35 protein-coding genes, 1 tRNA gene and 2 pseudogenes (2 of these 38 running past the window's edge) are annotated in these 57671 nt (G+C 61.9%); 18 read left to right on the plus strand and 20 right to left on the minus strand.

Annotated features, from left to right (window positions below; translation table 11 throughout):
- The 5 genes from acnA to ACX3M4_RS20135 all read left to right on the plus strand — a co-directional run.
- On the plus strand, positions 1 to 2427 hold the 3' portion of the coding sequence (acnA, locus tag ACX3M4_RS20115) for an aconitate hydratase AcnA (protein ID WP_459354766.1). The gene continues 249 nt to the left of window position 1, outside the view; only the last 2427 of its 2676 coding nucleotides appear in the window; the start codon falls outside the window, past its left edge; it ends in the stop codon at positions 2425 to 2427.
- Positions 2428 to 2541: 114 nt separating this feature from the next.
- The gene (locus ACX3M4_RS20120) at positions 2542 to 2931 is read left to right on the plus strand and encodes a bleomycin resistance protein (RefSeq protein WP_459354767.1); all 390 of its coding nucleotides are present in this window, start codon (positions 2542 to 2544) and stop codon (positions 2929 to 2931) included.
- A gap of 126 nt (positions 2932 to 3057) precedes the next feature.
- A complete protein-coding gene (locus ACX3M4_RS20125; RefSeq protein ID WP_459354768.1) occupies positions 3058 to 4605 on the plus strand; it encodes a DUF2235 domain-containing protein in 1548 nt (515 codons plus the stop codon).
- Between the two features lie 126 nt (positions 4606 to 4731).
- Positions 4732 to 5328: a hypothetical protein gene (locus ACX3M4_RS20130; protein ID WP_459354769.1), complete on the plus strand. Its 597-nt coding sequence runs from the start codon at positions 4732 to 4734 to the stop codon at positions 5326 to 5328.
- Positions 5329 to 5478: 150 nt separating this feature from the next.
- Positions 5479 to 6276, plus strand: coding sequence for a reprolysin-like metallopeptidase (locus ACX3M4_RS20135; RefSeq protein WP_459354770.1), 798 nt, complete (start codon positions 5479 to 5481; stop codon positions 6274 to 6276).
- Between the two features lie 85 nt (positions 6277 to 6361).
- On the opposite strand, the gene queF is transcribed toward ACX3M4_RS20135, so the two are convergent.
- The 10 genes from queF to ispG form a co-directional block, all read right to left on the minus strand.
- Entirely contained in the window at positions 6362 to 6829 is a 468-nt protein-coding gene (gene queF / locus ACX3M4_RS20140; RefSeq protein ID WP_459354771.1) for a preQ(1) synthase, read from the minus strand.
- Between the two features lie 352 nt (positions 6830 to 7181).
- Positions 7182 to 7910: a 7-carboxy-7-deazaguanine synthase QueE gene (gene queE / locus ACX3M4_RS20145; protein ID WP_459354772.1), complete on the minus strand. Its 729-nt coding sequence runs from the start codon at positions 7908 to 7910 to the stop codon at positions 7182 to 7184.
- Positions 7907 to 8290: a 6-carboxytetrahydropterin synthase QueD gene (gene queD / locus ACX3M4_RS20150; RefSeq protein WP_459354773.1), complete on the minus strand. Its 384-nt coding sequence runs from the start codon at positions 8288 to 8290 to the stop codon at positions 7907 to 7909. The genes queE and queD overlap by 4 nt, the downstream gene beginning before the upstream one ends.
- Positions 8283 to 8972: a 7-cyano-7-deazaguanine synthase QueC gene (gene queC / locus ACX3M4_RS20155; RefSeq protein WP_459354774.1), complete on the minus strand. Its 690-nt coding sequence runs from the start codon at positions 8970 to 8972 to the stop codon at positions 8283 to 8285. The genes queD and queC overlap by 8 nt, the downstream gene beginning before the upstream one ends.
- Before the next feature lie 228 nt (positions 8973 to 9200).
- On the minus strand, positions 9201 to 11132 hold the full coding sequence (locus ACX3M4_RS20160) for a DNA/RNA non-specific endonuclease (protein ID WP_459354775.1): 1932 nt from the start codon (positions 11130 to 11132) through the stop codon (positions 9201 to 9203).
- A 435-nt stretch (positions 11133 to 11567) separates the two neighbouring features.
- On the minus strand, positions 11568 to 11987 hold the full coding sequence (locus ACX3M4_RS20165; protein WP_459354776.1) for a cysteine rich repeat-containing protein: 420 nt from the start codon (positions 11985 to 11987) through the stop codon (positions 11568 to 11570).
- Positions 11988 to 12006: 19 nt separating this feature from the next.
- The gene (locus tag ACX3M4_RS20170) at positions 12007 to 12306 is read right to left on the minus strand and encodes a hypothetical protein (protein WP_459354777.1); all 300 of its coding nucleotides are present in this window, start codon (positions 12304 to 12306) and stop codon (positions 12007 to 12009) included.
- A 128-nt stretch (positions 12307 to 12434) separates the two neighbouring features.
- Positions 12435 to 13172, minus strand: coding sequence for a DUF429 domain-containing protein (locus ACX3M4_RS20175; protein WP_459354778.1), 738 nt, complete (start codon positions 13170 to 13172; stop codon positions 12435 to 12437).
- Positions 13165 to 14058, minus strand: a complete 894-nt coding sequence (gene pdxY / locus ACX3M4_RS20180) for a pyridoxal kinase (RefSeq protein ID WP_459359470.1) — start codon at positions 14056 to 14058, stop codon at positions 13165 to 13167. Before pdxY ends, ACX3M4_RS20175 begins: the two co-directional genes overlap by 8 nt.
- A 21-nt stretch (positions 14059 to 14079) precedes the next feature.
- The gene (gene ispG / locus ACX3M4_RS20185) at positions 14080 to 15342 is read right to left on the minus strand and encodes a flavodoxin-dependent (E)-4-hydroxy-3-methylbut-2-enyl-diphosphate synthase (protein ID WP_459359471.1); all 1263 of its coding nucleotides are present in this window, start codon (positions 15340 to 15342) and stop codon (positions 14080 to 14082) included.
- A 224-nt stretch (positions 15343 to 15566) separates the two neighbouring features.
- Here ispG and ACX3M4_RS20190 point away from each other — a divergent pair, with 224 nt between their 5' ends.
- The 5 genes from ACX3M4_RS20190 to ACX3M4_RS20210 all read left to right on the plus strand — a co-directional run bounded on the left by ACX3M4_RS20190 (position 15567) and on the right by ACX3M4_RS20210 (position 20744).
- On the plus strand, positions 15567 to 16337 hold the full coding sequence (locus ACX3M4_RS20190; RefSeq protein WP_459354779.1) for a hypothetical protein: 771 nt from the start codon (positions 15567 to 15569) through the stop codon (positions 16335 to 16337).
- 99 nt (positions 16338 to 16436) lie between these two features.
- The gene (locus ACX3M4_RS20195) at positions 16437 to 17324 is read left to right on the plus strand and encodes a 4-hydroxy-3-methylbut-2-en-1-yl diphosphate synthase (protein WP_459354780.1); all 888 of its coding nucleotides are present in this window, start codon (positions 16437 to 16439) and stop codon (positions 17322 to 17324) included.
- Between the two features lie 313 nt (positions 17325 to 17637).
- On the plus strand, positions 17638 to 18420 hold the full coding sequence (locus tag ACX3M4_RS20200) for a 3-hydroxybutyrate dehydrogenase (RefSeq protein WP_459354781.1): 783 nt from the start codon (positions 17638 to 17640) through the stop codon (positions 18418 to 18420).
- A gap of 43 nt (positions 18421 to 18463) precedes the next feature.
- Positions 18464 to 19477, plus strand: a complete 1014-nt coding sequence (locus ACX3M4_RS20205; RefSeq protein WP_459354782.1) for a patatin-like phospholipase family protein — start codon at positions 18464 to 18466, stop codon at positions 19475 to 19477.
- 433 nt (positions 19478 to 19910) lie between these two features.
- Positions 19911 to 20744, plus strand: a complete 834-nt coding sequence (locus tag ACX3M4_RS20210; protein WP_459354783.1) for a pentapeptide repeat-containing protein — start codon at positions 19911 to 19913, stop codon at positions 20742 to 20744.
- A 239-nt stretch (positions 20745 to 20983) separates the two neighbouring features.
- Here the strand turns inward: ACX3M4_RS20210 and ACX3M4_RS20215 are convergent, their stop codons facing one another.
- Entirely contained in the window at positions 20984 to 21787 is an 804-nt protein-coding gene (locus ACX3M4_RS20215; protein ID WP_459354784.1) for a MipA/OmpV family protein, read from the minus strand.
- Between the two features lie 233 nt (positions 21788 to 22020).
- On the opposite strand from ACX3M4_RS20215, the gene ACX3M4_RS20220 reads away from it, so the two are divergent.
- Complete coding sequence (locus tag ACX3M4_RS20220) at positions 22021 to 22323, plus strand: YggT family protein (RefSeq protein WP_459354785.1); 303 nt, start codon at positions 22021 to 22023, stop codon at positions 22321 to 22323.
- 27 nt (positions 22324 to 22350) lie between these two features.
- Here the strand turns inward: ACX3M4_RS20220 and ACX3M4_RS20225 are convergent, their stop codons facing one another.
- The 4 genes from ACX3M4_RS20225 to ACX3M4_RS20240 form a co-directional block, all read right to left on the minus strand.
- Positions 22351 to 22542 carry a Trm112 family protein gene (locus ACX3M4_RS20225; protein ID WP_459354786.1) on the minus strand — a complete coding sequence of 64 codons (192 nt, stop codon included), beginning with the start codon at positions 22540 to 22542 and terminating at the stop codon, positions 22351 to 22353.
- 33 nt (positions 22543 to 22575) lie between these two features.
- A complete protein-coding gene (locus ACX3M4_RS20230; protein ID WP_459354787.1) occupies positions 22576 to 23253 on the minus strand; it encodes an LON peptidase substrate-binding domain-containing protein in 678 nt (225 codons plus the stop codon).
- A gap of 96 nt (positions 23254 to 23349) precedes the next feature.
- Entirely contained in the window at positions 23350 to 24339 is a 990-nt protein-coding gene (gene trxA / locus ACX3M4_RS20235; protein ID WP_459354788.1) for a thioredoxin, read from the minus strand.
- Between the two features lie 131 nt (positions 24340 to 24470).
- Positions 24471 to 24992, minus strand: coding sequence for a prolyl-tRNA synthetase associated domain-containing protein (locus ACX3M4_RS20240; protein WP_459354789.1), 522 nt, complete (start codon positions 24990 to 24992; stop codon positions 24471 to 24473).
- Between the two features lie 241 nt (positions 24993 to 25233).
- Between ACX3M4_RS20240 and ACX3M4_RS20245 the strand changes: the two genes are divergently transcribed.
- Positions 25234 to 25308: transfer RNA gene (locus tag ACX3M4_RS20245), tRNA-Gly, on the plus strand.
- A 361-nt stretch (positions 25309 to 25669) separates the two neighbouring features.
- Complete coding sequence (locus tag ACX3M4_RS20250; protein WP_459354790.1) at positions 25670 to 26848, plus strand: Fic family protein; 1179 nt, start codon at positions 25670 to 25672, stop codon at positions 26846 to 26848.
- A gap of 178 nt (positions 26849 to 27026) precedes the next feature.
- Here the strand turns inward: ACX3M4_RS20250 and ACX3M4_RS20255 are convergent.
- The 4 genes and pseudogenes from ACX3M4_RS20255 to ACX3M4_RS20270 all read right to left on the minus strand — a co-directional run.
- Positions 27027 to 27344, minus strand: a pseudogene (locus tag ACX3M4_RS20255) (IS110-like element ISMmg1 family transposase); the annotation flags it as partial.
- Between the two features lie 352 nt (positions 27345 to 27696).
- Positions 27697 to 35373, minus strand: a complete 7677-nt coding sequence (locus tag ACX3M4_RS20260; RefSeq protein ID WP_459354791.1) for a hypothetical protein — start codon at positions 35371 to 35373, stop codon at positions 27697 to 27699.
- Positions 35374 to 35377: 4 nt separating this feature from the next.
- On the minus strand, positions 35378 to 46717 hold the full coding sequence (locus ACX3M4_RS20265; protein ID WP_459354792.1) for a hypothetical protein: 11340 nt from the start codon (positions 46715 to 46717) through the stop codon (positions 35378 to 35380).
- Positions 46718 to 46935: 218 nt separating this feature from the next.
- The gene (locus tag ACX3M4_RS20270) at positions 46936 to 47424 is read right to left on the minus strand and encodes an amidase domain-containing protein (protein ID WP_459354793.1); all 489 of its coding nucleotides are present in this window, start codon (positions 47422 to 47424) and stop codon (positions 46936 to 46938) included.
- A 222-nt stretch (positions 47425 to 47646) separates the two neighbouring features.
- On the opposite strand from ACX3M4_RS20270, the gene ACX3M4_RS20275 reads away from it, so the two are divergent.
- From ACX3M4_RS20275 to ACX3M4_RS20295, 5 genes and pseudogenes are all read left to right on the plus strand, one after another.
- On the plus strand, positions 47647 to 48552 hold the full coding sequence (locus ACX3M4_RS20275; RefSeq protein WP_459354794.1) for a hypothetical protein: 906 nt from the start codon (positions 47647 to 47649) through the stop codon (positions 48550 to 48552).
- Between the two features lie 279 nt (positions 48553 to 48831).
- Positions 48832 to 49734 (plus strand): toll/interleukin-1 receptor domain-containing protein, encoded by a 903-nt coding sequence (locus ACX3M4_RS20280; RefSeq protein WP_459354795.1) that lies wholly within the window; start codon positions 48832 to 48834, stop codon positions 49732 to 49734.
- Between the two features lie 43 nt (positions 49735 to 49777).
- A pseudogene (locus tag ACX3M4_RS20285) lies at positions 49778 to 49941 on the plus strand (VOC family protein); the annotation flags it as partial.
- Positions 49942 to 50134: 193 nt separating this feature from the next.
- On the plus strand, positions 50135 to 52561 hold the full coding sequence (locus tag ACX3M4_RS20290; protein WP_459354796.1) for a sensor histidine kinase: 2427 nt from the start codon (positions 50135 to 50137) through the stop codon (positions 52559 to 52561).
- Positions 52554 to 54620 carry a hypothetical protein gene (locus ACX3M4_RS20295; RefSeq protein WP_459354797.1) on the plus strand — a complete coding sequence of 689 codons (2067 nt, stop codon included), beginning with the start codon at positions 52554 to 52556 and terminating at the stop codon, positions 54618 to 54620. The genes ACX3M4_RS20290 and ACX3M4_RS20295 overlap by 8 nt, the downstream gene beginning before the upstream one ends.
- Before the next feature lie 53 nt (positions 54621 to 54673).
- Here the strand turns inward: ACX3M4_RS20295 and ACX3M4_RS20300 are convergent, their stop codons facing one another.
- Positions 54674 to 57671: the 3' portion of an FtsK/SpoIIIE domain-containing protein gene (locus ACX3M4_RS20300; RefSeq protein WP_459354798.1), read on the minus strand. It continues 2258 nt past the right edge of the window; only the last 2998 of its 5256 coding nucleotides appear in the window; the start codon falls outside the window, past its right edge; the stop codon is at positions 54674 to 54676.

Here is a 57671-nt window from a genome sequence, read left to right on the forward strand (position 1 = left end):
CGGCCGGCCCGCGTGCTGATGCAGGACTTCACCGGCGTTCCGGCCGTGGTCGATCTTGCGGCCATGCGCGATGCAGCGGTGAAACTTGGCGGCGATCCGGAAAAGGTCAATCCGCTGGTGCCGGTCGATCTCGTCATCGACCACTCGGTGATGATCGATTATTTCGGCACCAAGGATGCGTTCAGGAAGAATGTCGAGCTGGAATACGAGCGCAACAAGGAACGCTACGAGTTCCTGCGCTGGGGGCAGTCCGCCTTCAACAACTTCCGCGCCGTGCCGCCCGGCACCGGCATCTGCCACCAGGTGAACCTGGAATATCTCGCCCAGACTGTCTGGACGCGGGAAGAAGGCGGCGAAACCATTGCCTATCCGGACACGCTGGTCGGCACGGACAGTCACACCACCATGGTCAACGGCCTGGCGGTGCTGGGCTGGGGTGTCGGCGGTATCGAGGCGGAGGCTGCCATGCTCGGCCAGCCGATCTCCATGCTGATCCCGGAAGTCATCGGCTTCAAGCTGACAGGCAAGCTCAACGAGGGCATCACCGCGACCGACCTCGTTCTGCGCGTCGTCGAAATGCTGCGCAAGAAGGGCGTCGTCGGCAAGTTCGTGGAATTCTACGGCCCCGGCCTCGACAATCTAAGCCTCGAAGACGCCGCCACCATCGCCAACATGGCGCCGGAATATGGCGCGACCTGCGGCTTCTTCCCGGTTGACAGCGACACGCTGAAATATCTGCATGCCACCGGCCGCGACAAGGACCGCGTTGCGCTCGTCGAAGAATATTCCAGGGCCCAGGGCATGTACCGCTCCGGCGGCGAGGAGCCTGTCTTCACCGACACGCTGGAACTCGACATCTCCACCGTTGTGCCGTCGATCTCCGGTCCGAAGCGGCCGCAGGACCGCGTCAATCTCGCGGATGCCGCGTCGGGCTTTGCCAAGACGATGGCCGACGAATTCAAGAAGGCGGGTGAGCTCTCAAAGCGCGTCGCCGTCGAGGGCAAGGACTATGACATCGGCAATGGTGATGTCGTCATCGCCGCCATCACGTCCTGCACCAACACCTCCAACCCGTCCGTTCTGATCGGCGCCGGACTTGTCGCCCGCAACGCGCTCAAAAAGGGCCTGAAGGTAAAACCCTGGGTGAAGACCTCGCTGGCCCCGGGCTCGCAGGTCGTGACGGATTATCTCGACAAGGCCGGCGTGCAGGACGACCTCGACGCGCTCGGCTTCACGCTGGCGGGCTATGGCTGCACCACCTGCATCGGCAATTCCGGTCCGCTCGATCCGGCGATTTCGGCCGCCGTCAACGACAATGACCTGATTGCCTGCTCGGTGCTTTCCGGCAACCGCAACTTCGAGGGCCGCGTCAATCCGGATGTGCGCGCCAATTACCTGGCCTCGCCGCCGCTGGTCGTTGCCTATGCGCTGGCCGGCAGCCTCAACATCAACATCACGGAAGATCCGCTTGGCGAAGACCAGGACGGCAACCCGGTGTACCTCAAGGACATCTGGCCGACGACGGAAGAGATCGCCGGCCTGATCCGCTCCTCCATCAACGAAGAGATGTTCCGCACCCGCTATTCCGACGTCTTCAAGGGCGACGAGCACTGGCAGGAGATCAAGGTGGAGGGCGGCCTGACCTATTCCTGGCCCGTCTCCTCGACTTATGTGCAGAACCCGCCCTATTTCGAAGGCATGACCATGGAGCCGAAGCCGCTCCAGGACATCGAGAACGCGGCGGTGATGGGGCTGTTCCTCGACAGCATCACCACCGACCACATCTCCCCGGCCGGGTCCATCAAGCTGGACAGCCCGGCGGGCAAGTACCTGTCGGAGCACCAGGTCGCGCAGAAGGATTTCAACTCCTACGGCTCGCGCCGCGGCAACCACGAAGTCATGATGCGCGGCACCTTCGCCAATATCCGCATCAAGAACCAGATGGTTCCGGGGGTCGAGGGCGGCGTCACCATGAAGGACGGCAAGCAGGAGTGGATCTACGACGCCTGCATGGAATACAAGGAAGCCGGCATTCCGCTGGTGATCTTCGCCGGCAAGGAATACGGCACCGGCTCGTCGCGTGACTGGGCCGCCAAGGGCACCAACCTGCTTGGCGTGCGCGCCGTCATCGCCCAGTCCTTCGAGCGCATCCACCGCTCCAACCTGGTCGGCATGGGCGTCATTCCGCTCACCTTCAAGGAGGGCGAGAGCTGGCAGTCGCACGGCATCACCGGCAAGGAACGGGTGACCATCAAGGGCATCGCCGACATCCAGCCGCGCCAGATGATGAACGTGGACGTCACCTACGAGGACGGCACGACGAAGACCATCGAATGCCTCTGCCGCGTCGATACGCTGGACGAACTGGAATACATCAAGGCGGGCGGCATCCTGCACTATGTGCTGAGGAACCTGGTGACGAGTTGAGGTTACCGGTTTTCATCATTCAGAGAGATTGGTCGGGCCCTGCGGGGCCCGTTCTGGTTGCCACCGAGGCAGATGTCCGGCAGGTTTGGATCTGCAACTCGTAGAGGTGACGCCATGCCCGACAGCAAACCAGCCCGCCTTGCCCACATCGCCCCGGTCTTCCCGGTGACGGATCTTGCCGTTTCCGTTGCCTATTACCGCGACAGGCTGCTGTTCGACGTCCGTTTCGAATGGGCGGATGCGGATGGCGAGCCGCCCCGGTATGCGATCCTCTGCCGGGACAACGTCGAACTGCACCTGAGTTCCGGCGCTGCAAGGCATCCGGCGGCTGCCTATTGTTTTGTCGACGGGATCGACGGCTACTACGCGCAGGTGAGCGAGGCCGGTGCCGGGATCGAGGAGGCGATATGCGACCGGCCCTGGAACATGCGCGAGTTCGGCGCAAAGGACCCGGACGGCAATATCCTCTATTTCGGCGAACATCTGGAGCGGATCGCCGATTGAGGGTCATTTCTCGCCGCGTCAAGGGATGCTGATGAGTTAGCTGACATGGAACCCGACAGGGTAGAAGTGGAAATTGCCTGAAACCTGTGGTTTGTTTCCTTTAGGGAAACCATGGGGGTGGTGACAATGGCAAATCTCGTCGTGTGCTGTGACGGAACCTGGGCAACACCGGACAACATGACCGACGGCATTCCGACGCCGACCAATGTGGTCAAGTTACACGCCGCGCTCGATACCGGCGATACGTCCGGCCAGCCGCAGAAAGCCTATTATCATCCGGGCGTCGGAACCGAGGGCGGGTTCAAAAACAGGGTGTTCGGGGGCGGTGTCGGCAAGGGTCTCGACCGGAACATCAAGAGCGCCTATCGCTGGCTCGCCGAGAACTATGCCGAGGGCGACGCCATCTACCTTTTCGGCTTCAGCCGGGGGGCCTATACGGTCCGGAGCCTCGGTGGACTGATCTCGGTCTGCGGTCTGCTGGACCTTCAGAAGCACTCGAAGGGCGGCGAGATCCCGTGGCCCGTCATCGATGAGGTCTTTGCCAATTACAGGGCGGAGGAAAAAGACCGTAAGGCGCTGAAACATCTCAGGTTCCACAACGCACAGGAGGGCGAGACCGGCCGGGGCACCACGCCGATCCGGTTCCTGGGTGTCTGGGATACGGTCGGATCGCTCGGAATTCCGGACGAACTGGGGTTTCTGAACCTGATCGACGATGCGAAAAAGCATGCGTTTCACGATACCAGCCTCAGCAGCATCGTGCGCACGGCGCGCCATGCCGTTGCCATGGACGAACCCCGGGTGACCTTCTCGCCGACGCTCTGGACTAGCGTTGCGGAGGAGACGGACTGCGTCGAGATCTGGTTTCCCGGAGCGCATTCGGATGTCGGCGGCGGTTATCCGCAGACAGGGCTTTCCGACGGAGCGCTGCAATGGATGATGGAGGAAGCCACAAAGGCTGGTCTCAAATTTCGGGATTCGGCCGGAGCGCAGGTGAGCCCCGATCACCTTGGCGTCCTGCACAATTCAATCGACGGGATCTACAAGCGCCTGACATCGAGACCGAGAAGCGTGCCCTGCGTCTCGGACACGACATGTGCCGGCAGGTTTCACGCCTCGGCGCTTGATCGCCAGAAAAATCCGCCGCTTTCCCAGTCCGTCTACTGGCGGTCCAGACAGCTGGGCGTTGGCGAGGAGATCAAAGTCGACGTGTTTGCGCTGGAGAAATGGAACCCGACAACCGTCTTCCTGAAAAAAGGCGAGGACTATCAATTGTCGGCGAGCGGCGAATGGCTCGACGCCTCCATCAAATGCGGTCCGGCCGGGACGAAGGACGGAGATTTCCAGGCCGGCGAAGTCCTGCATGTCGTCGCGACCGGCTGGGGCAAGGTCGAGAAACTGTTCAAGCGCTTTGCCAACAACCAGCATACGGATTTCTGGTTGACCCGCCGCGAAGAGGATATGCCCTGGTTCGCGCTGGTCGGCGTGATTGCCAATGGCGTAAGCACGGACGAACACGGAAACGCCGCGCCGCACCAGACCTTCCTGATCGGCAAGGAGTGCAAGGTGACACCGAAGGCGGACGGCTATCTTTATGCCTTCGCCAACGACGCCTGGCAGATGTACGGCAACAACAGGGGCAGCGTGAAGCTGACCATCAAACGCACCTCCTGACCCGGTTTGGCACAGCCCCTGGCGGACAGGCCGGCTGAAGACGATTGCCTCCCGTTGGAAAACGGTGTTCCCTGTTATGCGTTAATCGATCCAATTGCCGCCAAAATAGTTGTTGTGGGGGAACGCATGAAACCTTTGATGATCGCAGCCGTCTTCACCCTTGGTTTTACATCCGTCTCGTTCGCCGATCCCTGTCAGGACCGGTTCACGGAACTCTATCTCCGGCTCGACCAGGAGATCCCGACTCGGACCGCGGTCACGACGGCGTTCAAGGGAGCGCCGGAAACCAAGAACGATTTCCTTTATCTCAGCGCCGATCATTACATGACCGTGCCGACGTCTCCCGCAGGGCCCTGGGTGCTCGGTTACGAAAACGTGCTTTACCAGTCGGACGACGACGGCAAGACCTGGGCGAAAATCCGCGAGATGGACACCGGCCAGAATGCGGACAAGGCGCGGGCCGACAAGGAGACAAACGCGGCAACGATCCGTAACGCCGCCTGCGGTGAGGAAGAGGTGAACGGCGAGGCCGTGGAGGTGGTTGCAGCCGACATCACCGTCAGCCAGGGCATGGTCACCGAGAACCGCTATACTTACTTTGTCAGGCGCAGCGACGGCTTCATCGTCAAGGCGATCTACGACACCAAGGCGCCGAATTTCGAGATGGTGACGACCCAGGAGATCCAGACGGATCCGGGATTGACGCTGCCGATGCCGGAGTGACGGAATTTAGGTCTCCCAAGTAGCGCTCACGATCAGATGCTTGTCACGACTTTTGATTGGTATTAATGTATTTCCTCTATGCTTGATTGATATTTTTGATTTTCGACGGGGGTGAAGATGTCTGCTTACACTCAACGTGACGAAACTGTCTTGACGAAAAAAGTCGGCAAGCTCCTCAAGTTCCGCGATCAGGCGGAAGTGAAAAAACTCCTTGAGGAAAGGCTCTTCAAGATCGGTGAAAAGGGCTTTGTCTGCGATACGGAAACAAAGGGATACAGCACGCCGAACAACCGGAGCCGGTTGGAGATCGTGCTGGATGCGACCGACGGATTCATTCCGCTTTGGGCGAGTGACGTGACCCTTCGCTGGCGGTTCCAGGAAATCGCGTTGCTGCAATTTGAAAATGCCGATGAGATCAAGACCTATGTCCGCATGCTCTTCGCGGAAGGCGTTCTCCTGTGGGGCGATGCTGCTCCCGTCAGGTTCAAGGAAGCCCACGATGCCTGGGATTTCGAGATAGTCGTGAACGCGGACAACAAGTGCAATGACAACGGCTGCACGCTTGCAAGCGCGTTTTTCCCCGATGGCGGACGTCACGAGGTCAAGGTCTACCCGCGGATGTTCCAGCAGAGCCGCAAGGAACAGGTCGAGACGATGGCGCATGAGGTCGGCCACATCTTCGGCCTCCGGCATTTTTTCGCGGATGTCAGAGAGACCGCCTGGCCGGTGGAGATTTTCGGCGCCCACGAACAGTTTTCGATCATGAACTATGGCAGCGACAGCACCATGACCGACAATGACCGGAGCGATCTCAAGACGCTCTATGCGCTGGCAAGGTCCGGGGCGCTGACGCATATCAACGAAACGCCGATCCGGCTGGTGCGGCCGTTCAGCGCGACGGAAGTGCCGACCGTCGGCATCGATCTCATCGCTGCCCGGCAAGGCTAGTGGTTCGATTCTGACATTTGCATCCCCCTGCTGCTAGCGCTGGAGCAAATGTCAAATTCGCTCCACTAGACCGCTTAAGGCCGTGTCAGCCGCGTCCGCGATAGGGCGCAACGCCCTGCTCCGGGATCCAGACGCCTTCCGGTGCCGGGCCGGTCTGGTAGAAGACGTCGATCGGGATGCCGCCACGCGGATACCAGTAACCGCCGATCCGCAGCCACTCGGGGTCGAGCAGGTCGACAAGGCGCTTGCCGATGGAGACCGTGCAGTCCTCGTGGAAGGCGCCGTGGTTGCGGAAGGAGCCGAGGAAGAGCTTCAGCGACTTGCTTTCAACGAGGAAATCCCGCGGCACGTAGTCGATCACCAGATGTGCGAAATCCGGCGCGCCGGTGATCGGGCAGAGCGAAGTGAATTCCGGCGCCACGAAACGGACCATATAGCCGGTGCCTGCCTGCGGGTTCGGCACCTTTTCAAGGACGGCCTTCGCCGGGTCGCCGGGAAGCTCGGTGGACGACCCGAGCTGGGTCAGGTTTTCGTAGATGCTCTTGTCGGACATGAATGTTTCCTCAATTCCGACCTCATCCTGAGGAAGCGCAAAGCGCTGTCTCGAAGCATGGGCCGCTTGTTCGGAGTTTGCCGCCCATCCTTCGAGACAGGCCTTCGGCCTTCCTCAGGATGAGGGGTGAATTTCGAATGATCTGCCCCTCCATCGTCATCCCGGACGGAGCGACGCGAAGATCCGGGACAGGAGAGAAGTTCGTTTGAGCCGCCTGTTCCCCTCTGCCTCATCCTGAGGAGGACCATCAGGTCCGTCTCGAAGGATGGGCCGCTTGTTCGGAGTTTGCGGTCCATCCTTCGAGACGCCGCTGTCGCGGCTCCTCAGGATGAGGATGTGGAAAAGTTAAGGATCAAACCCCCCTGAGATTGCCCCAGATCATCGTATGCAACTGCGGCAGGACCGTTGCGGCGTACCAGCGGTCGGAGGCGACCTTGTCCACCAGCCAACGCATGCGTTCCATGATGCCGGCCATGTCGATGGCAGCGTCCGCTTCTTCCGCAGCCGGGGGCGTGTGATTGCCGGGCTGCAGGAAGCAGGCGAGGGACGGGTACCGTTCGGCGGCATCGCGGGCATAGGCATAGTCGGCTTCATCGAAGACGACGACCTTGAGAACCGTCTGGGTCTGAGGACCTGCCGCCTCGACGCATTCGGCCAGCTTCTGCCAGTCGGTCACCATGCCCGACGACGGCGGCTTCGGGCTGAGCGTCAGGACGTCCAGTTGACTGAACCAGTCCCTGGCAACGCTGCCCTGCGTTTCCAGCGCGAAGCGGTAGCCTTCCCGGTGGCCGAGGTCGATCAGGCCGCCGAGCGGCTGGATCGCCGGATTGCCGCCGGAGAGTGATACGGTCAGCGGGCGCCCGCCGGAAAGGATCTCCACCTGCATGAGGATCGCGTCCGGTGTCATCGGGCACCATTCGTCCCGGTGGGCGCTGTCGACCGCATGCAGCGTATCGCACCACTTGCAGCGGTAGTCGCAGCCGCCGGTGCGCACGAAAACGGTGGGCTGGCCAATGAGGGCACCTTCGCCCTGGATGGTGGGGCCGAATATCTCGCTGACCCGGATCAGATCGGTGCTCATGCCGCGCGCGCTCCCGGATAGATCAATGGCCGGAATTCGGCGCAGGTCTTCGGTGTTTCCTTGACGCGCACGGCCGCGGTTTCCGGCCAGCGCTGGCGGCACCACTGATAGAAGTAGCGGGCCATCGTTTCTGCCGTCACGCAGTCGTCGCCGAGCACGTCGTTGAGGTGCCGGTGGTCGAGCGTGTCGTCGATGAAGCGCTTGAACTCGGAGAGTTCCCGGTAATCGCGCACAAAGCCGATGGGATTCAGCTCCTCGGCCATCAGCTCCACCTCGACCACGTAGTTGTGGCCATGCAACCGGGCGCAGGGGTGATCTTCGCCAAGACCATGGATCTGGTGGCTGGCGGAGAAGTGGAATTCCTTGGTGATCCTAAACATTGCACGCCGCCTTCCAGAACTCTGCATCCGCGTATTCGGTCGGGTCGATCCCATCGGCCAAATGAAAGGCCTCGCGCCTTTCGACACAGGTACCGCAGCGGCCGCAATGAACATCGCCGCCCTTGTAGCAGGACCAGGTCTTGGCGTAGTCGACGCCGAGCCTCAGGCCCTCTGCGGCGATATCCGCCTTGGAGGTGTGGACGTAGGGCGTATAGAGGCGGATCTCGCCCATGCCTTCCAGCGCGTGGCGCTGCATGGTCTCGAAGCTTTCCGTGAAGGCCGGACGGCAGTCCGGATAGATGAAGTGATCGCCGCCATGGACAGCGGTCGCCACCGCTTCGGCACCGCGGGCGCTGGCAATGCCGTAGGCAATGGCGAGCATGATCGCATTGCGGTTCGGCACGACGGTGATCTTCATGGTCTCTTCGGCATAATGCCCGTCCGGCACATCCAGATTGTCGGTCAGCGCCGAGCCGGTCAGCTGGCGGCCGATATTGGAAATGTCGATCAGGATATGCTCGGTATCGAGTTCATCAGCGCAGGCCTTGGCATGGTCCAGCTCCTTTTTGTGGCGCTGGCCATAGTCAAAGGACAGAAGGCCGATCAGTTCATGTTCCTGCGCAACCTTGTGCGCAAGGGTGACGGAATCCATTCCGCCGGAACAGATGACAAGTGTTTTCAACGATGTGGTCCCTTGTTTTCGCTGTTGAACGCCCGTTGAGACGCTCGTCACCGGGTAGGCTGCGACCGGTGGCTCCCTTTTGGGGAACGGCGGGCGTTGTAGCAGGTTTTGGCGAAAAGGGAAGGGAAACGGGGAATATCCCGCAGCCGGTCAGCAGGCCTTGACCGGAAGAAGGAGCCTTCTTCCGGTTATCGGCCACTGGCGGCAATGTCGCGAGCAAGAGCCCGGTCATATCGCGATCTGGTCCGCTGAAGTTATTTCCCGGATGTTCTTGCGGATCACCTGCCCCTTCAGCTCCTCGGTACGTGCCTCCGTCAAAAGGTTCCTCGACAGCGTGACGTCCATGCCCTCGTAAAAGGAGAAATCGAGTTTCGTTCGCTCGCTCAGTTCCTCCACGGAGATCTGGAACAGGCGGAAGGGGTCGAAGTCGATGGCTTCGATATCGCTCAGGAAATCGTTCTGGGACAGCTGGAAACAGGCCGTGGCCGGGTTTCCGTTTTCGCCGAGATAGGCAATCAGTTTCCAGAATGCGCGCGGGATCAGCACGCCGCGATATTCCGGATCGTCGTCCGCGAATACCGGTCCGGCAATCACGGACACCTTGATATCCTGCGTCGCGGCTTCCTCGAGCACGAGGTTTTCAAGCCGCCCCCACAAGCCGCTGAGGCTCGACCGGTTGAACCGCTCGTGCTGTGGCGCGATGTTGGTATAGAAAAAGGAATCCCTGTTTGCCTGTTTTGCCTCTGGCACAGGCCCCCAGGCGAGGTCCGCGCGCCGGGCGACATGCCCCCGGTCGAGCTTGTTGCCTTCATAGATGGAGTTGTCCAGCTGGAACTTGGCCGCAATCCGGTCGTCCTGCTTGAAGGCGTGGTCGCCCAGGGTCACCTTCTGGGCGCCGTCGATATTCCAGGCGACAAACCGCGGCATGCGCCGCTTGCCGCTGAGGCATACCGAAAAGTGGGTGTAGGGAATTGTCTGGCGGCCTTTAAAATTGACCGCGTCGATCTTGATCGATCTCGACATTTCCGGCATAGGCGCGAGAAAGCCGAGGAACTGGTCGTCAAAGCCGGTTCTGGAACCGATGGCTTCTTCGATGTCGCCGGCCAGAACGGTTTTTTCCGGCGGCTTCAGGGTGAACCGCATTTTGTTCTGGACGGAAACGGGGTAGCACGCCAGTGCGTGTTCGTCCGGGTTGTCGCCCGATTCACCTGCAAAATGCAGTCCGGCAAAAACGGTGGTCGCCGCCTTGCCGTCGGCAATCATCCAGGCCGACCCGGAATCCCCGCCCGAGCTGATCTCGTTTCCCGGTGCCGGGAAATCCGGATCCGGTTCGATTTCAAAACAGCCGATCGATTTTTCGCCGGTCAGCAAACCGTAGTCGATTTTGGCAATCACATCCGTCCGCCGGACCTTGCCGTAGGTGGTGCCCGTGGTTCGGCCGGTCTTGACGACGGTGTCGTCCAGGTCCACGTCGGCCAGCTTGTCCGGCACCACGCCGAGATTATGGATTTCCTGGACGAACCCCCGGTCCCGCAGCCTCGACAGGGCGCAATCGCCGGCGGGTCCCAGGTGACTGCGCAGCAACTCGCCGCAAAAGTTGTTGGTGAGGTTGTTGTCGTCATGGGGCCCGGGCTGAACGATCGGGTCGCCGATCTCCCCGGTATTGCCATGCAGCACATGCCAGTTTGACAGCACGCAGGGGCTGCCGGTCTCCTCGTCGAACACGATCAGCCCGATCGTTCCCGCGCTGCCGTCCATGTGGGAGATACTGGCGCCCGGCACCACCGGATCCAGTCGCGTCTTCAGAAAATTCGGGTTCTCCACTTCGACAAGCTTGTAGGAAGGCTCGTATTTTCGTTCCAGCACATCGGTCGGAATGGTGATGCCTTCAAACTCGATCGCCTTGGGCAATTCCTTGGTATCGAGGGCCTCGAGTGCAGAGCCTGATGCCTTCTTGCCGACCGTGAAGACGATGCTGATTTCACCGTCCTGGCTCGTCTCGCCTCCCCGGTCCTTCTCCTTGCCTTCGTTCTTCCGGCCGACACCGATCGAGGTCACGTTCGGATCGCGCAGGTATTCCGCGCCGCGTGTTCTTACAAACCGCCTGAGTGTTGCCTGAAGTGCTTCCGCGGATTTGCCGGATTTGCTTTTCTTAGCCATTGTGCCACCCATTTTTTGAAAAGAGACAAAGGAATTCCGGGCGAGAGTGTAACACAAAGTGGCAACTGCAAGTATGTGGGCTGCGAGATCGCACCGCTCTGGAATTGCTCCGGCGCGACGCAAAGCCCGGCCGGGAGGCGGCCTGGCCTCAAGTGGTGACCTTGGGGCAGTTGTAGCTCTTGTACGACCCGGTGAGCAAAGGCGCCGAAGGCCATTTCGCCGGCACAGGCGGCGAGTGTTTTGTCGGCTTGGCCTCTGATTTTTCGCTGTCGAACGCGCGTTGAAATGCTCATCCCGGGCAGGCTTTGACTGTTGGTTCTCTCGAGGGAACGGCGGCGTTGTAGCAGATATTGGGGAAAGGAAAGGGAAGGAGGAAACTTGGCGCGCGGCCGCTGAATGGGCCGCACGCTGTCTTCATGTCACCCGAAAGAAGGCTTAGTCGCTCAGGCCGAATTTCTCGCTGAAGGCACCTACAACCGGCTGACAGTCTGATGAGACCTTGTCCGCGTGTTCCTTCAGGCAGGAAAGGATCCGTCCGCCGCCAAATTCAACTGTCGCACAATTGGCTTCGATATCTGCGGTACACAGGGCAAGCGCATCGCTGACATTGGCAAACAGGAAGTCCAGCGCATCTGCCATGTCGACAATCGACGCCGCACAAGTGTCGCTGATCTTGTCCTCATGGGCGTACATGCAGGACATCAAGCGACCATCACCGGGCGTGACCTGGTCGCAGTAGGTGGTGATTTCCGGTTCACAGGCTTCAAGCACACCCTGGACCGGGCCCTGCGCAAGAGCGGAAGAGCAGAACAGGGCGAAACCGGCAATAAACGTCGTAAAGGACAAAGGGGTCATGGAATGATCTCTCTTAAAATCAAGGATTTACGACAACATAGACGGTCGTGCCGTTCTCAATGACTGGCCGGTAATAGACGCCGCCGCAATTGTAGTAGGCATTGTAGGGCGCACACCCGGCCACGGAATGACGCCTTGCGACACGGCGGCTGGTGCGTCGCGAAGTCCTTCGCGCAGTATTGCGCGCTGCCGTCTGCGCCTTGGCAGCGCCGATGCCAACGAGCACAGGTGTGCCAGCGGAATAGCCAGAGAAATCGAGCGAGCCGGAAAAGGCGACCGCGAAAGCGATAATTGCCGCCAACAGATAATGTATTCGCATTTGTCTAGTCCCTTAAGAAAGTGATGGGCGCGAAAGGTTGCCCAAGCGGAAGAGTGCGTCGGTATCCTGAAAAGCGCAATGGAGCCTTTGTGTATCGTGTGACACGCTGAAGGCATGCCAGAGCGCCCTCACGCCCAGATCGCCATCCGGAGCCCTCGTTCGTCCCGCCGGAAGTCTCGTGGAAACGTCTCCGCCTCACCTGAAAATATCCGCCCGGCGATCAGGCTGTTCGCGGCAGCGTCCAGAAGATCGTCGCGGCCGCAGCCGCGGGGCGGCGGTTGGTCGAGGAAGTCTTGCGGCAGGCCTTTGGCCACAAGGAGATTCCGTCGCTGCGCGAGGCCTTCCGGGTTGGCGCGGCTCTTCACCTTTTTTGGCAGGCTCATTTCGGCTTCGCCATTCAGGCGCCAGAAGGCGAGTTCCGGGTGGGCTTCATGGACGCGGGTCTCCAGCTCCGGCGTCATGAGAGCGTCGATCTCGCGGATCTTCGGGAAGAGGAAAAAACACTGCTTGGAGACCTTCTTCGGCGGGTCCGATGAGCTCAGCGCAGTCTCGCAGGCCCTTGGATAATCGTCTTCATAGACGGCGGGGCGCGAAGGAACCGTGAAGACGGAGGACTGGCGCATCCCCAAGTGCTTGCGGGCAGCCTTTTCAGGACCGCGGCCGCCGGGGCCGATCCGGTCGGGAAGACCGATCGGCATGTCGACGGCGATGATCGTCAGATGCGGTACGAAGCTGACGATCTCTGTGAATGACGAAAAGAGCTGAAGTGTCAGGTCGGCGGGATCGCCGAGCCTGCGGATAACTGCAATCCAGCCGGCCCGGCAGCCGTCGACCCCGGCAACAAAGATGTCCGCGCCGTCAGGCACGGGCCCTTGCTTCCAGGACGCGGCGGGAGGTGACCAGCGCCATCGCCTTGACCACCGAGTTCTGTTCCTCGGCAAAGAGCAGCTCGTCCGCACCCTTGCGCACGCTTCGTGCCACCAGTTCGAAGACTGAGGCGGAGGCGCGCTTGAGGGCTTCCTCGTCGTTGAGACCGGCAAGCAGGTTGGCGAGGAACAGACCGGCGATCAGGTCGCCCGTGCCGTGCGGCGGGTTTTCGATTGAGGCGTGTTCGGCCGCGACCGCGCCGCGCGGAGCGGCCAGCAGATTGGCGATGGCATTGCGGCGGAGCGCCGGAGACGAAGTCACCAGAACACGCTCGTTACCGAGCACACGTGCGGCGGCAAGGGCCTGCATCTCGCTTTCGATGGTGCGGCCGGTCAGCCAGCCAAGCTCGAACGCATTCGGGGTGACGATGTCGGCCAGTGGCACCAGCTGGTCTCGGATCGCCTGGGCGGTTGCCTTGGGCACATAGAGAGCGCCGGTCTCGCCTTGCAGGTCGCCCATGACCGGGTCGCACAGGTACGGTGCTTCAGGATTTTGCGACTTGACCGCCCTGACGAGATCCGCAACAGCGGCAGCCTGCTCCGCATCGCCGAGATAACCGGTGATGACGGCGCCGACTTCGGAAAGCTTCGGTGAGGCCGCCAAGTCTTCGGCGATCGCCTTGAAGCCGTCGACAGGCGGGACGATGCGCGTGCCCTTGCCCTGGCCCGGATGCCAGGGCAGCAGGATGGTCGGCAGGAACCAGACATCGTGGCCGATCCGCTCCAGCGCGAAGGTGAGGCCGCGGCCGCTGATGCCGCCGCGCACCACCTGGGAAGTGATCACCAGAACCGGCTTCTTCTGTGGCACGGGGGCGCCCGGCTGCATCATCTGCGATTTCCTTTAGGGTCAGGCGGCGTCGGAGGAGGAGGACTTGGCGCCGGTGCCATAGCGCTTTTCGATATAGTCCATAACCATCTGCTTGAATTCATCGGCAATTCCCGCGCCGCGCAGGGTGGTGACCTTTTCGCCGTCGATGAAGACGGGTGCCGAGGGGGTTTCACCGGTGCCGGGCAGCGAGATGCCGATGTCGGCGTGCTTGGATTCGCCCGGGCCATTGACGATGCAGCCCATGACGGCGACGTTCAGGCTCTCGACGCCCGGATACTGCTCGCGCCACTTGGGCATCGACACGCGGATATGGTCCTGGATGTCCTGGGCGAGTTCCTGGAAGACGGTGGACGTCGTTCGGCCGCAGCCGGGGCAGGCGGCGACCACCGGCACAAAGGCACGGAAGCCCATCACCTGCAGCAGTTCCTGTGCCACCTGCACCTCGCGGGTGCGGTCGCCGCCGGGCTCCGGCGTCAGCGAAACGCGGATCGTGTCGCCGATGCCCTGCTGCAGCAGGATGCCCATGGAGGCGGCGGAAGAGACGATGCCCTTGGTGCCCATGCCGGCCTCCGTGAGGCCGAGATGCAGGGCATAGTCGCAGCGGCGGGCGAGATCGGCATAAACGGCGATCAGGTCCTGCACCTGGCTGACTTTGGCCGAGAGGATGATCTTGTCGCGGCCCATGCCAAGGCCTTCGGCGCGCTCGGCCGACAACAGCCCCGACTGGATGATGGCTTCGCGCATGACGGCGGCGGCGGAAACCGGATTGGCGCTTTCCGCGTTCTCGTCCATCAGCTTCGTCAGCAATTCCTGGTCGAGCGAGCCCCAGTTGACCCCGATCCGCACCGCCTTGTCGTGCTTCAGCGCAATATCGATGATCTGCGAAAACTGAGTGTCGCGCTTGGCCTTGAAGCCGACATTACCCGGGTTGATGCGGTATTTGTCGAGGGCCGCGGCGCAGTCCGGGTAGTCGGTCAGAAGCTTGTGGCCGATATAGTGGAAGTCGCCGACGAGGGGCACAGTCACGCCGATCCGCTCCAGCCGTTCCTTGATCCGCGGCACCTGGGCTGCAGCCTCTGCCCGGTCCACTGTGATGCGGACGATTTCGGAGCCGGCACGGGCAAGCGCTGCGACCTGGGCGACGGTCGCATCGGCGTCTGCCGTATCCGTGTTGGTCATGGACTGCACCACGATAGGTGCATCGCCGCCGACCAGCACATTGCCGACCTTCACGCCAATGGACGAACGGCGGGGCAGGGCTTTTGCGAAATCATCGATCATGACAGGAACCAGCGGTTTTTGCATTTGCCTCCCATATGAGGGAGATCGGTCCGACTTTCCAGCGCATGATTAGGCTCTCAGGCAAAAAAGGGCAATGGCGGCAAATCGCCGACCCTCTTTCCGGGTCACCTCCGGTCCCGGTTGTCATCCCCTTCAATGCCCGCTATGAGCGGGGCAAGGACCGCCGCTGCCGGCAGGTTCATAAGTCAAATCGGGGACTTGCGATGTTGAAGCGGCTGCTGTCGGATTCGGTTTCCATTGTGTTCGGCAATCTGGAGACCGTCTTCAAGGTCTGCGGCGGCTGGTTCGTGCTGCAATTCGTCGTGTCGCTGCTCATTATGGCAAACGGTGGCAGGATTAACGAGGCAACAGCGCCGGAAGACGTTTCCGGCACGACGGTCCTGTTGCTGCTGGTTGCCTTCATCGTCGCGCTTCTGTCCTCCGCCTCCATATCCGTTGCCTGGCACCGCTTCGGTCTCCTGAACGAGCGCCCCGGGCCGCTTCATTTCCGCGTCGGCTCCGTCGAATTCCGCTTCATCTGGCAGATGATCCTGCTGTCTTTTGCCGCCGTCATCGTCTTTCTTCCGGCTGGCCTGGTGGTCGGCGTGTTGTCGGCGGTGTTCAAGAATAATGCCGTGACAATGCTGCTCTGGATCGTCGCAGTCATCTGCGTCGCACCCTTCCTGTTCCGCCTCAATCTCAGCCTGCCCGCCGTAGCCGTCGAGCGCCCCCTCGGTTTTTCTGAAACGCTCAACTTCGGCAAGGGCCTGGGCGTACCGTTGTTCCTGGCCGCGCTCATTCTCATCCTGCCTTTCGTCGCTGTCGGTGAAGGCCTGCAATTTCTCGTCGGCCTTCTCTCCGGCGGCCTGCCGGCGGCGCTCATCCAGATGAAGATCCTGGTGCTGAACGTTCTGGTGCAGATCATCGTCACGGTGCTGGGGATCTCGATCCTGACGGCGGGCTACCGGATCGCGATGGAGCGGCAAGCGAGCTAAGCGTGCGCGGACAAGGCCTGATGCGATCAGGCTCCTTTCCGGTGGTGCTCTTCTTCTGATCGGGTATCCTGTCCGCACTGCAACCAACCGGGGCATGTCATGTTCTTCACCGTTCTGGAACGTTCGCTGTCTTTGGCGCAGCACAATTTCGGGACGCTCCTGAAAACCGGCTGGGCCTATATCCTTCTGCTTGTGGCGCTGAACTTCGCCATCGGAGCGTCACTGATGCCGGAAAGCGGCTTCAAGACGGTCTCCTACATGACCGAGCCGGTGGCCGCGGCCGATGAAGGTGCGCTCCGCGCGCTCGCCGCCATCGCCAACCTGCTCGTCGGTTTCTCGATCGCCATTGCCTATGTCCGCCGCATCCTGATCGATGCCCACGATTTTCCGCTCAGCATTGGCGCACGTACCTTCCGTGTCATTTTCAAGCAGATAGTGCTCACCCTGATCGGCACCCTGTCACTGATCCCGCTGGTGATCGTCGCCGTGCTTCTGGCGGCCGTGACCGCGGGGATCGGGGTGGTGGTTCTGCTTCTGGCACCGTTCATTGCGCTGATGGTTGTGCAGAAATTTTCCGTCGTATTGCCGGCCGCCGCGGTCGATGATCCGCTCAGTTTCCGGGAAAGCTGGCGGGCGACCGCCGGGCTCGGCTGGGCCATGGCCTTCGCCGCCCTGGTGATGAGCCTTCTGGCGGGCGCTCTCGTCGGGATCTGGGCCGGGGTGCTCTGGGTCAGCGACGGACTTCTGCCGGCCAGCGTTCTTTGGGCGCAGATCCGCTCGGCGGTCTTCCCGATGGGGACGATGCTGATCCTGGTCTGGGCCTTTGCCAGCCTGCATGCGACTTTTTACGGCCTGATCCGGGAGAAATTCGCCTCGCAGCTCGGCCTCCGGCGCGAGGATCTTTCGAAGGTGGAAGAAACACGAGACGCGGCCCGGACAAAGGCGCGCAAGGCCCTTGAGGGCGCACAGCGCATGAACCGGCGCTGAGTGCCAATGACCAATCCGTCCACACGGCCTAATAACTTCTCAACAGCGAATTCCTCATCCTGAGGCGGCGAAACACCCAGATCCTCATCCTGAGGAGGGCCTTCAGGGCCGTCTCGAAGGATGGGCCGCTTGTTCTTGAGTGTGCCGCCCATCCTTCGAGACGCCTGGCGTCGCCAGGCTCCTCAGGATGAGGTTGTTTTGTTGTAACGCATCCTCCTGACGGCTCGTTCACTTTTCATCATTCCGATGTTGCAGTGCGGCGGGAACTGGTCGAATGTGTGCCCCACACTCATCAGACCTTGGGAGATCCCGAATGCTTGCCAACAAAACCGCCGTCGTCACCGGCTCCACGTCCGGCATCGGCCTTGGGTGTGCCCGCGCCTTTGCGGAAAAGGGTGCGAACGTTGTCATCAACGGCCTCGGCGATGCGGACGAGATCGAAAAGACCCGGGCGTCGATCGAAGCGGATTTCGGGGTGCGCTGCCTCTATTCTCCCGCCAACATGATGAAGGGCGACGAGATCGCCAGCATGATCGCGCTGGCTGAAAAGGAATTCGGGGCGGTCGATATCCTGGTCAACAATGCGGGCATCCAGTTTGTCTCGCCGGTCGACGAGTTCCCCGTCGACAAGTGGGACGCGATCATCGCGATCAACCTGTCCTCCGCTTTCCACGCTATCCGCGCCACCCTGCCGGGTATGAAGAAAAAGGGCTGGGGCCGGATCATCAACACCGCGTCGGCCCATGCACTGGTCGCTTCGCCCTACAAGTCCGCTTATGTGGCGGCCAAGCACGGCATTGCCGGCCTCACCAAGACGGTGGCGCTGGAAGTGGCGCAGGAAGGCATCACGGTCAACGCCATCTGCCCGGGCTATGTCTGGACGCCCCTGGTCGAAGCGCAGATCCCGGACACGATGAAGGCGCGCAACATGACCGAGGAAGAGGTCAAGAACGAGGTCATGCTGAAGGCCCAGCCGACGAAGCAGTTCGTGACCATCGAGCAGGTGGCCGGGTATGCCGTGTTCCTGTGCTCCGACACCGCCTCCTCCATCACCGGCTCGGTGCTGCCGATCGACGGCGGCTGGACAGCCCAGTAAACCGCTGACGGAAAGCCGGTATCGGCGGCTGAAAGGCAAGGACTTGGTCAAGCCAAAGAACATCAACCTCGCCCTGCAGGGGGGAGGCGCCCATGGTGCCTTTACCTGGGGGGTGCTGGACAAGTTTCTGGAAGACGATCGCCTGCGGATCGACGCGATTACCGGCACGTCCGCGGGTGCCATGAATGCCGTGGTGATGGCCAGCGGCATGCAGGCGGGGGGCGAAAAAGGCGCGCGCGAAAGCCTGGAAGCGTTCTGGCACGCGGTCAGCCGCAGGGCCCAGTTCAGCCCCGTGCAACGCTCTCCGCTCGACATTCTGCTTGGCCAGTGGAGCCTTGATAATTCGCCGAGCTACCTTTTCTTCGACGTGATGACGCGGTTCGCATCGCCGTATGAATTCAACCCGCTCAACGTCAATCCGCTGCGGGACGTCGTCGATGAGATCGTCGACTTCGACAGGGTGCACGCCTGCAGCCAGATTAAGCTGTTCGTCGCCGCGACGAATGTCTTCACCGGCAAGATCCGCGTCTTCAGCGAGAAGGAAGTGACGCTGGATGCAGTCATGGCCTCTGCCTGCCTGCCGCAGATGTTCCAGGCCGTTGAAATCGATGGCGAGCCCTACTGGGATGGCGGCTTTATGGGCAACCCGCCGCTCTACCCGTTGTTCTACGCGACCGAGACGCCGGATGTGGTGCTCATCCAGATCAATCCGCTGGAACGGCGCGAGGTGCCGAAGACCGCGCGCGAGATCGTCAACCGCGTGAACGAGATCAGCTTCAATTCGACGCTGCTCAGGGAATTGCGCGCGATCGATTTCGTCACCCGCCTGATCGAAGAGGGCAAGCTGTCGCGCAACGATTACACCCGGGTCTTCATGCACCGGATTTCAGCGGACGAATTGAAGCCGATGCAGTCATCTTCGAAGCTGAATGCCGAGTGGACCTTCCTGACGAAGCTCAGGGACCTTGGCCGCAAGACCGCGGCAGACTGGCTCGAACGGCATTATGACGACATCGGCCAGTGTTCGACCCTCGATCTGCGCAGCGAGATTTCCTGACGCTTCTCCGGCACTCTCCCGTTCATCTTTCCTTTACCCTGTTTGCAGGCAGCGTTGCAGAATGCAATGCAGCAGATGTGAAGAAAGTCTAAACAAAATCAGCATCTTGTGTTGTGCATACATTGCCGTGGCAGATCTTGGGTGGATGATTGCGAAAACCAATTGGCAAGGCTTTTGCGATTGGATTGGCACGCTGATTGTCAGGTAGTGCGTCGTCAGCGCTCAAGTGGATGGAAGAAGCGGGCACTCGCGACCCCGCCCGTTTCTTCCCTCCCTGACTTTTCGCCGATCTGGTGGTGTCAGGGTCTTGGCCGGGGCAATATGCCTGGCGGATTGAATATTCTTTTCACATAAATACAGTCTAATACCCGGCAATGTCCTTAAACCGCCGCATCGGCGACCTATTTAAGGGGAAACGGCGAAGGGATTGGCGATGACAAACAAGGTTAGCCGCGTTCTTGCAGGATGTCTCGGTGCAGCGGCGCTGGTTGGCGTGGCACTTGGCAACGCTCAAGCCGGCAGCGACGAACAGCGCATGGCAGAGATCAAGGAAAAGGGTGGCTGTCCCGGCTGCGATTTGCGTCTCGCAGAGCTCAGGGGCCTTACCCTGGAAACCGGCAACTTTGCCGACGCCAATCTGCGCGAGGTCGATCTCAAGGAAGCCGCCCTGCCCAACGCGAACTTCAGGAACTCCGATTTCCGCCGAACCGAGGCGGAACGCGCGGATTTTGCGGGCAGTGACTTCTGGGAAGCGAACATGCGCTCCGTGGATCTGGAAAAAGCCAATTTGACCAATACTCTCTTCAAGGCGGCGGATCTTCGCGATGCGGACCTGAACACCGTCATTGCCAGCGGGGCGGTGTTCGACGATGCCGACATGCGCAATGTGCTTCTGACGCGCTCGGTTGCCGACAATGCGTCCTTCAAGCGGGCAAAGATGGACGAAGCCAATCTGGAACGGGTCGACCTCAGCGGCGCGGACTTCCAGGACGCGCGCCTGCGCCAGGCCAAGCTCGACCGCATCCAGGCCCATGGCACGAACTTCTCCGGCGCCGATTTCTCGGGTGTCCGTCTGGTGAGCTCGGATCTGACGGGTGCCAATCTGCAGGGTGTCAATTTCGATGGCGCGCTGCTCAGGCGGACACGCCTTGTGGGCGCGGACCTGACCGGCGCCTACAATCTCGACCCGGCCCGCATTCTCGGCGCCTGCGGCGATGAGACCACCAAACTGCCTCGCGGCATCGAACTGATCCCCTGCTCCGATTGATGGGGCAAGACGCCTGAATGCCTCGAACAGACGGCCGTTCAGCGTTGCATGAAAGACCTCTCCATCGTCATCCCGGCCAAGCGAAGCGCGCGCTGGGACCGGGAGCCGTCAAGCTGATCTGAAAATTGCGAGGTATCGGCAGGATCGGGTAGCCCGGTCCCGGATCGTCATGCGCTGCGTCCGGAATGACGTGGTGACGCGTCTTGGCTTCGAGAGAAGCGTGTGCCTCTCTCTCCCGGTCAGTTGAACAGGTCGAAGGCGAAACGGTAGGTGACGCCGGCGCCGACGCTGAACTGGTTTTCGCTGCCGTTCTCGGCAATCGGGCTGTCGGCGGCATCGCCGATGAGGCGATTGTAGCCACCCTGAAGGTGGAAGCGGAAATCGTCGTTGATGTCGTAGCTGGCGCGTGCGGCAAGGCCGACGCTCTTGAAGCCGGCACCCGGATCGTACTGCGTCAGGCGGCCGCCGCTGTTGGCCGCTTCCGTCGCGCTGACGCCGAAATAGGTGTCCATGTATTCGCCGGAGGCGAAATCTGCACGCGGACCGAAGCTGACTTCCCACTTTTCAGCCGGATAGAGAATGCCGTCGATGCCGAGCTGGCCGACCTGGCCCGTATGGCCGTTGATGCCCTGGCGAAGCTCCGCGAATGCGCGGAAATGCTCGGTGCGGAAACCGCCGCCGAGGCCGAGTTCGAGCGCCCAGTCGACGGTGTTGGTACCGGTGAGGTCTGTCGAGTCGCTGGCCTTGCGCTCGCCGATGAAATTGAACGACGGGTAGAAGAAGACGCCCGACTTGCGGCGTCCGTCCACGACCTGGCCGAGACCCGGCAAGTAGAACCGGCCGACAGCGACGATCGGGAAGGGATAGATGAGGTAGGAGTCAGCCGCCTCGTAGCGTGGCTGCGCCATGGCGCCGACACCGAGATCGATCACGAACTGGCGGTTTGCGTCCTCGGCGGACAGGTCCCCGCTCTGTGCCAGCGCGGCTCCGGAAACAGCGCTAAGGGCAACGGCCAGGGCGGCCCGCGACAACAGCTTGAACATCAATACCCATCCATAAGGAAATGCGTTGGCGGGAAGATAGCACGAGTGCGGGTTACACAAACCCTAAGGAAAGCGGGTTTTGCCGGAGTGTTGCATTTGCGCATCGCCCTGATGCAGTCGACGCGGCCTGTGCCATCCAAGGCAAATTAGCCTTAAAAAGCCTGCCGTCTTGCAGGTCCGCCTTCAGGAAGCTACATGAGGGGACAAATCGAAGCTTCGAAATGGGATGGCACATGAGCGCTTTAGTCGGATCGTTACTGAGTGTGGTGGGGTATGCCCTCTACCTCTATTCCCTCGTCATCATCGCAGCCGCGATCTTCTCCTGGCTTTATGCCTTCAACATCGTCAATTCGAGCAATCAGGTCGTCAACACGATCGGCCGGTTTCTCTACAACCTGACCGAACCGGCGCTGCGGCCGATCCGGCGCATTCTGCCGGATCTCGGCGGCGTCGACATTTCCCCGGTGGTGCTGCTGCTGATCATCTGGTTCCTGCAGAGTTTCATCCTGCGCCTCGGCTACAGCCTCGGGGTCTGACGGGCCCGGCGGGGGCAACGCTCCCGCTCAGTCCTCCAGCTTGCGCGCCTCGTCCGGCAGCATGATCGGTATGCCGTTGCGAATCGGATAGGCGAGTTTCGCCGTGCGCGAGATCAGCTCCTGGGCGGCCGGGTCATATTCCAGCGTCGCCTTCGTCACCGGGCAGACGAGAAGCTCCAGGAGTTTCCTGTCGACCGGGCGTTCGCTTGTTTCAGTCATGGGTTTCAATCTCTTTGAGGCATTGAAGAAGCGTCACTGCAGCGTGGAGCCGCCGTCATTCTGGGATCGGGCGAGATCCATTTCGGTGATGGCGATCAGCGTTTCGGCCCGGGTCTTCAGGTCACGGGCTTCAAGCAGCGCCTGTTTTTCCTGCGGTCCGTAGGGACACATCATGCAGAGCGCATTGACCAGCACCTCGGTCTCCGCCTCCGACACGCTCTGCCAGTCGGCTTCCAGGTTGTTGGCGTCCAGATAGTTGCGCAAGGTCTTCAAAAGGCCGGTGCGGTCGACGTCGGCCTCGCCCTCACCGCATTTGAGGTCGTTGGCGAAAGCGGCAAAGTCGCACTCCACCTGACGGAACCGGGAATAGGACTTCAGCTCCTTGCCGAGTTCAAAGCGCGTGATGCCCTGCAGCGTGATGAGATAGCGGCCGTCGCCGGTTTCCTGATAGCTGGTCAGGCGGCCGACACAACCGACGCTGGCCAGTGCCGGATTGTCCGGGTCGGCAGGATTGCGCTCGGGCGACGGTTGCACCATGCCGATCAGCCGGTTTCCGGCCAGCGCCGTATCGATCATGTCGATATAGCGCTGCTCGAAAATGTTGAGCGGCAGCTGGGTTCTGGGCAGCAGAAGTGCGCCGGACAGCGGAAACACGGGCAGGACCGGCGGCAGGTCCGCAATGGTCTCGTAGATGGCATTACCCGCCTGCATGTCCGTGCCTTCGTTGTTGTCGTTATGGCCGCGAGCCTACCGGCTTCGCCTGTTCACAAGCGCTTCCGAATTAATGTGTGTCACTTCCGGAAATCGTCAAGAAAACAGGACGGAAGACAGTTTGCGGCGGCCATAGGCACTGGCGGGCTCCTTGAAGCCCCAGGCTTCGAAGAACTGCAGCAGCTGCTTGCGGGCGCCGTCCTCGTTCCACTCCCGGTCGCGCCGGACGATCTCGATCAGCTGGTCGACAGCCCCTTCCTTGTCGCCCTTGCCGTTGAGGCCGAGGGCGAGGTCGAAGCGGGCCTGAAGATCGAGCGGATCCTTGGCGATGCGGTCCTGCAGTTCGGCCAGGTCGCCAAGCGAGGCTGCCTGTTCCGCGAGATCAATGGCGGCCTTTGCCGCCGCAAAGGCCGGATCGTTACGCTTGTCTTCCGGGACCAGGTCGAGGGCCTGTTTTGCCCGCTCCAGGTCGTCGGCGCCCAGATAACACTGCGCCAGACCGGCGATGGCTGTGACATTGTCCGGTTCCATCTGCATGACGGCACCGAAAAGCTGGGCTGCCTGGGCGTAGTCCTTGGTGACCAGCAGTTCGGTTGCCTGTTCCAGAAAGGCGTCTGCCTCGTTGACAGGTGCCGGACCGCCGAGGCGTTCGATAAAGGCCTTCACCTGGCTTTCCGGCTGCGCGCCCATGAAACCGTCCACCGGCTGGCCGTCCTTGAAGGCAACCACGGCCGGGATCGACTGGATGCCCATCTGGCCGGCGATTTCCGGATGGTCGTCGATATTCATCTTGGCGAGCTTCACCGTGCCGCCGGCCGCCTTGACGGCCGCCTCGATAATCGGGGTCAGCTGCTTGCAGGGGCCGCACCAGGGCGCCCAGAAATCCACCAGCACCGGCTGCTGACGCGAGGCTTCCATGACGTCGGCCATGAAGGTCTGGGTGGTGACGTCGAAGATCAGGTCGTCGCCGCCATTACCGCCGGGCGCATCGCCGCCGCCATTGCCACCGCCGCCATAGCCGCCGCCCATGCCGCCACCGAAACTGCCGCCGACCTGGCCGCCGATGCTGTAATTGCCGTTGCTCATATGCCGCCTCGAAACTTCCGGCCGGGCGTCTGCCAGCCCGGCCATGAGGGAAAACTGAAAGGTTGATTTGGCTCCTAACATGGAGCCAGTCCGTGTGAAATTCAAACGCCTATGGCGCGGAAAGCGCCGATTTAGAGACCGGCCGTCTGTGCTTCCGTGCTCACCGCCAGAACCTGCGCTTCATGGCCGCAGGCCTTGGCGAATTTCAGAAGGTCGCCTGCGGCAATCGCTGTCGTCGCATCGTTTTTCAGCGGATGATAGTTCAGGATATCGTGTTGCATCATCGCGGCATCGAAAACCGGCGTCACCCTTTGCGCCTCGCGGTCGTTGATGAGCGAGAAGGGCGTCACCGACCCCGGCTCGACGCCGAGCACTTCCATAAGCAGGTCCGCGTTGCCGAAGGAGACCCTTCCCTGAGCACCGACGATCTGGTGCACCTTTTTCAGATCGATCTCCGCATCGTGCAGGGCGACGATCAGGAACAGGCGTCCCTTCTTGTCCTTCACGAAAAGGTTCTTGGTGTGGCCGCCGGGAATGCGATCGTGCAGGTCGCCGGACTCCGCCACCGTGAAAACGGGCTGATGATCCACGGTCGTGACCTTTATCCCTAGGTCGCTCAAAAAGGCCATGAGGTCGTCGCGTGTCGCCGGCATGATTTTTCCTGCAAATTTTTCAACTTGCGTGCTGTCTAGCGCGATTTGGGACCGCGCTACAAGGGGTGAGGTTAAGAAAAAGCGGCAGAAATCTGCCGGTTTCCGGCGCCGATTTCACAGGAAATCCACAAAAAGACGGCTTAGAAAAATTCTTGCATTTCGGTGTTGCAATCCGTCTCAGCATAGTTCATATACTGCGCCACCGACGCCGAGGCGGACGCCGCCACGGACCGGTCACTATGCGGGTGTAGCTCAGGGGTAGAGCACAACCTTGCCAAGGTTGGGGTCGAGGGTTCGAATCCCTTCGCCCGCTCCAAATTTCCTCAGTGATTTCTGAGGCTTAGAAAACGCCCTTCGGGGCGTTTTTTGCTTCCCCGGCCCCTTTCTCCTAAGCGGGGAAGCAGGGGGGAAGCACCTGGAGGCATATTGCCTTGTGTGCAGCGCAGCAATTTTTTGACCTGCAGGCAACTTGCAGCCCTTTGATTCAGGTTCGCCAAACGCATTCCTTGAGCACACTTGCTTCATTTTAAATGGCTCTCGTGAAGCCATTGTCGTGCTCACGTGCGTAGCTCCCTTGTCACCTTCGTATCGCTAATTAAGCCGACTTACCTTAGCATGATTTCTATTTAAGCCAAGTGGCAATTGCTTAAATAAGGCGCTCCGTCCATATTGAAAAGATGGCAGAGACACACGCAACAGATTCGCGGCTGGGCCGATTTGTAGAGACAAGCGTCGGGGGAGAGACGGTACGAGCCTTTGTGCCTCCACCGCTGCCTCCAAACCCGCCAATTGACATTCTGCCACTCCTCCCGCACCTGACCAGCGCCGAAAGGGCTCTCGGTCGGCTCGATGGCATCACGACGATTCTGCCGCGCCAGGAATTGTTTCTTTACATGTACGTCCGAAAAGAGGCCGTGCTCTCATCTCAGATTGAGGGGACCCAGTCGACGTTAACCGACCTTTTGCGCTTCGAGACGGACGCCCAGGCTGGCCAACCGGTTGATGACGTTCGCGAGATCTCGAATTACGTCGATGCGATGATGTACGGCTTGGAGCGGCTGGACGAGTTGCCGCTTTCGCTTCGGCTCATCCGCGAGATGCACGCCCGCCTGCTCGAAAGCGGTCGCGGAGGAACCAAGAACCCAGGAGAGTTCCGGCGCTCTCAGAACTGGATCGGCGGCAGTCGTCCGGGCAATGCGCTGTTTGTGCCTCCGCCGGTCAATGAAGTCGACAATTGCCTCGAAGCGTTTGAAGTTTTTATGCATGAGGATCGATCTCAGCTGCCTGCGCTGATCAAGGCTGGCTTGCTCCATGGTCAATTCGAGACCATTCACCCCTTTCTGGACGGTAATGGCCGTATCGGTCGGCTATTGGTGACGCTTTACCTCTGCGTCCACGGGGCCCTGAAAAGGCCGCTTCTCTACCTCAGTCTCTATCTGAAATCGAACAGGTCCGACTACTATCGTCTTCTGCAGGAGGTGCGAGAGCAAGGAGCCTGGGAGGCCTGGCTCGAATTTTTCCTTCGAGGCATTACAGAAACGGCGAACCAGGCGTTCGACGCTTCAACCCGCATTGTCGAGTTGTTCAAAGAGGATCGGGAATTAATAACCGCGCAGAGCGATCGGGCGGGCTCGGCCTTGCGTCTTCATGACCTTCTTCAACAACATCCTTTTTTGACTGCCGGGCAACTCGTCGAGCAAACAGGGCTCACCATGCCAACCGTAAATGCGGCACTTGCGGACCTGGAACGGCTGGGTATCGTCGAAGAGGTGACCGGGCGTAAGCGGGGACGTGTGTTTGGTTACCGGCGGTATCTCCTGATTCTCAGTGAAGGAACTGATCCTTTGTCCGCGTAATTTGGTGAGGTTATACTCTTGACCATAGAAGGATTTATTCGAAGCGTCCTCAGTTGAATGTCACTGCCTGTTCAAGCTCCATCTTAGGCGTTGTGCACAGAGTTCACAGACTTCGCCATTCCATAACCGCTCCCCTTCCTGTAGTTCGTGACCTGAGACCTTATCCTCTTCCACTTCAGCGCGGAGTCCTTTGGTTGATTTTTGGCCTCATGCAGCCCGCGTTTGCAACGTCGTTCTTCTGCGCCTTCACATAAGGGCGGACATACTCTGGTGACATGAGCCTCACCTCATGTCCTCGATCGACGAAAAGCCGACCAAAGTGGTGAGCGCCGCAACACGCTTCCATAGCAACGACGCACGTCGGCATCTTGCTGACAAATTCAATGAGCGTCTGCCGCCGCATCGTTCGGCGGACAATCACCGCACCTTGGTCGTCAACGCCTACAACGCTGCAGCTAGTCTTTCCAATATCGATGCCCAGTATCGAAATCGTCATGGCTCGGCTCCTCTTCCTTCAATGACGAGAAATCATACCCGATGTTCTCGGAAGGGCGGGCCATTCCATAATCAACAAGACACCTTCAAGCTGACACGCACCGCCGCTCTGGCCGAGTGGCGCGAACTTGGCGCGGGATAAAAGACAGCCTTACTGGCCTAACGGAGACGAGCTCGAATTCGTCTGACTGGGCCCTGGCAACACCTTCGGACCAGCGCAGCATGGCGCCTTCTAGGGCCGCCAGCGCGGCCCGCTTCAGCCTTTCGTGCCGAAACCGCGACACCGGGCACCGCTTTCTATTTCGTCGGCAGAGGCCGGCGGCGAACAGGCGATCAGGGTGTCCCGAAACGCCTCAGGACAGGTGCGGTAGCTGCGTGCCGCCGGACCGGTCCGTCTTGAGCAGGTGCTGCCGTGTCATCCAGCGGGCGGCCTTCGTGACTGGCGCGCCGTAGTGCCAGACAAAAAGCGCCTGCCGCCGGACGTGCCCCCGGCCCAGATCGGGCAGAAGATCGGGATATTCGACACGGCTCGGCAAGGGGGCGCTGGCGTGCAGACGCACGCGCCCCGCCTCGGGGCTAGCCCGGTCCAGCCTGGGGCCGGTTTCCTCGATGAAACTGAAGACCGACGGCGCCGGCGGGATCACGGGGCCGGCCACGATGGGGATATCGACAGTCTCTTCAGCCAGCGGCGCACCTTCTGGGCCATACAGGACCTTGAGCCGCAGCATGTCGCCCGGCGCAAGCACCAAGCCCTCGTCCGGCTGGTCGGCGTAAAGATCGGCCAGGCGCAGAACGTAGGCCTTGCGCGCCCTCAAACGGGTGGCATTGCCCGCGACACCGGGGTTCCACAGGTTCAGGTCCTGCTGCGACGGCCCTGTTCCGTCCTCCTGAAAGCCGAACGGGATCCGCAAGAATTCCAGCTTAATGTGATGTGCTGGCGCGGATCCGGTGGACTGAAACCAACCGGTCTTGTCGTCGACGAAATCGAAGGCAAGGTGCAGGTCGGTATCGGCGTTGGCCTGTTGGCGGTCGACGGCGATCCGCACCCTTTCCGCCCCTGCCCGCAGGTCCTTGCTCAGCGTCGGGCTGCCCAGCGCACGGTCGTAGGAGGGGTCGCCGAAGGTCACCGAGGCGGCACTGACCGGGATCGTGCGCGGACCGCGAGCGTCCAGCAGGACGGGCACCCGGAAGGCGGCCAGACCGGCGGGCGGCAATTCCGGCTGATCGGTCTGGCTGACCCCATTGGTGTGGGTAAAGCGCAGGTCGATCTGCAATCGCGTGTCGGCGCTGGCCTGGCGCAGCACTCGGTTAATCGTTTCCAGTTTCTCCTTGCCCTCCGTGTCGGCGGGGTTGGCAAGCATCTGCAGCGTGATCTCGATGCCGCCGTCGCCCTCGCGCGTGGTAATCGCAGGGAAGCGCCATGTCTGCGATCCGATCGACAACTCGGCCACGACCCTTTCGGCCACGCCATCGGCATCGTTCGCACCAAAGATGCCTGCCAGAAGGTTCACCTCCGGTATTGGCTCTCCCTGCAAGTCGGCAGCCCGGAACGCCAACAGCAGTCTGCTTTCGCCGGTCCACCACCGCTCGGATGGCAGCGAAAGCGTCTGATCGGCCCCCAGGAGACTCAGGCGCCAGTCGGATTCGGCCGCCGCCGTGACGGGGTCCAGCGCGGTCAGGCGCAGCGTGTCCGACAATTGCCCGTGGGGCAGGAACGCATCGAGTGTGCCGTCGGCGCCCAGATCGGCGCGCGAGACAAAGGTGCGTCGGCTCAGGCGCAGGGCCTCGGGAGCCTGCAGGCCCGGCCCGAACAGCGCTGCCTTGTCGGGATGCGGCGGCAGGACAGGACTGCGCGGATTGCGCATCTGAGCCCCGATGATTGGCCCGCTGCCAGCGGGCTGCCCGGTGCCTGGCCAGCCCGCATCCAGCGCCGCTTTGCCGGCATGAGCCACGATCGTGGCCGACACCGTGCTGGCGTCGAGAACCCCGGCGCGGCGCCCGACCACCATGCGGTCGACGACAGGCGGCAGGATCGGCGCTGCCAATCGGACACCGTCGCGGTCCCGCGGCAACTCGGCCTCGGCGACGGGGCTGCGTCGCCGCGCCGGGCCGGGCGCCAGGTGGCGGGCGAATGGACCATCGAACGGGAATGGCGCCGCTCCGCGGTCGAAGACCACATGTTCCGAAAACCGAAGGGCAAGCGACTGGATGGCGTCGGTATCGTCGCTCCACCAGTTGTCGTCCAGGACGGCCTCGGCTGTCGCCGGCCACAGCGTCCGCTGGGTCCGCGCGGCGAACCCGGCCTCGGGCGATTGCAGGGCCAGCTCCGCCTCGAACCCCGGCGCCAGAATGGCGCGCTGCCGAGCCGGGCGCATCGGCCAGCCCAGCGCCGGAGAGGCCACGATGTCGGCCTCAACCGGGGTCAGCGGATCGCCCGAACGCGCCAGCGGGTTGCGGGGCCGCGCTACGCTGCGCCCGGCAATTTCGCCGGCCCGGGTGTTTCGGAACAGCGCATAGCGCGCATCCTCGACCAGCCGATGCGCGGCATCGTACAGTTCGACCGACTGGCTCCAGTCGGCCCCGTCCGGGCGGGCCTGACGATAATTCGCGAACAAATACGCTCCCTGTTGGCCCAGGACGATCAGATCCACCGAAATCGGAGCCGCCGGGCTGAAGGTGACAGGTGCGGCGCTGTCACGTAGGACAGCAAGGCGGGCCCTGGTGCCGGCACGCGTCGGCCGCTTGTACGCCGGCGACATGACCGGAGCGGTGTCGCTTTCGCGTTGCCAGAAGGCCCACTGGGCGTCGGGCGCCAGCGACATGACCGGAGCGGTGTCGCTTTCGCTTTGCCAGAAGGCCGCCAGCGCCAGCATTGCGCGCAGAAAATACGGCGCCCGCCTATGATGAGCTTCGGTCTCGATATTCCCCGGTGCGTCGTCGATCCAGGGTTCGAAGAGCCCGGGGCTGGCGGGCAGCATCCGGCGCAGATCGGGCAACGCGGTGTCGGGATCGCTGAGGGCCGCCAGCAGTTCGGCCTCGCGCATGCGGGTGCTCAGTGCGATACCGGCCCGCCCGCCATTGGCCGCCATGGCATGGGCGGCCCAACTTTCCATCGTGGGGATGCGATAGAGATCGGGCTCGGCCTCGGGCAGGACCTGCAGATCTACCCCGTCCGGCAGCCCATACGCCCAGGGCAGGTTGATCTGTTGCGCCCTGTCGCCGCTTCTAAGCATCATCCAGAGCGGGGCGACCGCCACCACATAGACCGCGCTCTGGTCGATCTTGTCCCACAGGAAGCGGGCCATCGCCGGATCGTGCCAGCCGGACAGGTTGGCATTCGTCAGCCGCGCGACGCCTTCCGGCAGGTGATCCATATCGCTGTGCTCTGGCGCATCGCGATAGCGCAGCGCAGGCGAATTCTGGTCCGACCTTCTCTTGTGCGAATGGCGCGGCGTGAACGAGATGGCCTCGCCTGCCTCGGCCTGCGGAACGCCGTCGGGCAACACGCCAGCCTCGGCCTGCAAGGCCGCCGCTGTCGTGAGGGCAACGTGATCGCAACTCCACCAAGTCTTCTCCCGGCCGTCTGCGGTCAGCCAATGCTGCACCTGCGCCAGCCCGCGCAGCGTTCCGCCCAGGGGCAGCAACGCCCCCTCCACCCGCTCCAGCGCGCTGGGGTCGATCAGGAAATCGGTCAGCCGGAAGACAAAGCTGTGGCGCAGCACCTCGCCCCTCGGGCCAAGTGTCAGGACACGGCTCGGGGGGCCCGATTCCGGATCCTCCGGTGGTGTCAGATTGCCATCGGCAATGGCATCCAGGTCCGGATCCCCGTCCAGTGCAATAGACCCTAGCAGCGGCCACTGGATCGGCGAGGTCGATGTCTCGGACCGCCAGGTCAGATGCAGTTGGTTGAAATCCTGCGGCCCCGCCCCGCTGAGGATCTCGTGCGTCAGCCGATAGGTCCGGCCGTCGCCAACACGCAGGTCGGCCAGAAAATGCAACACGCGCCCGCCTTCGGCGGGCGCGGCGCTCAGCACCTCGGAATAGTTGATCACCAGCCTGGCGGGCCCACCATCCGCCAACCCTATGGGCAGGCCGAACAGCGGTTTGGTACCCGCCAGCAGCTCCTCTTTTGTATCGACCAGCAGGTTCAGAACGCCGGCCACGTGGTCGATATTCAGCTCGAACCCGTACTCCGACAGATCGAGGTCGAGCCACCGCACGTCCCCGCGCGCCAGGCTGAACAGGGTCGGCCCCTCGTCGCCCCTGGCCCGCAGCGCGATGGCGCCGTCGATGGCAAGGTGCTGGTCCGCGCCACTGGCCGAACAGGTGGCCCGCAAGGTCACGTTGTGCAGGCTGGCCGGCAGGGCGGGCTGCCAGACGGCTGTGTCATCGAACCGGATCACCAGCGTGTCTTCGTCCTGAACCTCGACCGTCCCGCCCGTGACTGTGCGGTCCTCGCCAAACAGCGTAGCGCGCACGGTCGCGGCGACGGGCTCAAAACCGTTCACGGTATCGCCGAAGCGCAGGGTGAACCCGGCCTCCACATCCGACGCGCTGCCGAACAGGGCCCCGTCCCCTGTCGTCGTGACGGGCAGCCGCCGCGTGAACGACAGGTCCGGGTCGCGGCTGGCCCAACCGAATTCGCCGTCGGCGGCCGGTTCGCTCACCGCTGCGCCTTCCCAGGCCGACGAGCTGTTCAGACGAAAGACAAACAGATCGTCCCGATCGTAGATACGGTCGGCCCCGAACGCGAAATCCTCATGCGGATGCTTTCCGTCGGACCGAAACGACAGGCTGCCGAGGATACGCGCATAGGAGATATCCAGCGCAAGGTCCGGCTCGCCGGGATCGAAGAACACGGCATCGACCAAACGCAGGGGCCGGAATCGGAACGGGCCAACGGGTATATCGAAGGCACCGGAGAGATCCGCAGACGGAGCATCGTTCCGATTCTGGAAAAAGCGCCATTCATAAAGGCCCAGGGCAAAGTTCTCGCGATCGAAGGCCTGTCCCGTGCTGCTGCGGTATCCCTCGATGGGATTGCCTTGTCGGCCGTTCGGAAGTCGCGGTTTCGCGGGCCCGACACCGGCAAACCGGAAATCCGGGCCGTCCGGAACGACGGGCATGTCGCGCACATGGAACGCCACTTCGGTGCTGGCCCGACCAATCGACATGTCCGACAAGCGCGGGGCGGGCAAGGTGGTCAGAAGAACGGTTTCGAGTTTGTTGTCGGGCGCATAGCGCCGCACCTCGCGCAATGTGCCCCCCCGGGCCGGCGCGGTGCGAAACGCCGTGCCGCGGGCATCGGCAAAGAAATTCGGGTCGGGCACCGACTGGCCGTTCTCGTCCAGCACGGGTGGCGCGAACTGGTCGATCCCGTAGCCCGTGACATGCACATCGGGGCCGTTGGGCCAGGTTGTGTCCGACAGCGTGACCCCGTCATCCTCACGCTCAAGCACCCCGCCGAGGCCCACCGCCGCAGCTTCGAGGCTGCCGCGGTCGTCGCTCAGCTTCAACTCGCCGAACATCTTGGCCTGGCCCGCGGCAACCGAAACGCTCTGCTCGAAGCTGAAGGGAAAGGCCAGCGTTGTCAGCGGGATGTCGGTCTTATCCGGAGGGTCGAGCGTCTCCGCAGGATCGACGGGCAGGCCGCGGGCCATGACCGCGTCCTGCGTCCAGGTCAACTGCATGCGCTGCTCGGCATCGCGCCATAGCGATACCAGCCGATCGGGATGCAGCGCGGTAACCACCGGCTCTTTCGGGCCGCCTGGGGTCTCTGGCGCCAGCCCGGGCAAGGCATCCTCGGGCTCGACCGGGGGCAGGTCGGACCAGGCGAACAATTCGTCCAGAATCGGATAATCATAGCGGAGCGTCGCGTGGAACTGCCAATCCGGGCTGTCCGGATCGGGTTTGAATTCAACCCCGTGCAGCGACGGCAGCAACGCACTCTGGACGTCGCGCGGGCCGATGGGATCGACCGGGGCGGAACCGAACGGGTGCCCCGGGGCGGTGTCCTGATCGGTTGGACCGAAGAGGGCGGGCAGATCGTTTTCCGGCGTGTCATACCCGGTGAAATCGTGGCGCAGGCGCACCTGGCCAACCAGGCGCCGGGGAAACAGGCCCCGGCTGCGCGACGGCACCCCGGCGGATTTGGCGCTGCGCGTCATCGGATAGTTGGTGATCAGGGGCAGGTTCTTCATCGTGACCCAGCCCACGACCTCGGCCTTGGTGGCATCGGCGTCGTCGTTTTCGGGCAGATCGAACGCCAGCTGCCAGCTGCTGGTGCCGTCCCGCGTGCTGTCCCATTTGAACGTCACCGCACCGCCGGGCGCGCTGTCGAACGCAAGCGGAACCTCGCGCACGGCCGCCGGCCCCCGGGTCCAGTCGGGCACCGCTTCGGTCGCGGTGGGACTGGTGTCGGCGACGAAGAGGAACCCGTAGATTGCCCCCGCCTCACCAGAGGGGTGCAGCGTGAAGGCCTCGAGATTGCGCAACTTCGTTTGCGCATCCGCCTGTCGCCAGGTTGTCTTGACGATCAGCCCGTCGGTCGAGGACAGCTCCAGCGCGCGGGGCAGTCCGCCCTCGGCGCCGGTCGCTGCCGTGGCGGAAAACAGCAGCCTGCCGGACAGCGCGCCCGTCGCCTCGTGCACCCCGTCCGCTGGCATGTCCGGGCCGCCGGGGGCGCTCGGATCCGATGTATCGGGAGCGTCGAGCGGATACTGCAGCCAGCCGTCCCGCAAGGCGAAAAAAACATAGGGCGCGGTCTCGTCGGGGTCAGCCAAGAGCCCGGCCTCGCCATAGCGCGTTGTCAGCCGTTCGCGAAGGCGGTCCAAGGGCAGCGCGACACGCTTGTGCCCGAACGAACCGTCAAAACGGCTGGTCCACGCCTTGCTGCCCGCGTAGGCATAGGTCAGGCCATAGCTTGGCTGCGCAGCCGGGCGGCCCGCATATGCGACCAGTTCAAAGGCCTCATCCGACGATTGCAGCGCGACCCGCGACAGCTCGACCCGGGCCAGGGCGCTGCCCTCGCCAACACCCTCGACCCGCGTCACCAGCCGAAGATCCACGCGTTCGGGATCGATCTCGGCCAGCGCATGGGCGGGATCGGCAGGTACGGGCGTCAGGCCCAACCGACCGTCGTCAAAGTCCAGCGGCCAGATCAGGGGCGGCGTCTCGCCGCGCAGATCAATGCGATAGCGCTGCGAGGCTTCGGTTTCGATCAGGCTCGACACGACATGCTGCAATCGCCCGATCACATCGGCCAGCCCATTGGCTTCGGCGGGCGCCAACAGCCGCAGCCGATAGCCGCGGCTTGCATCCGCTTCCAGCCGCAGGCGGCCCCGCAGGGACGCCGCCGCAACGTCCGATGCAATTCCTATGGTCGGATCGGGCATCGCCCCGGTCTCGAAGACGATGCCCTTGGGCGTCGCCGTGACCGGCCAAAATGTCTTGCCTGGCACCGAGCCGGTATCCACAGCGATCGTCACGCCGCCTAGGATCGTGCCGGCGTCGCGATCATAGCCAAGGAAGGTGGCCAGATCGGTTCCCGGGGTCAGGTCGAGCGATATCTGCGCCGCGCCCTCGGTCAGCCGCAAGGTAGGCAAGGTGACCACATTGTTGAGCCGAAGGTCCTCGAACGCCTCCGGGACGGCCAGCACGTCTTGGGCGGTGTCGGACTGGGCGATCTCTCCCCTGACGGGCGCGGACGCTCCCGGCAACCAAAGCGCGATCTTGGCTCCACCGAAGTAGTGACGCGGCCGCGCCGCGACCCGCAGCAGGGTCGGCAGCCTCGCCGGGATGCTGCCGGCCCCCGTATCGCCGTAATCGTATAGCTCGCCGCTCAGCATGGTGGCCCGCACGCCAAAGGTCCGCCGGGTGATCGACAGGTCGTTCCCCTCGTCGTCTTCCGGATGGAAACTGCGCAGGGTCAGAACGCAGAACGGAAGGTCGTCGCCCAGGGACAGCGACATTGTTCCAAGGCCCGTGGAATCGGGCGCGGCCAGCTTCAGGAACGCATTCAGGTCGGACATGGCTCTACTCCTGCGCCGCCGGGACATGTGGGACGATCTCGGACAAGGGCAGCAAGGCACCGCGCATTGCAGTGAAGGCCGGGCGCCGGCCCAGACCGAACAGCCAGTCCTGCATCGTCCCGTCGAACCCGTCCGGGTCCGCCAGGGCGCCGCGCACCACCGCGATCTCGGCCGCATGGGGCGGGTGCCGCATCCGCAACAGCGCCTGATCCCTCGCCAATTCCGCGATCTGGAAGTAGTCCAGAACCGCGTCGGGCACCGAATCCCAGAACAGTGCCGGCAGTTCGGTGTCCAACGCGAACTCGGCCAGCGTGCCCGCATCCGCGGCAGCCTGCAGGCCGCCCTCCAGACGCGCGGCCAGGGTATCCAGTCCGGCCGCCGCCAAGGCAGCGATCATAGCGGCCCGCATGGTCTCTTCGTCGCCAGGCGGGCCGTCGTCGCCAAAGCGCCAAAGCGCCCGCCAGACCAATTCGAAAGCGCCGGCCCCGGCCAGATCCGCCGCCTTGTCCTGCAGCCCCTCGGCCCCGCCCGGGTTCAACGCCAGCACCACGGGTGCCGTTGGCGTGTCGATGGCCACACGCAGCCGGATACGCCAGTCGAACCCGGTGGTGTCTGGCACGATGGGTCCGATCTCTGCTTGCGAAAGGCCTCCGGCCAGGCGCAGCTGGCCGCTGCTGTATTTCGCCACGTAGGGCAAGCCCAATGCTTCAAGATCCGGGGGCGGATCGTCGGGCCGGCGTTCGGCGGGCGGCTTTGGCATGATCTCGATGTCGAAACTCTGCGCCTGGGTCGCGCGCTGCGCCCCGGTATTCGTGGCATCGGCCAAGGTTTCGATCCCCAACCGATAGCCGATCTGTGGGTCCGGCAGATGTGCGACCGGCTTGATGGCGTCAAAGGCCCAGCCCGTCTGTCCGAACCAAAGCGCGGCATCCTCGGCCGCCATTGCATCGACAAAGCGCATCAGCGGCAGTTCGAACACCAAGGCATTGCCGCCCTCTGCTACATGCCAACTGGCCGGGGCGGACCGATCGCGGTGCGCGTACCCTTGCGTCTCGCTGTAGGGCATGTGCAGCTTGGCGAACCCTTCTTCCATTGTGACATGTGCTCGCTCGGACACCATGTTCCCCGCGCTGAAATGCACGTGGATGTGGGTTCGGAAGAAGTACGGCAACTGGGCAAAGGAAAAGGCCGTGGCGCCCAGCCAGGCATCCGGCGCCTGGATCTGCAGATCCCGCAGCCGCGAGCGCGCCGATCGCCGGTCCAGAACCTCGCGGTTCGTGATCCCGTCCTCGGTTGCCAGCACCGCCGATCCGAACTCGGCCAGGGGCAGGTGATCCGAGCTGTGCCCTACCAGCAAGGTCAGCCACTTCATCCAGGTGCCATGGGCGAAACTGCGGTACAGTTCGGGCGAGATCGCCTCGAATGCCAGCAGGGCTTCGTTGTTTCGGTTTGCCGAGGCCAGGATCATGTCCGAGGGATGTGCGACGACAATCTCGAACCGGCCGCGTCCGTCCAGCCCGTCGTTCAGCGCCACGCGGCGCGCCGACAGGATCACCGGTTTCTCTAGCGGTTCGGTCCGAGGCAGCGTCACCCCGACCCACTGCCGCAGCGGCGCGCCCGGTTCGAGCGCCCCGTGCAGATCCTGCGGGACGGCGTTCGCTGGATCGACCTCGGAATACACCCAACGCTCGGCATCGCGCACTAGCCGCCAGCGCGCCGCGCGGGCCCAATCGTCGTACCGTCCGGTCGGACGCACCGCGAAAGCCCGCCGCCCGCCGCGCCGGTCGTCGTCGGGCAGGACAATCGACACGCGCCCCTGAGCATCCGGCGCCTGCTGCCAGGTGCCCGGATCGGCAAGCGTGCCCAGCGAGAAGTAGATATCGGCCTCGTCGGGACCGTCGGGATCTGGCGCCGGCGCTGTCAACGTCTCGGGCACCACCGTATGTTCGACGAACCGCAGCCAGAACCGAGAGAACGCGCCGGCCAGCCCGATCCGGGCCGCCTCGCCGCCCGACCCCGCGACGGTCGGTGTCAGAATGCCCGGGTAAGGCCCATCGAAGCGCCCGATCGCATAGTGCAGCAGCCGCTGCATCTCGGATACGGGCTCGCGGGGGTCTGCGCCCGCCGGCGGCCACAGGATCTGGCCCCAATCGGCATCGGGATACGGCTTGAAGGCGCCCATGCCGGGCTCGATGCCGCCATACACCCCTGGCGTCAGCTCAGACTTTTCGAACGCGAACTCGACGGTATCGACCACAGTCTCATTCCCGTTGGGCCTGACGAAGATCGCCTCGACCGTGAACGCCCCGGCGTCGGGGAACGCTCCGCTTGCCCCGTCCGACAACCGGGCGTGGCGCAGATAGGCCAGCAGATGATGGCCGGGCGCGTCCTGCCCTTCGCCGAACGGGCCAGCCGGCCCGGTATAGCCGATCTGAACCGTCGGGGCCTCGGGCGGGTCCACGTCATCCGGGCCGGCTGACATGCGAATCTGCGGCAGGGTTTCGATCCCGTGCGCTTCCGCCCGCAGATCGAGCAGGTAATCCCTGGGCAGGACCTCTTTCCACTTGATGCGGAACCGGTCCAGTCGCCCGCGCTCAGCCATTTGACCGGCGTCCAGCGCATCACGCAGCCAGTCGCCCCGAATCCGCAACGACCAATACGTGACCCGCGGTGCGTCGGTCATCGGACGCAGCCGATCCGGCGCCGGGCGCAGTGAGATCTGCACCGCCGCCAGCGTGTCGCTGTCGCGCATCCGAATGGCGTCGCCCTCTTGAATGTCTTCCTGCCCGCCATCGAACCAGTGCAGCCGGCCATTGCCCCAGGGCATGGTCAGGATGTCGGCAAAGGGCAGGCCCTCACGGGCCGGCGGAAGCGCGCTGTTGATCCGATAGACCTTCAACACCTGGGCATAAGCCTCGTTGATGTGCTGCAACGCCTCCTCACCCCGCAGGAAGGTGCCGGTGTCGGTGTCGTACAGCTGGAACCCTTCGGCCAGCCCCAGCATGCGCATCGCGGCAAAGCCGTGCGGATCGCGCTTTTGCGGGATCTCGGCCAGATATTCGCTAAGCGTCGCGGCTTGCGGTGCCGCAGGTGCATCCGTCACCAGGGCGTAGCGCCGGAACACGGGTTCGCCCGGCCGCGGGTCGGGTGTGTTCAGCGTGACCAGCGCCAGGGTGTCGGCCAGGATCGGGTGCAGGCGCGGCACCAGTTCCAGCGGAGTGAAGACTTCGCTGGTCACGCTTTGGGCCGGTCCGGTGCGGTTATTGTCCGCATCACGCTCGAACCGGAAGCCTTCCAGCAGCAGCCGCGCGCCCGATAGCCTGGCCCGCAGGTCCCGGTCAGCCAGCATGGCCTGCTCTGCATCCAGCGCGGCGTCGGTCTGGGCCGCCTTGGGCACCAGCCGCAACCGGCGCAGCGCCTCGCGCAGATCCGCCACCTTAAACGGACCCGCCCCGCCGGCATCCAACGTCAGGGTCATGCCGTTCGCACGGGCACCGGGGTGCTCCGAGGCCAGCGTCCACGCGTCGAGCGCCCCTTCCCACGCCCCGGTCTCCGGGGCCAGGACAAGCTCGACCACATCTGGCGCGCCGCCCTGGAACAGTTCTGCGACGATGCCGTCCTCCAGTTCCGAAAGGATCAAACGACGCAGACGGGGCTGCGGAAAGACCGGCAGGCTTTCGGCCAGCGAGAACCACGGCGCTCGGCCCGGGCGCTCCGGGTTCGTCCCAGCCTCGCGGGCATTGAACCCGTCACGCCAGGCCTCGGATGGAAATGCCATCTCCAGCCGGGCCATGTCGCCGAAGGTATCGGGCGACAATCCGCGTTGCTCGACCGGCAACAGCCGCAGATCGGCCACGGTGTCGGCGGCCTCCGATAGGCTGCCTTGATCCGTCGCGTCGCCGGTGAAGGTGTCGGGGTTGAGCGAGAAGACACGGAACCCCGACACCATGCGGTAGAGGTCGCCGGCGGATGGGCCGGTCTGGTCCAGCGCCGTCCCGGCCAGGGCCAGGCTGCGGGGCCGCGCGTTCCAGCGCAGCCGGGTCGCGGTGCGCCGCCTCGGATCGGGCGCCATATCGAGCGCGGTCTCGAGGTCCGGCCCGGCAAATTTGGCCAGTGTGCCCCGGGCCGCGGGACGGTAGACATGCAAGCGGCCGCTCCGCGCCTGCAGATCGGCCCGGCCAAGCGCCCGGAAGGCCAGCGCCACCGGCTGCTCGAAGGTCTCGAGGATCGTATTGGCGGGCAGCGGCGCCGAGGTGCCATGGCCATGCTCGCGCCCCAGGATCGCAACGTTCATGCTGACGCTGCGCCAGGTGCTTGGCTCGGTCTCGCCCGCGGTCTCGTCCGGGCGCCGGCGCAGGAAAGCGTGGGTGACCAGGCCGGGTCTCGGTGAAATCGTGCCGTCGCTGATCCGGTAGCTCACCGCGCCTAGGCGCGAGACCAGGCCGGACGACAGCACCAGGCGGCCCTCGGGATCGCTGAGGACCCCGTCATAGGTCTCGGGCGTATCGCTGTCGTACCGTTCGATCACAACGGAAATCGCATCAGGCGGCACGTCCCGGCCGGATTGGCGGGCCGACAGCGTCAGCCGCACATCCTCTGCGACCTCGCGTGTGGCCAGGGCGTCGATCTGTTCTTGCCCCAGGCGGGTCTTGGCCTCGCTGACGGCGTCCGCGCCGTAGCCCCCGGCGGGCACGGACTGCGTCGTCCAAAGCCGCAGGTCGAAGGCCGCACCGTCGAAACTGGGCGGTGCCAGCGCCGGCCCCTGCTGGTCCTTGGGGCGCGCCACGATCGGGGGCGCCTCACGCAGCATCAACCGCAGATCCGGCGCGCCGGTTTCGCTGTCAGACACCTGATCCGGCCGCCGGGCATCTGCCGCCACAAGCGACGGCATCGCTGGATAGACCACCTGCAGCGTCGCCTCTTGCGGGGCCACGGGCCGGGGTCGCGGTGCCGCCGGCGGTGTGTAGATGAAGAGCGCACCGAAATCGCCGTCGCGCGCGGATTCCGCCGTTCCGGCGATATCGACCGGCACGATCTGGTACTCGACCCGCAATTCGGGGGTGCGCGTCAGCGACCGGACCGCCCGGGCGGCCTCGGACATGTCGGCGACGCCAGGCTCGGGTTGCAGCCCCAAAAGGACATCACGCAGGGCCTTCGGGATTGGACGTGCGCTGCCGTCGGCGCCAGGATCGGCCTGGCGCAGATCGTCCACGAATTGCTGCGGTGGCCGAACCTGCCGGACCATGCGCGCGATCAGATTGCCCTCGTCATCCCGCTTGTCAAAGAATTCCTCTGCGGTAGCGGCCTTCAGGGTAAAGGTCGCGCCAAAGCTTTCACCCGTGGGGTAACCGACGATGCGACGCGTGATCCGGTAGTGTTTCAGATGCTGCTCCGGGTCGTCGTAGAAACTCCGCGACGCCCCCCAGGCGGGCTCCAGATCCCAGTCTAGCCTGATCCCCTGATCGGGTTCCAGCAGCCGATTGTCGGCATCCGCGCCCAGCAGCGTGGGCTTCAGCCGCGGCTGGGCGTTGCGGAACATGCGGGACGGCGGGTTGAACAGATGCACCTCGCCCATTGCCGCCGCATCGCTTTTCCTGACGCCGAATTTGCCGGCCGGGGCCTCGTTGTCGGCCATGTCCAGATCGAACAGTTTGTCCAGATCGGCCTCGGTCACCTCGAATGTCAGCCCGAAATCGCGGGGATCCAGCGGCGCCCTGCGGCCGGGCACGCTGCTCTGAACGATGTTCCGCGCCAGCCAGTCGGCGCCTTCAACAATTTCCGAGATCAGGGCCGAGCGTTGCTCTTCGATCTCGGCCTCCAGTTTTTCCTGCCCGGTCAGATGCGCCCGTGTCCGGCCAATGCGTCCCAACTCGTCTGCCGCCGCCTGCTGGTCCTCGGGCAGTTCGATCCGTTCTTCCTCGTAAAAACGCGGGGTCGGTTCGGTCAGCTTCACCTCTCCGCTCTCGACCCTGTTCAGGAACACGGTCTGCAGCAACTCGCCGAGATAAAGCGGCGCGCCCTCATTGGCCTGCGTCACCTCTTCGTCCAGCGGCAACGCAATCGCCTTTTCGAATTGCGACATCGCCGGGCCGACGATCGGCGGTTGTTCCGACCCGTCCTGGACCGACAGCGCCACCAGCGCCTCCAGCACCTCCCTGTCGGACGAGGTCAGCGTATGGTCGGCGCTGAACGTCGAGATGTCGCCGACATCGCCGATGGCCGGCGAGGCATAGAAGCCCGAGCGTGCGTCCCGGTTCTCCCGCGTGTCGCCGGGATCGCTCATGTCGCGGGGGACAAGCTGCATGATATAGCTCGCGGATTTCGACGCGATCGGGAACAGCAAGGCCCAGAAATCCGTCGCCGCGATCTGCAAGCCTTCGTACTGCACGTACGCCGCCGGCGGCGCGGCCGGGTCCGGCGCGGGCTGTGGGATCGGCATCTGCCCCAGATCGTTGTCGATGCGTCCGTCGCCGATCTGGATCGTCTCGCCCCGCGACACGTTGGGGCGCGGCACCCGCTCCGAGCGCTGGCCGTCCTCGCTGGCCGGTGGCAGATCGGCGGCAAGGCCCAGCGCCTCGAACCGCGCAACCTGTGCCCGCGCGCGGTTGAGCAACCCGTTGTTGAAGCTCATCCGCAGCCCCAGGCTGAGAGTCTTGCCGAAGGCACGCACCCCGACCGTGATATGCGCCTGGCCGCCGAGGCCCTGCAACGAGATGACGGCCTCCAGCCCGATGGACACGGCGATGGTGATCGAGAACCCGATGCGCAGGGTGATCGTCTTGAACACCAGCGGAATGCGGATCCAGGCTTCGACGCGGATCGACAGGTTCAGATCGAACCGCAGCATGCCATAATAGATCGAGTCCATCGGGCGCTTGAGCGAGATGTAGGATAGGATCTTGGCCTGCAGCGCGAACACGGCCTCGGCCCGGGCCGACGCGCCGACGAATCCCAGGTTGATCGACCCGCCAAAGCGGACATGCCCGTCCGCCCGGAAAGCCATCCCGTACAAAAGCGAGAAGTCCTCGATCCGGTTGATCAGCCCGCCCCGCAGGCGCAGCGAGAACGAGTCGCTGCGCTTGCCCAGGTCAAAGCCCAGTTCGTAGGGCCAGCCGAATTCCATGTGGAACAGGCCGGGACGGATATACAACGTGGACGAGAACTGGACCGCCTGGATCGCCTTGACCAGCGGTTCAGGCAGTTCTGGGCGCTTGCCCACATGCCCGCCCTTGTCCGACACCATCCGTGCCAGGAATTCCTTGCGCGGCACCGAGAAGTACATGTAGCCGCGCAGCGTCGGGTTGGTCCTGAACGCGTTGGGCACGCTGGTGTCGACCCAGTCGTTGTAGTTGGTCGTCAGCCAGGCCCGCAGATTGATCATGAAGGTGAAATCGGTGCGGAAAGCCGCGACGATGTCGAACAAAAGCGGGTTCGGCAGCTCCTTTTCCGCTGCCTCATCGTAAGGGCTGTTCGGCTTTGCCGCCGCGACCGAGAACATGCCCCGCAGCGCCAGGGTGATGTCGCTGTTGTCATAGGTCGGCGTCCAGGCCTCGAACCTGTCCAGGCTGCCCTGGTACTTCGAAACCTCGTCCAGAATGTGGATCAATTCGCCCGGCGACCGCGCCGTTTCGGCCTGCGCGATCCCCGCCAGGGTAAAGCGCCGGCCGATGCCCACCCCGTATTCACGCAAGAAGATCGTGCCCAATGGGGTCGAGATCTGCACGGACTGCTTGTTTAGCTGACCGTAGACAAAGAAGGCGTGGCGCTTGTCAGAGGGTCCGTCGCCCCGGTCGAGTTCCAGATACCCCACTGCGCCCGACATCGGCGCCCAACCCGGCATCGAGATGTTGGCCGAGGCGAGAAAACCGTTGGCTCGAAGATCCAGCGACTCGCGCGGCGGCTGGATCAGACTGGGCAGGCGGTCGTCGACGGCAAAGGCCGTACCCTCCAGATCGACGGCGCCCATCTTCAACCCGACGGTCAGGCCCTCGAACTTCACCCGCGGCAGAACGCTGCGGTTCTTCGGGGCCGCAATCCCCATTTCGTGGAAATCGAAACGGGGGGTCGGCAAATCACCGAAGTCAGAAAAGTTGACCTTGCCGGAAATCCCCATCGCCGGATCGCCATCGAACTTGTCAGAGGCCGGGTAGAACGCGATCCCGCGCAGATCGAAGGTGAAGATGTCGAACACATTGGTCCGCGAGGGCGGATCCACCTTGACTAGAAAGCTCAGCGACCGCAGCAGCGTCGCGCTGTCGCCGCCCAGCGGCGCCTTGTCGAGCTTGATTTCGACGTTGCGGATGTTCTTGAGCAGCCCCTCTGAAAAGGCGCCGCCGCTGGGCTTGAACACCGCTGACCCGGTCAACAGGAAATAGAAGTGATAGGCGCCGTCGTTCACGAAATCGAAGCCGAGATTTGTGATCGTCAACTCGAACATCGTGCTGTGACAGCGGATCGGATCGCCCGATTTGTCCAGTTGCGCCGTCGCCCCCAGAACCGCGACATTCCCGTCCTGCCCGCGCCCCAGCTGCATCGCGATCGAGGCATTGGCCTCGCCGATCAGCGCCGGCGGCAGCTGACCCTTGCCGACCAGACCGGCAGAATTGAACTTCGACCCCTTGATCGAAATCTGACCCGAGGTGAACCGGAACGGCATCTTGATGCCGCCCAGTTCCACCGGCTCGGGCAGGATCTCGGCATCCAGGTCAAAGCCGCCCCGGTTTGCCCCGAACGTGTTCAGCTGGAACACCAGCCCCCGCCCTGAGGTCGACACTCGCTTGTAGGTCAGCGTGGCCAACGTCTGGTCGGTCATCTCGAACTGCTCGGCGCCGCGCGCCAGGTTCAGACGAAAGGCCGGCCAGAAACCATTGGTCTGGAACGCGGCCTTGTCCTTGGGCCTGATGCTCAGATCAAGGCCCAGGGGCGAATAGTGCTGTTCGGCGTCGGCGTTGATGATAATTTCGGTGCCGCCGGATATCTTGCTGGAAAAATCATCCAGCGAGACTGTCAACTCCAGCTTGGTGCTCGGAGCGAAATCCTGCTCCAGCTCGACCATGACGGTCAAAGCCAGCTTCAGAACCTTGTTATCGAGGCTGGGCTCGACCTCGGTGATCTTGACGCGCTGCACCAGCTTGCCGACGGTGCCGCTTTCGCCCTCGCTCTTCGGCATCAGGGCCAGGGCGCGTTTCTTCAACTCATCGACGTCGATCTCTTCCTTGACCCGCAGCACGTCGCCGGCCGAGGGCCCGCCGCCGCCAAAGATGACCCCCGCATCCTCCAACGGTCCCGGCGAACCGACCGTCAGGGCCAGGTTGTCGCCGGCGTCGCCGGGCAGTTGCAGTTCCTTGCCGTCGCCCCCGGAAAAGGTCTTGAACAGCCTCAGCTTGCCGCGTTGCAGCGCCGCCAGCACCAGCGCCTTGGGCGTCCCGGTCTGATTGATCGCCGTCGCCTTCAGTCCGATCAGGTGCGGCGGGCGGCCAGCGGGCGGGTTTTCATCCTCGATCGTGCCCAGCGACCGGTCCGGCCCATCGTCTCGGTCAAGCCAGAGATCGGTGCCCAGCGTCAGACTGCTGGTCTGGTCGGGGAAGACGCACAGGCCAAACCAGTCCTCGCCCGTCCGGTCGAAGACCAGCGCGGGCCGGAACCCGGCATCGAGGCTCAGGTGGATGCCCAGAACCTCGGTCTGGTAGACAACATTGGGGGCAACGCCCGCCGGCATCACCACCACCTGCACCGGCAAATAGGTCTTCGGATCGAGCCGGATCTCGAAGGCCAGCGCGGGAAACGAGTTCCCGCCAGGGTCTACTTTCGAGATCTTCTCGAAAACGTCCTTCACTACTTCCGCCAGGGCTTCGGCGGCCCCTGCGATGGCATTGCCCGTCGCGCCAGCCTGGCGGGCCAGCCACGCCGTGGTGGCCCGCACCAGTTCGGCCACTCGGCGCAGCACCTCCTTCAGGCCTTCCAGTTCCGGCAGGTCGGGGTGGTTGGGTTTGGGGATCTTGATCTGGCCGATATAGCTAAGCCATTCGCCAATCTGCTCGACGGCCTTTTCGACCAGCTTCACAGGATAGGGCTCTCGGATGGCGAACGCTTCGACCTTGCTGGACACGGCACCCGTTCCTGTCAGCGGGACGGCATAGGACATCACCAGATCGAGGTGCAAAGCGATATCAGGGTTCGCCGCGTCCGACAAAACGATCCCGACCCCCTCGGCCCCGGTGATTGAATGCAGGACAACGACATGCGGAACGCCGCCGCGATCCTCCAGCTTCAGCTGCAGCGTCGACTTCCCGATCTGCGCCTTCAGGCCCATCACCTCGAACGGGTCGGGCTGCGGCACCGGAATCTCGCGCGATTCAGCCGAGTAGGTGATGTCTCCTCCCGTGCCGTCCTTGCTGAACGTCAATTCGTCAAAGCTGAGTTTCAGCGTCAGATCGGGGTCCATCGACGCGCCATAGGTGACGGTCAACTCGCCCTTGCTCGCCACGATCCGAGGCGTGCCCGAACTGTTCGAGACGGTGAATTTCGGCTCTGTCTCCCACTCGGCCTCGATCGGTAGGTCCTGAAACAACCCGGCGTCGAGCATTGGCAGATTGAAGGGCACTAGCCGGGGCCATTTCAGCAGATTTGGCAAGAGATCCAGACCGTCGAAGGACAGTCCGGGCAGCTTGGGCAATTCGATGCGCGGAAAATCGAAGTCGAACCCCGGGAAGGACGGAACATCGAGCCGCAGCCAAGCCGGCGTGGCGAGATCCAGATCCTTCAGGTCACCATAGATGATCGCCAGCTCAAAGCTCAGATGTCCGTCGATATCGACGCTGGCCTCGATCTGGGTGCCACCGATGGTCTGATCGAACCCTATCTCACCTTCGATGGTCGCCCGGGCCTGCACCGCGATCAGAACCGTGTCGTCGCGGAAGGCCGGGTCGGGCAGATCGACCAGCAGGGGCGACAGCCGAAGCGACGCCTCGGCCAGACCTTCCAGGCCCAGAACCGTCACATCCCGCGAAAGTTTGATCGGCTCCGCGAGCCTTTGGCGCAGCCGGCGACGCTGTTTTTCCAACGCCTCGAAATCATGCCGGGCCAGGGCCTCGATCTCGCGCGCGGTGCGGAACCGCAGCGCGCCGCCCTCATCCAGGATCAGGATATCCGGAATATCGACCGCGACATCGGCCCCTTGGTCAAGCGCCAGGTCGGTCGAGACGACGCTGCCAACCGATTTGCTTTTGAAAGACACCACAAGCGCCCGCAGCTGGTAGGCCCCGGCGGTCCTTTCCACCTTGCCGACCAGCGACAGAAGGTTCCCGGCCTCGTCCTTGCGGAAAAGTTCAAGATCCGCTGTCATGATCGCCTCCCCGATGTGCTGGTGCGGTCTTAACGTGACACGGGCATGCGTAGGTCAGGTCTCAGATTGCATCGGCCTGGCGATTTCCTGCGAAACCAATGAAGTTTGGGTAATTGACTGCTTTGTGCACCTGTCCTAGCAGCGAATGGTTCGAATTAGTCTGCCAGCACCCATGGTAGCAATACATGCTCGAAGTCCATGCCCGGAAAAAAATGACGCTATCCGTCCTCCAGCCGATAAGCTGAAGAAAACCAGTGCTTCCAATCTGTATTCATTTCCTCGCAGCACCGAGCCGAAGAGTGCGCCCAGACCTTGGGCGTTGAAGTCGGCATTCCGATGTTCCAGACCTCGCAAACCATGAATGCGTGCCAAGGACGGTGGGCCTGAAGGAATCCGACGTCTCCAACTATTGCATCCGACAAATCGATCTCTTTTATGTTGTCGTACTCCTTCGAGAGCCGTTTCAATTCGCTCTCGATGTCAGTATTGCGCACAGCGAGGCCGTCCGGGCAGAAAGCCGTACCCGGGTTTGTGTTCGCGATCCTTATTCCGCCGGCAGCAAGGCAGTGCGCCAAGAAATGGGCGCAATCGGACTTGTTCTCCCCGCTTAGATACTCGCCACACGAGTTGCCCTGACTTCCCGTCTGTCCACAAAATTTCTTAGCGTAATTGATCGCTGCGATGTTCTTATACGGATGTCTCGCCAAGATGTTGCCCCCCCTTGCGCCAGCCCTGCCACGCTACCCAGGGTAGAACAAAAAAGCAAGAAAATTGCTCGCATCCAGGATTGGATGATGCTTTGTTTCTGCCAGTAGCAGGGCGCGCGGGTAGCGGGTTTGATGCGCGATGTATGGGGTGCGGCACAAAAAAATAGTCTGAAGGTCAACGTTTAGTGGCAGACGATAGGTCTGCATACAGCGAGGGACGCTATGCATTGGGACAAGATTGGACAAGGACTGGCAGTCGTTGCGGGCTGCCTGGGCTTGGGGTGGCTGGGTAGCTGGGTGGGCGCAGAGATCGTGCCCGCCGAGGGATGGGAGGAATCCTTCTGGTCGCGGTTTCAGTACATGTTCGTATTCTCGGTTCTGATTGAGCGATCTGTCGAAGTGTATCTCAATGCCAGTAAACTCAACGGTGATGATCGGTTTTCACCCGCGCACAAGAAATCTGGGAAGGACGCGACTCGTACTGCGAACATCGCAGCCATCGTTTTGAGCATCCTCGTGGCTTTGGCTGGAGTTCGTTTGATGGCGACCTTGGGGGAGCCTGCTTCTGATCACTGGATTACGTCTTGGGTCTGGTTTGGAACGGACATCGTTGTGTCAGCTGGTTTGATGGCTGGCGGGTCGGTCTTGTTCCATGAAGTGGCGGAAGTTCTTCGAGGCGGAATCGGTACTCTGGGTTCAAGATTTCAATCTATTGATAACCCAGAAGGAATTAGTGGGCTTGATGTACGAAGCGCGTACACTGTTTCGATAACACGAACTGGGGATGACTCTGGAAAACTTGAATTTTCTTCCGGCTCAGTCTCTCTGAACGAGACATGTTACTGGGATCCAGACGTCAAGATTGCGTCTGGAACATATGTAAAATGCTCGAAGACCCGTATGAAGTCGAAGAAAGACTCCGTAACGGGCGAGTTGCGCCCCGGAATATACCTCCCTGATGCTGTAGTTCCTGGAACGGACAATCACTCCATCTTCATTCATGAAGGCAAAGATCCAAGTTGGTCTGATGGCTGCATAGTATTGGATCGGGATAGAATGATGGCAATGTGGAATGAAATCATTCCAAGCGATGGCATGAACATAACTGTCAAGGTCGTCGATGCCTAGTTTTGCGGTGGTTGCCTGAGGGGGGGCTTACTTTCTAACTTCATACAGTCAATCGAGCTTTGGCTAAGCTTGTCGACACAGAATTCACACCTGGCCGTCGTTGCCGCGACCTGCCCGGTCTGGAAGTGCATCGAAGATGCTCGTTTGTTAGGGCACTAATCAGCAACTACAATACCTATCGGCGAGATGCCAGACGAAGACCAGGATGGTGAAAACGGGGAGAGGCTTACAGTATGACAATACTGAGACTTGACGCGAACCGAATTCGCGGGGGAGTGCATGACAGAAAAGCCTGACGTGTTCATAAGCCACGCTTCGCCTGACAAGGCCACATTTGTGCGTCCTCTCGCCGAGGCGTTGCGCAAGCTCGGTGTCGCTGTCTGGTACGACGAGTTTTCTCTCCAGCTCGGCGACAGCATCTCACAGCAGATCGACCTAGGCATTGCGAATTCGCGCTTCGGCATCGTCATCGTCAGCCCGGCGTTTATTTCCCGGAATTGGACAAAGCACGAACTGCGCAGTCTCGTAAGCCGAGAGGTAGATCAGGACGTCCGCATCATTCCGGTGTGGCACGGCGTCACTAAGAAGGAGGTGTCGAACTTCAGTCCCTCGCTGGCCGACAAGCTCGCCGTCGATACAAGCCAAGTCGATGCTTTGGAAGCCGCGATACGCATTCTGCGAGCAGTGCGGCCTGATCTCTACGCAGCGCACCCTCGCGCCGAGATCGAGCGACTGGCGAGTGGCGCTGCCCTTTCTGACCTGCAGGAAGAAATCGAGCGTCTTCAGGCCGAGCTTCAGGAATATCGGTGTCCACACTGTGGTGCGGCTCTTTCGGCGCGGACGGACGCTCCAATGGACGACGAGCAGAAGCACTGGGATGTAGTCGAAGTTTTCGACTGTGGCTACAGGCTCTTTGGCGGTTCAGTCGATAGGCCATGTCCCCACGATCCGGAGTTCCCAAGGTTCGAAGACTATGATGTCGACATTTTGTCAGGTCAGCTAGACGGCAGCGAGGGCTTTACCGCGAGAGCGCGGCCGCGAACGGATATGGCCCGCAAGGTTCACTTCAACGCTGGTTCTGGCAAGACCGAAGAAGAAGCGCGGAGCAAGCTCGCGGCACATTATCTTTACGCGGCTGGTAGAATGACAAACGCAGAGTGGTTCAGGGCTACAGTTGGATAGGTTCGGCGTCATCGGTCTGAACGACACCTTCGGGATCGAAAACGTGGCGCTCGAGCGGACGGACAACGTCGGTATCGTCTTCGATGATCTCGAAGGAGCGATCGAATTCTTTCGCGAGTTCGGTCTCGAACTCGAAGGGCGGGCCATGGTCGAAGGAGAATGGGGCGGGCGTGTCAGTGGACTGGCAATCAGCATGTCGAGATTGCAGAGTTGTCCGCCTAATCTCCGCCTACTGATTGGCGGCTTCCCCATCGAAATAGAGCCGCTATTTGGCGGTTAATGAAGAACTCGACGACGCTAGGGCTAGACCACAATTGGCGGGTCAGGCATGGTCGTTATGTTGCCTATCGATAAGCTATCGTGGAAGAAGGAATTGTAGAAATTTGACGTTTGGGGAGAAGTGCTTGCCTACATCGAGATTGTCGACGTGAAGTTTCGAGTAACTGCCCGGACAATTTTGCACTTGGGGTCGGATCTTATCAGCTCGGATGGCATCGCCTTTTATGAGCTGGTTAAGAACTCTCTTGATGCGAAGTCCCCCGAGGTGCGGGTCGATGTGATTATCCGCCTGCCGTTCGAAGTTTACGATGAGCTTCTTCGTGAGCTCGGTGAGCGACGAGAACCAAATGAGCGGGGCATCGTCGCTCCGGCGTCGGTGCCACGGAACTGGAAGCATCTGCGGGAAACTGCGATTGACGCGGTCGATGAAGAGGCTCCGGAGGCTGAAGAACTAATCGAGGCCCTTCGTACCGCGAGCACAAAAAGCGAGTTCGTGGCGGCTCTCCGGGAAGCGAATAGGATCGACGTCGACGATGATGGCGACGGTATGGATGTCCATACGCTGGAGAACGTCTACCTAACGATTGGCACGGGGCAACGCGCACGTGAACGTGACGCCCAGGCTGCTCGTCCCGACGACGAGGATGAGGATGTCGCGCACGTGATCTTAGGCGAAAAAGGCCTAGGTCGGCTCTCCGCTATGCGCCTAGGGGATTCGCTCGAGGTCATCACCGCAACGGCCACAGACACACACTGGAATGTGCTCAACATCAACTGGAACGACTTCGCCGATGCGGCAGACCAGGACATCTCCTCGATCGAAGTCTTGCCCGAGGAGGGATCTGAGAAAGGGGACAATCAAAAGGGCACGCTAATCAGGATGACGGCGCTCACCTCCGATTGGTCTTACGACAAGCTCGAAGCCCTAGCACGAGACCAGTTCTCGAAACTTGTTGATCCCTTCAGCCGGCGCAAGCTCCCTCTTAGGCTCAGGTTTAACTCTATTGCAGTCGAGATTCCCCCATTTTCTTCATTCATCCTAGATCACGCACATGGGGTCTTCGACGCGAAGCTAGAGTTCGACGATCAAGGTCAGCCAAAACTCTCGGGCATGATGAACTATCGCCTGCGCAAGCGCAGGCGACCGTTTGAGTTCAAAGGTGTGGAGGTGGCGACCCTCGCCGGCGATGTGACGGCCGATATTCTTAGGCGGATGGGCTCCTTCCGACTCGAGGTGTACTGGTTCAACCGCCGCGTTCTGAAGAAGATCGAAGGCATTGGCGATCTCACTGCCGTGCGCAGACTACTTGCCAGCTGGGCAGGCGGCGTATCGCTATATCGTGATGGCTACCGTGTGAATCCATACGGTGGTCCAAAGGACGACTGGCTCGACCTCGATCGCGATGCATTCTCGACGAGTGGTTTCAAACTGAATCGGGGGCAGATTGTCGGCCGGGCTCTCATTTCGAAAGCCGGGAACAAGTACCTCGTGGACCAGTCCAATCGGGAAGGGCTCAAGGACACACCTGAGAAGGAGGCATTCGTCACTCTCCTCGCGGCAACCATGGAGTATTTCCGCGGGTTTGTAGTGCAGGTCGACGATGAGATATCGCGCGCTAACCGCGTTCAGGCGACAGACGCTCTCGACCGCTTCCGGGTCGAGGATGCGCGTCTCGAAGAGATTATGCCAGCTCTCCTCGCGATGCTGAAGACGACGCCGGAAGGTCGTCGTCTCTCCAAACAGGTCAGGGAGGCAGTGGCGTCCCTTCGTGAGGCCGCGTCCGAGGTCGAGACGGCTTCGCGAGCACAGGAACAGGAGCGCAACCGCGTGATGCACCTCGCCAGCGTCGGTCTACTCATCGAAATCCTCGCGCACGAACTCTATCGCGCAACCGCCGGAGGGCTGAAGACTATCGCCAGTGCCCGCACGGCACGAAATCCGCAGTCAGTCGGAACCCAACTCCGTGTCCTAGATTCGCAGCTTCGCACCTTACAAAAGCGCCTCAAGGTCCTTGATCCACTGTCAACAAATGCGCGGCAAACCAAGGAAGAATTTGACCTCGGTAGTTGGATCGCCGACATCGTCGGCGGCTACGCTGCGCAAAACTCGCGGTCCAACATAGTCTTCCAGACCCAGATCGTTCCACATGATGCGCGTAGACAAGTTCGGGCGGTCAAAGGCATGTTCGTCCAGATCATTGAGAATCTGCTCTCGAATTCCGTTTATTGGATAAGGCAGCAAAACAAGTATGACCGCAGCGTTGTGCAGGCGGCGGAGGAGGAGGCGATAGGGCACGTCACCGTGCTGGTCGAACCCAACGCGGGCCGCGTAACTGTGACCGATGACGGCCCCGGCATCCCAGAAGAACGGCGCGAGCTTGTATTCGAGCCGTTCTTCACCACGAAGCGCCAGAAACAGGGACGAGGTCTGGGACTTTATATCGCCCGAGAGATCGCAGCCTATCATGGGGCGAGCCTCACTTTAGGTGATGCTGATCAAAACGGATACATCCATTCCGTCATTCTGGAGCTTGGGTCTGATGAATAACCAACAAGCAGTTGCACGCCCCGCGGCCCCGAGCTTTGCGGCGATTGCGCTGATCGACGATGGCCTGCAGCCAATGTCATTCGATCTCATTCCAGAGAGCGAGAGAGAAGCAGTTTTCGCTCTTCTAGAGGATGCGGAGGTGCTCGAAGACCTGGCGGTACGCGGCCTCAATCCCGCGGCTGTGGAAGCAGCGCCTGACGAGGCGATCGAAGCCCTAACCGATCCGACCATGGCGAACGGCTTGGCGTTTGCAAAGATCAGCGACGTGTCAGCGACCACCCAACGCATGATCGAGCGGCGACAGACGATGAGGGCAATAGCCGCATCCATTCGCAATGCGGGCGAATGCGAGGTCATCGAGTTCGGTCCTGACGACGATCTATCTGAGATCGCGCGATTTGATCTCGTCTTCATCGACTATTACCTAGAGGACACTGCGATCGACGGTAGTCGAGCGGAGCAGATCGCTGGACAGGTGCAGGAACGTCGTGACCACAATCGGCAGCAGCAGATCGTGCTCATGTCGACGATTGAAGGTGTTCGCGCGATGCGATCCGAGTTCCGTAGGAATGCGCGCATCGAAGCGGCGTCCTTCGCTTTTGTATCAAAGCAGGACCTAGACGAGGATTGGAAGGTCAAGGCGCATCTCGAGATGCTAGCTCGGGGAATGCAGCATTCTGCCGCGCTGGGCGACTACATCTCCGCAGTCAAGGCAAGCGCGAGAAATGCAGCCGAAGCGCTCTCAACCGCTATTGATGATCTGGACATCGGGGACTTCGCGTATATTCAACGCATCGCTCTTCACGCTGATGGACAACCGCTCGGCGACTATCTGTCGTGGCTACTCTCTTCTCACCTTACCGCTCTCGCGTTCGAAAGCGAGCTTCGCACACAGCAGGCCGCCGTCGATAAGATGGAGTTCGAGGACGGACCGCTCAGTCCGTCGGAACCGTCGGTCGCAGTGGCCTCGCTCTACCACAACGCGCTGTTTTCCAGGAATCTCGGCGCGTTGGGTGGACATCCGCGAGCGGGAGATGGGTCTCCTATCGCAGATGTGCCATTCGTCCAGTTAGGCGATGTCTTCCTAACTGACGACAGAAGGCGCGCGGTCGTTGTGTTGAGTCCAGATTGTGATCTCGCCTTCTCGACGCATGGCCGTCCGCCGGATCGTGATCTAGGGGTGATTCTGCTCTTCGGCGATCCGAATTCCGTTACGAGCGCCGCGGACAAGGACGCGAACACATCGACAGAGGGGATGATCGACGGATCGGAAGTGTACCGAATAGATTGGCGCTTCAATACATTCCAGACAGTGCCGTTGGGCGGTCTTGCGAAGTTCCTATCCGAAGCTGGCTTCGACGTGTCTAACAGGGACCGTCTGCGACCAATCTACTCATTGAAGCTGCAGCACGAGCTGGGCAACCACCTTTTGAGGGTCGGGCCCCCTGTGATGCCGCCGATCTCTCGGCATGCGAAAAGCAAGATTCGGTACAATTCTCGGGAGGGTCTCAAAGACGTGATGCTAACTACTGAGGAGGTGGTCGTGTCGCACTTCAAAAACAAGAACGCCGTTAGACTCACGCCTGCGTTGGTGTCGAAACTAAAGGAGGCCTGCAAGGATCTCTTGGATCACATGCAGGATCAGCTCGACCTAATGCCGGAGAGTACCGACGACGAGAAGAAAGCTCGAAGGCCACTCGCTGCAAAGGTCGAGAGCCTTCGCGGCCAGATTAGTGGTTCCGAAGTTTGGCCTCAACTGCTTGGAGATCAACCACTGCCAGCCGACGGTGAATGCAAAAGGCTGCGCGGAAGTGTGTATGTCGCAAAGAGTGGTGGCTGGGTTCATCCCACGTCCCCTGCCGTGGTCCTAGTCGTAGGCGAGGAGGAAGAACAGCTATCGGCACCTGCGGCATCTGCTTCCGACCCAATCAGCGGGATGAGTGAGACAACAATCTCGGTAGCTGCCGAGATTTCCATTGAAGTCGTCAAGCCTGCCGCAGTTACAGAAGCTTCAGCCGCGAAATCCCGCAAAGGCAACCCCGAACCGCGCGCCGATTGATTAAATGACTTGTCATCTCGCTGCCCCTCCGAAGACCCGAGGCGTGTCGTATTTTAGGACCCACCGGCGCTATCACTGCAATACCGACCTTGGAGTGCGTCCACCATATCTGCGATGAAGGATTCGGAAGCAAAAGGCACCTGCACGTATATCAGGCCATGCTCACCTTCGGTGCGAATGATCATGTGACCCTTCCCAAGCAGTCTCTCGGCGCCGCGCTCTCCAAGCGCAATCTCCGACGTACCTTCGGAATCCACGCGCAGAATGAGCCGATTGCCGAGCTGCGATCGTAGCTGCATCGGCATCACGTTTGCATCAGGTCGTTGCGCGGCAAAGATAAGGTGGATGCCGGCCGCTCTGGCCTTGACCCCCAACCGTCCAACGGTCGATGTCACGGCGGCGCGATATTCATCGGTGAGCATCCACTCGGCGAACTCGTCGTGGATCACCCAGTAGGTCGGCAATATGTCCACGGCATCGACCTTGGCGTTATAGGACGCGATGTTGGGAGCTCGTGCATCTTTGAACAGCCGGTAGCGGTTGTCCATCTCCAGGACCAAACGCTCCAGCCGATCGACGGCTGTCTCCTGTTGGTCGATGATCCCCCCTTCGAGATGCGGCAGCGCATCAAACGCAAAATAGTCGACCCCCTGCTTGGGATCGATCAGCACGATCTTTGCGTGGCGAGGGTCGTTGGTAGCCGCGATTCCGAGAATGATCGACTGCATCAGAACGGACTTGCCCGAGCCCGTGCTGCCAGCGATCAACGTATGTGGGGCGTGCCGCTGGCTGGGCGACAAGAAAAAGAGTTCGTTGTCATCTTCGCGCACGCCCACCAGAATGTTCTGCGCGCCTGTCGGTGAGACCGTCGGATGCCAACGCTGCCACAGGCTCTGGATGTCGACGACCTGCCTCTCTGAGCGGGCGACATAGATCGCAATCGCCCCTGGCTCAGGCCGGACCGAGATGATGTCCAGCTTGTGGGTCGTCAAGAGTTCAGAGCGCCGCTTCAATACCTGCTCGACCGTGATTTTGGCGCTGCCGCTGAAGCGCAAGATTGCGGCATTTGGGGTGAGCTTTTGATCGATAAGTTTTGCCTGGAGCCCGACTTGCTGCAATGCGCTCCTCGCCATGAGCGAGGTATTCGCTAGCCATTCTTCGTCCGGCGCAGTCTCGACCGGTCCCGTATGAATATGTCGATGGATGACAGACGCGACGGAATGATCGGTTGCGACAGGAGCCGCCGCCACGGGGGACGCCTTCTCCTCCTCTTCAGACACTTCCCGGGCAGGAATAGCGGGCTCTTGGTCTTTGGAGCCGGGCGCTTGTTTGTTGATTTCTCGAAGCGACGCCGGTTTGACCGCCTTCGAGTCCAAAGGCACGTGCGGCGATGGCATTTTTCCGTAGACCGGATCAATCGAGGTCAGCAGATCTTCGATGTTTCCGTTTGTGGCGTAGACGGTCAGCAGGGCCTTCAGCTCGGCTCGTCCGAATACCATCTGCCTGCTTCCCGGAATTCCGCCAACATCGCTGAAATCGGTAACCGAAGCGGAATCCAGTGCCGTGGGGACGAATACGTGGCTGAACCCGACGATCTCGATTTTGGCGAGACCGTCGCGAACCAGCCGCCGCCACTCGATCAGAGGTACGTCGCTCGACGCCGGGATCTGGATTCCGTCAAGTAGAAGGTCTCCCAGCCGGGATAGCCATGAGTCCCGATCCAAACGATTTGGCTCCGCCGTCGCGTCGATTATGCGCCGGACGGTGTCTCGGAGCTGCTTTTCAGATTCCTTTCGCTTTGCAGCATAAGAAACGGCGTCAACATACTTAGCCTCGGTCACGAGGATCCGAAGGATCAGCCGACCCGTCTCATCGAGCGCTGGCGAGAGAGCCAAGATATCGGCCTGGGTCTCCTCGCGCGCGCCCAACCAACTTGCATAGTCGTCGAGGAAGTACCAGCCGACCAGGCGCTGCGAGCCCAAGGATTGACGAGCCAGGAACCGGCTCAATACGACCCCGATAAGCTCGCCCGCGGCCTCACCGCGCTTTGCGGCCCGCAAGACGATATCTCCGGAAATATCGTTGGCGTCCGCAATGAACCGTTCTGCGAGCGCATCGAGTTCGTCACGTGTTAGATCCAGCTGGAGTTCCTCCAGTCGTCGGCGCACCATCGCATGAAGCAGGTTCAGGGGCGCCCGAGAAGAGATGACGACGTTGCGTCCCTGGGTAGACGACTGCTTGTAGCGGATCACCCGCACGCTCTGGTTCTGTAGCTGTCGCCGATCGAGAAGTTCGTCAAAGTTGACGACCCACGCACCCAGATCGTGGGTCTCCTCGAAAATGCGAGCGGTGCGTTCGTCGCGGAAATCCAGCTGGCGGACAGGCAACAGCCGCTTGCCGTTTCTGTCCGCCTCGTCACTCCTGAGGAAGGAGGTCAGGGCTGACAGATAGGCCCAGCCTTCTCGGCTTTGGACAGGTGAGCATAGGTAGACACATGATTTCAGATCATCCATGGCTCCGGGCCGCCGCCGTGACCACCGCGCAGGCAGGAGCGTGGCGATATCAGCCGGATCGGCGGACTCCATGTACCACTCCACCGATGCATGTCGTGAAATCACGTCCTGGCTGAAAACGATATCGTATGGGCGGCCATCCCTTGCATCGGGCGGCGGCGCTTGGTCAGCAATCACGCTGATGCGCAATCGCGCCATGAAATCCTGTGTGATTTCAGAAGCCGCCAATACTTCCGGCGAACTACTCGTGGTCGTCAGGATCGATCGGTAAATGTCCCTTAGGCGCTCCCCATCCGTGTGCCGCAGCATGACTTGGCAACGCATATCCTCGTCGTCATTCAGTTCGCCGAGACCATCGACGATCTGTTGGGGGAGGCGAGCCGAGTCACAATTGTAGAGCACCAGAGACATATTCGCGCGCTCGTGCGGATGCAGCTTGAGATAGCGCTGGGTCAGATCCAGGAGGCAATTGCTGCCGGCCGTCGCGTCGTCGCTGGTCTCACCGCTTCCCGAGTCGCCAAGAACCGGCTTTTCGTGA

Source organism: Roseibium sp. M-1, from assembly GCF_054515675.1.

Bases quoted from the DNA above. Each gene is read 5' to 3' on its own strand.
- ACX3M4_RS20120 (WP_459354767.1), top strand. From the start codon at position 2,542: ATGCCCGACAGCAAACCAGCCCGCCTTGCCCACATCGCCCCGGTCTTC.
- ACX3M4_RS20125 (WP_459354768.1), top strand. From the start codon at position 3,058: ATGGCAAATCTCGTCGTGTGCTGTGACGGAACCTGGGCAACACCGGAC.
- ACX3M4_RS20130 (WP_459354769.1), top strand. From the start codon at position 4,732: ATGAAACCTTTGATGATCGCAGCCGTCTTCACCCTTGGTTTTACATCC.
- queF (WP_459354771.1), bottom strand. From the start codon at position 6,829: ATGTCCGACAAGAGCATCTACGAAAACCTGACCCAGCTCGGGTCGTCC.
- queE (WP_459354772.1), bottom strand. From the start codon at position 7,910: ATGAGCACCGATCTGATCCGGGTCAGCGAGATATTCGGCCCCACCATC.
- queD (WP_459354773.1), bottom strand. From the start codon at position 8,290: ATGTTTAGGATCACCAAGGAATTCCACTTCTCCGCCAGCCACCAGATC.
- ACX3M4_RS20160 (WP_459354775.1), bottom strand. From the start codon at position 11,132: ATGGCTAAGAAAAGCAAATCCGGCAAATCCGCGGAAGCACTTCAGGCA.
- ACX3M4_RS20165 (WP_459354776.1), bottom strand. From the start codon at position 11,987: ATGACCCCTTTGTCCTTTACGACGTTTATTGCCGGTTTCGCCCTGTTC.
- ACX3M4_RS20170 (WP_459354777.1), bottom strand. From the start codon at position 12,306: ATGCGAATACATTATCTGTTGGCGGCAATTATCGCTTTCGCGGTCGCC.
- pdxY (WP_459359470.1), bottom strand. From the start codon at position 14,058: ATGCAGCCGGGCGCCCCCGTGCCACAGAAGAAGCCGGTTCTGGTGATC.
- ispG (WP_459359471.1), bottom strand. From the start codon at position 15,342: ATGATCGATGATTTCGCAAAAGCCCTGCCCCGCCGTTCGTCCATTGGC.
- ACX3M4_RS20190 (WP_459354779.1), top strand. From the start codon at position 15,567: ATGTTGAAGCGGCTGCTGTCGGATTCGGTTTCCATTGTGTTCGGCAAT.
- ACX3M4_RS20195 (WP_459354780.1), top strand. From the start codon at position 16,437: ATGTTCTTCACCGTTCTGGAACGTTCGCTGTCTTTGGCGCAGCACAAT.
- ACX3M4_RS20200 (WP_459354781.1), top strand. From the start codon at position 17,638: ATGCTTGCCAACAAAACCGCCGTCGTCACCGGCTCCACGTCCGGCATC.
- ACX3M4_RS20210 (WP_459354783.1), top strand. From the start codon at position 19,911: ATGACAAACAAGGTTAGCCGCGTTCTTGCAGGATGTCTCGGTGCAGCG.
- ACX3M4_RS20215 (WP_459354784.1), bottom strand. From the start codon at position 21,787: ATGTTCAAGCTGTTGTCGCGGGCCGCCCTGGCCGTTGCCCTTAGCGCT.
- ACX3M4_RS20220 (WP_459354785.1), top strand. From the start codon at position 22,021: ATGAGCGCTTTAGTCGGATCGTTACTGAGTGTGGTGGGGTATGCCCTC.
- ACX3M4_RS20225 (WP_459354786.1), bottom strand. From the start codon at position 22,542: ATGACTGAAACAAGCGAACGCCCGGTCGACAGGAAACTCCTGGAGCTT.
- ACX3M4_RS20230 (WP_459354787.1), bottom strand. From the start codon at position 23,253: ATGCAGGCGGGTAATGCCATCTACGAGACCATTGCGGACCTGCCGCCG.
- trxA (WP_459354788.1), bottom strand. From the start codon at position 24,339: ATGAGCAACGGCAATTACAGCATCGGCGGCCAGGTCGGCGGCAGTTTC.
- ACX3M4_RS20240 (WP_459354789.1), bottom strand. From the start codon at position 24,992: ATGCCGGCGACACGCGACGACCTCATGGCCTTTTTGAGCGACCTAGGG.
- ACX3M4_RS20250 (WP_459354790.1), top strand. From the start codon at position 25,670: ATGGCAGAGACACACGCAACAGATTCGCGGCTGGGCCGATTTGTAGAG.
- ACX3M4_RS20260 (WP_459354791.1), bottom strand. From the start codon at position 35,373: ATGTCCGACCTGAATGCGTTCCTGAAGCTGGCCGCGCCCGATTCCACG.
- ACX3M4_RS20265 (WP_459354792.1), bottom strand. From the start codon at position 46,717: ATGACAGCGGATCTTGAACTTTTCCGCAAGGACGAGGCCGGGAACCTT.
- ACX3M4_RS20275 (WP_459354794.1), top strand. From the start codon at position 47,647: ATGCATTGGGACAAGATTGGACAAGGACTGGCAGTCGTTGCGGGCTGC.
- ACX3M4_RS20280 (WP_459354795.1), top strand. From the start codon at position 48,832: ATGACAGAAAAGCCTGACGTGTTCATAAGCCACGCTTCGCCTGACAAG.
- ACX3M4_RS20295 (WP_459354797.1), top strand. From the start codon at position 52,554: ATGAATAACCAACAAGCAGTTGCACGCCCCGCGGCCCCGAGCTTTGCG.